General features: G+C 70.9%; 52 protein-coding genes, 1 tRNA gene and 3 pseudogenes (1 of these 56 cut by a window edge). 17 read left to right on the top strand and 39 right to left on the bottom strand.

The window, feature by feature from the left end:
* Positions 1-100 precede the first annotated feature (100 nt).
* From ACFYNP_RS01430 to ACFYNP_RS01480, 11 genes are all read right to left on the bottom strand, one after another.
* Positions 101-352: a hypothetical protein gene (locus ACFYNP_RS01430; protein ID WP_388781534.1), complete on the bottom strand. Its 252-nt coding sequence runs from the start codon at positions 350-352 to the stop codon at positions 101-103.
* A gap of 252 nt (positions 353-604) precedes the next feature.
* Positions 605-1,018 carry a DUF3151 domain-containing protein gene (locus tag ACFYNP_RS01435; RefSeq protein WP_388418078.1) on the bottom strand — a complete coding sequence of 138 codons (414 nt, stop codon included), beginning with the start codon at positions 1,016-1,018 and terminating at the stop codon, positions 605-607.
* 992 nt (positions 1,019-2,010) lie between these two features.
* A complete protein-coding gene (locus ACFYNP_RS01440) occupies positions 2,011-3,462 on the bottom strand; it encodes an MFS transporter (RefSeq protein WP_388782213.1) in 1,452 nt (483 codons plus the stop codon).
* A 262-nt stretch (positions 3,463-3,724) separates the two neighbouring features.
* Positions 3,725-4,873: a MalY/PatB family protein gene (locus ACFYNP_RS01445; RefSeq protein WP_388781537.1), complete on the bottom strand. Its 1,149-nt coding sequence runs from the start codon at positions 4,871-4,873 to the stop codon at positions 3,725-3,727.
* A 199-nt stretch (positions 4,874-5,072) separates the two neighbouring features.
* Positions 5,073-6,095 (bottom strand): class II fructose-bisphosphate aldolase, encoded by a 1,023-nt coding sequence (gene fbaA / locus ACFYNP_RS01450; protein ID WP_382599985.1) that lies wholly within the window; start codon positions 6,093-6,095, stop codon positions 5,073-5,075.
* A gap of 236 nt (positions 6,096-6,331) precedes the next feature.
* On the bottom strand, positions 6,332-6,904 hold the full coding sequence (pyrE, locus tag ACFYNP_RS01455) for an orotate phosphoribosyltransferase (protein WP_388418070.1): 573 nt from the start codon (positions 6,902-6,904) through the stop codon (positions 6,332-6,334).
* 24 nt (positions 6,905-6,928) lie between these two features.
* Complete coding sequence (locus ACFYNP_RS01460; RefSeq protein WP_388781540.1) at positions 6,929-7,717, bottom strand: aldose 1-epimerase; 789 nt, start codon at positions 7,715-7,717, stop codon at positions 6,929-6,931.
* Between the two features lie 150 nt (positions 7,718-7,867).
* Positions 7,868-8,752, bottom strand: coding sequence for a carbon monoxide dehydrogenase (locus tag ACFYNP_RS01465; RefSeq protein WP_388781543.1), 885 nt, complete (start codon positions 8,750-8,752; stop codon positions 7,868-7,870).
* Positions 8,753-8,963: 211 nt separating this feature from the next.
* Positions 8,964-10,547 (bottom strand): polyamine aminopropyltransferase, encoded by a 1,584-nt coding sequence (locus tag ACFYNP_RS01470; protein WP_388781545.1) that lies wholly within the window; start codon positions 10,545-10,547, stop codon positions 8,964-8,966.
* Positions 10,548-10,631: 84 nt separating this feature from the next.
* Positions 10,632-11,156: a DUF2617 family protein gene (locus tag ACFYNP_RS01475; protein WP_388418059.1), complete on the bottom strand. Its 525-nt coding sequence runs from the start codon at positions 11,154-11,156 to the stop codon at positions 10,632-10,634.
* A gap of 390 nt (positions 11,157-11,546) precedes the next feature.
* Positions 11,547-11,861 (bottom strand): hypothetical protein, encoded by a 315-nt coding sequence (locus tag ACFYNP_RS01480; protein WP_388418056.1) that lies wholly within the window; start codon positions 11,859-11,861, stop codon positions 11,547-11,549.
* Between the two features lie 111 nt (positions 11,862-11,972).
* Here ACFYNP_RS01480 and ACFYNP_RS01485 point away from each other — a divergent pair, with 111 nt between their 5' ends.
* Positions 11,973-13,163: a pyridoxal phosphate-dependent aminotransferase gene (locus ACFYNP_RS01485; RefSeq protein ID WP_388781548.1), complete on the top strand. Its 1,191-nt coding sequence runs from the start codon at positions 11,973-11,975 to the stop codon at positions 13,161-13,163.
* A gap of 284 nt (positions 13,164-13,447) precedes the next feature.
* Positions 13,448-14,485, top strand: a complete 1,038-nt coding sequence (locus ACFYNP_RS01490; RefSeq protein ID WP_388781550.1) for a hypothetical protein — start codon at positions 13,448-13,450, stop codon at positions 14,483-14,485.
* Positions 14,486-14,507: 22 nt separating this feature from the next.
* Here ACFYNP_RS01490 and ACFYNP_RS01495 read toward each other — a convergent pair whose 3' ends face one another.
* On the bottom strand, positions 14,508-15,050 hold the full coding sequence (locus ACFYNP_RS01495; protein ID WP_100573750.1) for a YbjN domain-containing protein: 543 nt from the start codon (positions 15,048-15,050) through the stop codon (positions 14,508-14,510).
* A 121-nt stretch (positions 15,051-15,171) separates the two neighbouring features.
* A complete protein-coding gene (gene clpB, locus ACFYNP_RS01500) occupies positions 15,172-17,763 on the bottom strand; it encodes an ATP-dependent chaperone ClpB (protein WP_388418047.1) in 2,592 nt (863 codons plus the stop codon).
* A gap of 140 nt (positions 17,764-17,903) precedes the next feature.
* Between clpB and ACFYNP_RS01505 the strand changes: the two genes are divergently transcribed.
* Positions 17,904-18,317 carry a pyridoxamine 5'-phosphate oxidase family protein gene (locus ACFYNP_RS01505; RefSeq protein WP_388418044.1) on the top strand — a complete coding sequence of 138 codons (414 nt, stop codon included), beginning with the start codon at positions 17,904-17,906 and terminating at the stop codon, positions 18,315-18,317.
* Between the two features lie 109 nt (positions 18,318-18,426).
* Here the strand turns inward: ACFYNP_RS01505 and ACFYNP_RS01510 are convergent, their stop codons facing one another.
* Positions 18,427-18,759 carry a (2Fe-2S)-binding protein gene (locus ACFYNP_RS01510; protein ID WP_100573747.1) on the bottom strand — a complete coding sequence of 111 codons (333 nt, stop codon included), beginning with the start codon at positions 18,757-18,759 and terminating at the stop codon, positions 18,427-18,429.
* Positions 18,760-19,093: 334 nt separating this feature from the next.
* Here ACFYNP_RS01510 and ACFYNP_RS01515 point away from each other — a divergent pair, with 334 nt between their 5' ends.
* The gene (locus ACFYNP_RS01515) at positions 19,094-20,071 is read left to right on the top strand and encodes a helix-turn-helix transcriptional regulator (protein WP_388418041.1); all 978 of its coding nucleotides are present in this window, start codon (positions 19,094-19,096) and stop codon (positions 20,069-20,071) included.
* 5 nt (positions 20,072-20,076) lie between these two features.
* Here ACFYNP_RS01515 and ACFYNP_RS01520 read toward each other — a convergent pair whose 3' ends face one another.
* The 9 genes from ACFYNP_RS01520 to ACFYNP_RS01560 form a co-directional block, all read right to left on the bottom strand.
* Complete coding sequence (locus tag ACFYNP_RS01520; RefSeq protein WP_388418038.1) at positions 20,077-20,907, bottom strand: helix-turn-helix transcriptional regulator; 831 nt, start codon at positions 20,905-20,907, stop codon at positions 20,077-20,079.
* 115 nt (positions 20,908-21,022) lie between these two features.
* Positions 21,023-21,997, bottom strand: coding sequence for a LuxR C-terminal-related transcriptional regulator (locus ACFYNP_RS01525; RefSeq protein WP_388418035.1), 975 nt, complete (start codon positions 21,995-21,997; stop codon positions 21,023-21,025).
* 147 nt (positions 21,998-22,144) lie between these two features.
* Positions 22,145-22,612: a heat shock protein transcriptional repressor HspR gene (locus ACFYNP_RS01530; protein ID WP_388781553.1), complete on the bottom strand. Its 468-nt coding sequence runs from the start codon at positions 22,610-22,612 to the stop codon at positions 22,145-22,147.
* Between the two features lies 1 nt (position 22,613).
* Entirely contained in the window at positions 22,614-23,801 is a 1,188-nt protein-coding gene (dnaJ, locus tag ACFYNP_RS01535) for a molecular chaperone DnaJ (protein ID WP_388781556.1), read from the bottom strand.
* Between the two features lie 45 nt (positions 23,802-23,846).
* On the bottom strand, positions 23,847-24,485 hold the full coding sequence (gene grpE / locus ACFYNP_RS01540; RefSeq protein ID WP_388418026.1) for a nucleotide exchange factor GrpE: 639 nt from the start codon (positions 24,483-24,485) through the stop codon (positions 23,847-23,849).
* A complete protein-coding gene (gene dnaK, locus ACFYNP_RS01545) occupies positions 24,485-26,338 on the bottom strand; it encodes a molecular chaperone DnaK (protein ID WP_161245284.1) in 1,854 nt (617 codons plus the stop codon). Before dnaK ends, grpE begins: the two co-directional genes overlap by 1 nt.
* Positions 26,339-26,542: 204 nt before the next feature.
* A complete protein-coding gene (locus tag ACFYNP_RS01550) occupies positions 26,543-27,313 on the bottom strand; it encodes an FkbM family methyltransferase (RefSeq protein WP_388782216.1) in 771 nt (256 codons plus the stop codon).
* 77 nt (positions 27,314-27,390) lie between these two features.
* Positions 27,391-28,428 carry an MraY family glycosyltransferase gene (locus ACFYNP_RS01555; protein ID WP_388781559.1) on the bottom strand — a complete coding sequence of 346 codons (1,038 nt, stop codon included), beginning with the start codon at positions 28,426-28,428 and terminating at the stop codon, positions 27,391-27,393.
* A 12-nt stretch (positions 28,429-28,440) separates the two neighbouring features.
* Entirely contained in the window at positions 28,441-29,298 is an 858-nt protein-coding gene (locus tag ACFYNP_RS01560; protein WP_388781562.1) for an NAD-dependent epimerase/dehydratase family protein, read from the bottom strand.
* A 250-nt stretch (positions 29,299-29,548) separates the two neighbouring features.
* Between ACFYNP_RS01560 and ACFYNP_RS01565 the strand changes: the two genes are divergently transcribed.
* Positions 29,549-31,840, top strand: coding sequence for a (Fe-S)-binding protein (locus ACFYNP_RS01565; RefSeq protein WP_388781565.1), 2,292 nt, complete (start codon positions 29,549-29,551; stop codon positions 31,838-31,840).
* Between the two features lie 96 nt (positions 31,841-31,936).
* Here ACFYNP_RS01565 and ACFYNP_RS01570 read toward each other — a convergent pair whose 3' ends face one another.
* Positions 31,937-33,127 carry a hypothetical protein gene (locus ACFYNP_RS01570; protein ID WP_388781567.1) on the bottom strand — a complete coding sequence of 397 codons (1,191 nt, stop codon included), beginning with the start codon at positions 33,125-33,127 and terminating at the stop codon, positions 31,937-31,939.
* 296 nt (positions 33,128-33,423) lie between these two features.
* Between ACFYNP_RS01570 and ACFYNP_RS01575 the strand changes: the two genes are divergently transcribed.
* Positions 33,424-34,410, top strand: a complete 987-nt coding sequence (locus tag ACFYNP_RS01575; RefSeq protein ID WP_388781569.1) for a Yip1 family protein — start codon at positions 33,424-33,426, stop codon at positions 34,408-34,410.
* 80 nt (positions 34,411-34,490) lie between these two features.
* Here ACFYNP_RS01575 and ACFYNP_RS01580 read toward each other — a convergent pair whose 3' ends face one another.
* The 3 genes from ACFYNP_RS01580 to ACFYNP_RS01590 form a co-directional block, all read right to left on the bottom strand.
* Positions 34,491-34,997: a phosphoribosyltransferase gene (locus ACFYNP_RS01580; RefSeq protein ID WP_388418007.1), complete on the bottom strand. Its 507-nt coding sequence runs from the start codon at positions 34,995-34,997 to the stop codon at positions 34,491-34,493.
* Positions 34,998-34,999: 2 nt separating this feature from the next.
* Positions 35,000-35,575 carry a dCTP deaminase gene (dcd, locus tag ACFYNP_RS01585; protein ID WP_388418004.1) on the bottom strand — a complete coding sequence of 192 codons (576 nt, stop codon included), beginning with the start codon at positions 35,573-35,575 and terminating at the stop codon, positions 35,000-35,002.
* An 85-nt stretch (positions 35,576-35,660) separates the two neighbouring features.
* Positions 35,661-35,846: a hypothetical protein gene (locus ACFYNP_RS01590; RefSeq protein WP_388418189.1), complete on the bottom strand. Its 186-nt coding sequence runs from the start codon at positions 35,844-35,846 to the stop codon at positions 35,661-35,663.
* A 229-nt stretch (positions 35,847-36,075) separates the two neighbouring features.
* Here ACFYNP_RS01590 and ACFYNP_RS01595 point away from each other — a divergent pair.
* Positions 36,076-36,149 (top strand) — tRNA-Gly (locus tag ACFYNP_RS01595).
* Positions 36,150-36,444: 295 nt separating this feature from the next.
* Here ACFYNP_RS01595 and ACFYNP_RS01600 read toward each other — a convergent pair.
* The 3 genes and pseudogenes from ACFYNP_RS01600 to ACFYNP_RS01610 all read right to left on the bottom strand — a co-directional run.
* Positions 36,445-36,837, bottom strand: coding sequence for a tyrosine-type recombinase/integrase (locus tag ACFYNP_RS01600; RefSeq protein WP_388782219.1), 393 nt, complete (start codon positions 36,835-36,837; stop codon positions 36,445-36,447).
* A gap of 408 nt (positions 36,838-37,245) precedes the next feature.
* Positions 37,246-37,704 (bottom strand): annotated as a pseudogene (locus ACFYNP_RS01605) (hypothetical protein); the annotation flags it as partial.
* A pseudogene (locus ACFYNP_RS01610) lies at positions 37,635-37,808 on the bottom strand (site-specific integrase); the annotation flags it as partial. The pseudogenes ACFYNP_RS01610 and ACFYNP_RS01605, both read right to left, overlap by 70 nt.
* 237 nt (positions 37,809-38,045) lie before the next feature.
* Here ACFYNP_RS01610 and ACFYNP_RS01615 point away from each other — a divergent pair.
* Both ACFYNP_RS01615 and ACFYNP_RS01620 read left to right on the top strand, forming a co-directional pair.
* A complete protein-coding gene (locus ACFYNP_RS01615; RefSeq protein ID WP_388418001.1) occupies positions 38,046-38,201 on the top strand; it encodes an ATP-binding protein in 156 nt (51 codons plus the stop codon).
* 283 nt (positions 38,202-38,484) lie between these two features.
* Positions 38,485-40,587 carry a hypothetical protein gene (locus tag ACFYNP_RS01620; RefSeq protein ID WP_388781572.1) on the top strand — a complete coding sequence of 701 codons (2,103 nt, stop codon included), beginning with the start codon at positions 38,485-38,487 and terminating at the stop codon, positions 40,585-40,587.
* Positions 40,588-40,681: 94 nt separating this feature from the next.
* Here ACFYNP_RS01620 and ACFYNP_RS01625 read toward each other — a convergent pair whose 3' ends face one another.
* The 7 genes and pseudogenes from ACFYNP_RS01625 to ACFYNP_RS01655 form a co-directional block, all read right to left on the bottom strand.
* Entirely contained in the window at positions 40,682-41,338 is a 657-nt protein-coding gene (locus tag ACFYNP_RS01625) for a hypothetical protein (protein ID WP_388417995.1), read from the bottom strand.
* Between the two features lie 754 nt (positions 41,339-42,092).
* Complete coding sequence (locus tag ACFYNP_RS01630) at positions 42,093-43,268, bottom strand: Shedu anti-phage system protein SduA domain-containing protein (RefSeq protein ID WP_388781575.1); 1,176 nt, start codon at positions 43,266-43,268, stop codon at positions 42,093-42,095.
* Between the two features lie 231 nt (positions 43,269-43,499).
* Positions 43,500-43,934 (bottom strand): annotated as a pseudogene (locus ACFYNP_RS01635) (flavoprotein); the annotation flags it as partial.
* 63 nt (positions 43,935-43,997) lie between these two features.
* A complete protein-coding gene (locus ACFYNP_RS01640) occupies positions 43,998-44,843 on the bottom strand; it encodes a hypothetical protein (protein ID WP_388781577.1) in 846 nt (281 codons plus the stop codon).
* Positions 44,840-46,729, bottom strand: coding sequence for a GMC family oxidoreductase (locus tag ACFYNP_RS01645; protein ID WP_388781580.1), 1,890 nt, complete (start codon positions 46,727-46,729; stop codon positions 44,840-44,842). The genes ACFYNP_RS01640 and ACFYNP_RS01645 overlap by 4 nt, the downstream gene beginning before the upstream one ends.
* Positions 46,726-47,193: a hypothetical protein gene (locus ACFYNP_RS01650; RefSeq protein WP_388781583.1), complete on the bottom strand. Its 468-nt coding sequence runs from the start codon at positions 47,191-47,193 to the stop codon at positions 46,726-46,728. Before ACFYNP_RS01650 ends, ACFYNP_RS01645 begins: the two co-directional genes overlap by 4 nt.
* Before the next feature lie 528 nt (positions 47,194-47,721).
* Positions 47,722-48,801, bottom strand: a complete 1,080-nt coding sequence (locus ACFYNP_RS01655; RefSeq protein WP_388781586.1) for a lytic polysaccharide monooxygenase — start codon at positions 48,799-48,801, stop codon at positions 47,722-47,724.
* 539 nt (positions 48,802-49,340) lie between these two features.
* Between ACFYNP_RS01655 and ACFYNP_RS01660 the strand changes: the two genes are divergently transcribed.
* The 5 genes from ACFYNP_RS01660 to ACFYNP_RS01680 all read left to right on the top strand — a co-directional run bounded on the left by ACFYNP_RS01660 (position 49,341) and on the right by ACFYNP_RS01680 (position 52,694).
* Positions 49,341-49,694, top strand: a complete 354-nt coding sequence (locus ACFYNP_RS01660) for an anti-sigma factor antagonist (protein WP_388417978.1) — start codon at positions 49,341-49,343, stop codon at positions 49,692-49,694.
* Positions 49,695-50,020: 326 nt separating this feature from the next.
* Entirely contained in the window at positions 50,021-50,734 is a 714-nt protein-coding gene (locus ACFYNP_RS01665) for a DUF5994 family protein (RefSeq protein WP_388781589.1), read from the top strand.
* 5 nt (positions 50,735-50,739) lie between these two features.
* Positions 50,740-50,970: a hypothetical protein gene (locus ACFYNP_RS01670; protein ID WP_388781592.1), complete on the top strand. Its 231-nt coding sequence runs from the start codon at positions 50,740-50,742 to the stop codon at positions 50,968-50,970.
* 73 nt (positions 50,971-51,043) lie between these two features.
* The gene (locus ACFYNP_RS01675; protein ID WP_388781594.1) at positions 51,044-51,940 is read left to right on the top strand and encodes a slipin family protein; all 897 of its coding nucleotides are present in this window, start codon (positions 51,044-51,046) and stop codon (positions 51,938-51,940) included.
* A 148-nt stretch (positions 51,941-52,088) separates the two neighbouring features.
* On the top strand, positions 52,089-52,694 hold the full coding sequence (locus ACFYNP_RS01680; RefSeq protein WP_388781596.1) for a DUF5994 family protein: 606 nt from the start codon (positions 52,089-52,091) through the stop codon (positions 52,692-52,694).
* Positions 52,695-52,878: 184 nt separating this feature from the next.
* On the opposite strand, the gene ACFYNP_RS01685 is transcribed toward ACFYNP_RS01680, so the two are convergent.
* On the bottom strand, positions 52,879-53,949 hold the full coding sequence (locus ACFYNP_RS01685) for a DUF4185 domain-containing protein (RefSeq protein ID WP_388781599.1): 1,071 nt from the start codon (positions 53,947-53,949) through the stop codon (positions 52,879-52,881).
* A 440-nt stretch (positions 53,950-54,389) separates the two neighbouring features.
* On the opposite strand from ACFYNP_RS01685, the gene ACFYNP_RS01690 reads away from it, so the two are divergent.
* Positions 54,390-54,809, top strand: coding sequence for a molybdopterin-binding protein (locus ACFYNP_RS01690; RefSeq protein WP_388781601.1), 420 nt, complete (start codon positions 54,390-54,392; stop codon positions 54,807-54,809).
* Between the two features lie 265 nt (positions 54,810-55,074).
* On the opposite strand, the gene ACFYNP_RS01695 is transcribed toward ACFYNP_RS01690, so the two are convergent.
* Entirely contained in the window at positions 55,075-55,206 is a 132-nt protein-coding gene (locus ACFYNP_RS01695; protein WP_388417958.1) for a hypothetical protein, read from the bottom strand.
* 221 nt (positions 55,207-55,427) lie between these two features.
* Here ACFYNP_RS01695 and ACFYNP_RS01700 point away from each other — a divergent pair, with 221 nt between their 5' ends.
* Positions 55,428-56,351 carry a LysR substrate-binding domain-containing protein gene (locus ACFYNP_RS01700; RefSeq protein ID WP_388417955.1) on the top strand — a complete coding sequence of 308 codons (924 nt, stop codon included), beginning with the start codon at positions 55,428-55,430 and terminating at the stop codon, positions 56,349-56,351.
* 106 nt (positions 56,352-56,457) lie between these two features.
* On the top strand, positions 56,458-56,576 hold the 5' portion of the coding sequence (locus tag ACFYNP_RS01705; protein WP_388781604.1) for an NAD-dependent formate dehydrogenase. The gene runs 1,057 nt beyond the window's last position; only the first 119 of its 1,176 coding nucleotides appear in the window; it begins with the start codon at positions 56,458-56,460; its stop codon lies off the right edge, out of view.

Here is a 56,576-nt window from a genome sequence, read left to right on the forward strand (position 1 = left end):
GCCACGATGTTGCCGGGTTCGGCGGCAGGCTTGCGTCCTCCGCCACCGGGCCACTGCGCGAGGGCGACCCCACCGAGGAGCGTGGCGCCGAGCAGCGCCCCTACGAGGAGCAGGACCCGGGAACGCCGGCGCCGGCTTCGCGGCGGGTGGGGCGGTGGCTGCGGGTGCGGGTGCGGGTGCGGGTGCGGGTGCGGGTGTTGTGGGTGCTGCACATGCTGCGGGTACGGGTACGGGTGCTGCGGGTGCGGGCCCTGCTGGTGCTGGTGCTGGTGCGGGTCCTGCGGATGCTGGTGCGGGTCCTGCGGATGCTGGGACTGGTGCTGGTGCTGGTGCTGGTGCTGGTGCTGGTCACGAGCCTGGTTCCGGCTGTCGCCGGCGTCGCTACGGGCGCCTCGCTTGCCCAAGACGGAGTTCTCCCCTTGTCCCCGGCTGGAGTTGGGGGGAGAGGAGTGGGGCCTCCGCGCCAGCCTGTCGATGCGGCCGGGCGCGCGTGATCGTGCCGTACGCGGCTGCCCGGGCCGTCCGTGTCAGACATACAGATGCCGCGGACGGCCCGAACGTTCCCTTTCGGCCCGGGTTCGGCCAGGCTCCGGCCGGGAGTGGATCAGCCCAGGGTGTCGGCGGCGAGCGTCGAGGAGTCCCGCAGGAAGCTCGTGCAGCGCTCGTACTCGGCGTCCTCACCGATCGCCTGCGCGGCGCGGGCGAGGGCGTGCAGGGCGCGCAGGAAGCCGCGGTTGGGCTCGTGCTCCCACGGCACCGGGCCGTGCCCCTTCCACCCGGCGCGGCGCAGCGAGTCCAGGCCGCGGTGGTATCCGGTACGGGCGTAGGCGTACGACTCGACGGTGCGGCCGCCGTCGAACGCGTCGTCGGCGAGCTGCGCCCAGGCGAGCGAGGAGGTGGGGTACTTCGCGGCGACGTCGGCCGGGGCGGTTCCGGTGGCGAGCAGTTCGCGGGGCTCCGGGTCGTCGGGCAGCAGGGTGGGGGCGGGACCGCCGAGGAGGTTCTCGTGAATGGACATGCGGCCCAGTCTGCCACCGTGAAACCGTGCCGGGCCGCGGTGCGCCGGGGCTCCGCGTTGGACCCCGGTCCTGGTCTCGGCCCTGGCCGGCCGGGCCGGGCTGCGGGGTGTGGCTGAGTGGGGGGTGCGGGTCTGGGGTGCGGCTGAGTGGGGGTGCGGCTGAGTGGGGGTGCGGATCTGGGGTGCGTGCCGGGGGCGGCTGATCGGGGTGCGGCTGCGGGGTGCGGCTGCGGGGTGCGCTGGGGCTCTGCCCCAGACCCTGGGAGGGTCGCCCCACCCCGCCCCTTCCCGAAACCCGCCGGGGGTGGAATGGGGTGGGCCGGAATCTCCGGGGCTGCGCCCCGGGTCCCGCTTGTTCGGCTGCGGACCGTGCGGGGCTGCTTGCGCAGTTCCCCGCGCCCCTAACCCCCTTTCCATCCGCGGACCGCGGTCGCTTCTCGCGCAGTTCCCCGCGCCCCTGAACCCCGTTGTCGTCCGCGGACCGTGCGTGGCTGGTCGCGCAGTTCCCCGCGCCCCTAACCCCCTTTCCATCCGCGGACCGTGCCCGCTTCTCGCGCAGTTCCCCGCGCCCCTGTAGGTGACCCGGCATCCCCCGGTCGCGCCCACCGCGGCGGAGCCGCGCGCATGTCACAGCCCCGAGCCCCTGTAGGTGACCCCGAATGCCTCGGTACTGGCCCGCACCGGGCATCTTCAGCCCGTCCGGCGATTGAGGACGAGCGCCCTTAAGGCGCGAACGGGGTCTGGGGCAGAGCCCCAGGGCTCAGCTGATCCAACCCGCCGCACGGGCGGGAGGGTGGGCAAACCCGCCGGGGTCTGGGGCAGAGCCCCAGGGACCCGGAACCAACCAACCCCGGGCAACGGGCGGGCGGGTGGGCAAACCCCCCGGGCTACGGGGCGCAGCCCCGCGAGGCAAACACCCAGGGCCGGGGCGCAGCCCCCCGAGGCAAACACCCAGGGCCGGGGCCGGAGCCCCGCAAGCGAGACCCCCCGGGTCAGGACGCGTCACCCCGGCCGGGCTCAAGCGCGGGCCCGGAGACCCCGGCCTGCATGCGGCACTCCGGAACAACCCCCGCCCCCACCCTCCGTACGGTAAGGAACGCGACCACCGAGGCCAGCACCAGCGCCCCCGCACACATCGGCATGGCCCGCCGAAACGTGGCCCCGAATTCCGCCGCCGAGCGGTACGCCTCCGGCCCCATCCCCGCGGCCAGCGGCAACGCGGCGACCGCGAGAAGACCCGCCGCACGCGCGGCCGCGTTGTTGATGCCGCTGGCGAGCCCGGCCCGCCCCTCGTCGACCGAGGCAAGCACCGTCGCGGTGAGCGGCGCCACCAGGGTGACCATGCCGAGGCCGAGCACCACCAGCGCGGGCAGCACGTCCCGTACGTACGACGCGTGCTCCCCCACCCGCAGCATCAACAGCATTCCCGCCGCGCACAGCAGCGGGCCGACGGTGAGCGGGATGCGCGGCCCGATCCGCTGGCCGAGCTCGCCGGATCGGGCCGAGAGCAGCAGCATCAGGACGGTCGTGGGCAGCAGGGCCGCGCCCGCGCCGAGCGCCGAGTACCCGGCGACGACCTGGAGCTGGAGGGCGGCCAGGAAGAAGAACCCGCCGAAGGCGGCGTACACGCACACCGTCACCACGTTGACCGACGTGAAGGTGCGCGAACGGAAGATGTCCGGCGGCAGCATGGGGTCGGCCAGATGCCGCTCACGCCGTACGAACGCGCCCCCCAGCCCGAGGCCGGCCACTCCCGCCCCGACGACCAGCCGCGACGCGCCCTGCCCCGGGGCCTCGATCAGCGCGTAGGTCACCAGGGCCAGGGTCAGCGCGCCGAGGGCCGCGCCGGTCACGTCGAAGCGTCCGGTGTGGACGCGCGGGTCACGCGACTCCGGTACGTGGCGCAGGGCGACGGCGACGCAGAGCACGGCCAGCGGCACGTTGATCAGGAACACCCAGCGCCAGCCGGGGCCGTCCACCAGCCAGCCGCCGAGGAACGGGCCGATGGCCGCCCCGACCCCGCCGAGGCCGGACCACACGCCGACCGCGCGGGCCCGGTCGTCCGGATGGAAGCCCGACTGGATGATGGCGAGGGAGCCCGGGGTGAGCAGCGCGCCGCCGATGCCCTGGAGGGCGCGGGCGGCGATGAGGACGCCGGCGTTCGGGGCGAGGCCGCACAGCAGCGAACCGGCGGCGAACCACACCACCCCGATCACGAACACCTTCCGCCGTCCGTACCGGTCGCCCAGGGCGCCGCCAAGCAGAATGAGTCCGGCCAGCGTCAGCATGTAGGCGTTGACGGTCCACTGGAGTACGGCCATGTCGGTGTCGAGGTCGGCGCCGATGTGAGGCAGGGCGACGTTGACGACGGTCGAGTCCAGGAGGGCCATGCCCGAGCCGAGGACGGTGGTGAGCAGCACCCAGCGGCCGGGGCGGGTGCCCATGCGTACGTTGTCCGCCACAGCACGACTGTCCCCCGCCGCGCCCCTTCCCGAAACCCGCCGGGACACGTTCGACTGCGGACCATGCGTGGCCGCTCCCGCCCACCGAGGCCGGGCCGCCCCGGGCATCAGGGGAGCCGGGTCGGGTCAGATCGGGTAATGCCGGATCAGGTCGGATCAGGTCGGATCAGGTGATATCGGGTCAGGTCAGGCGGGGCGGGTGAGCCGGGTCGGGTCGGGTCGGGTCGGATGAGGGCGGCTCGGATCACGTAAGCCGGGTCAGGGCACGGACCAGTGCCGTTGCTCCCGCCTCCGCCTTGCCCCGGGCACACCCCACGTTCAGGCGAACGAACCCGCGCGCCCCATAGACCCCGCCCGGCATGATCGCCACCTTCTCCCCCTCCACCAGCTCCCGCTGTAGCGCGTCCTCGTCCACCCCGAGCCCCCGCAGGTCGATCCAGGCGAGGTAGCCGGCCTGCGGTGGAGTCCAACTCAGGCTCGGGAAAGCCGAGTTGAGGCGTTCCGCCACCAGCTCCAGGTTGCCCGCCACATACGCCCGCAGCGCGTCCAGCCACTCCGCACCCTGCCGGTACGCCGCGATGTGCGCCGTGAGGGAGAGGACGGCCGGCGAGGCGAGGCCCTCGCCCGTCTCCATCCGCCGGACGAACTCCGCGTGATCCGCCGCATCCCCGACGAACCCGTACGACCCCGTCAGGGCGGGGAAGTTGAACGACTTCGTGCCGGACGTGATCAGCGCCCAGCGCCCTTGGCCGAACCGGGTCCAGGGCAGATGCCGATGGCCGTCGTGGACGAAGTCCGCGTGGATCTCGTCGCTGATCACCGCGACCCCGTACCGCGCCGCGAGCGCGGCGAAGGACGCCAGCTCGGCCTCCGTCCACACCCGCCCGGTCGGATTGTGCGGCGAACAGAGCAGGAGGACCCGGGCACGCGGGCGCGCGAGCGCCGCCTCAAGGGCTTCCGGGTCGTCGAGCGGGACTCCGCGCAGCTCGCGTCCGAGCCCGTCGACCGCCTTGCGGAAGCCGTCGTACACAGGGGTGTGGACGACGACCGCGTCACCCGGCTCGGTCCACATCCGCAGCAGCTGGGAGAGCTGGTTGAGGACGGACGGCGCGTACACCAGCCGTGCGGTGTCCACCTCCGTGTCGTGCCGGGCGCGGTACCAGTCGCGTATGGCCGAGCGGAACTCCTCGTTCTGCCAGTCGGTGTAGCCGAAGACCCCGTGCGCGACCCGTTCCTGGAGCGCCGCGAGGACTTCCGGCGGGGAGGGGAAGTCCATGTCGGAAATCGTGAACGGGAGCAGCCCGTCCGTCCCGAACCGGGCGGCCACCCCGTCCCACTGGACGCTCCAGGTACCGCGCCGGTCAACGGGGACGTCGAAGTCGTACGTGGTCATGAGTGCCTCTCTGAGCCTGTGCCCGGTGGCCCGTGCCGGTGACTCGTGGCCGGTGACTGGTGGCCCGTGCCGCTGACTGGTGGCCCGTGCCGGTGGCCGTGACGGGGTATGTCCGGGCGCCGGAAACGGCCCGGGCCCGGCGCCCCCGTGGAGGGGGACACCGGGCCCGGCCGTACGCGAGCGCTCGCGCGCGACGCGCCTACTTCAGCTTCGTGCCGGTCGAGCGCAGGTTCGCGCAGGCCTCGGTGACCCGCTTGGCCATGCCGGCCTCGGCCAGCTTGCCCCAGGTACGCGGGTCGTACGTCGACTTCTTGCCGACCTCGCCGTCCACCTTCAGCACACCGTCGTAGTTGCGGAACATGTGGTCCGCGACCGGCCGGGTGAACGCGTACTGCGTGTCCGTGTCGAGGTTCATCTTCACGACGCCGTTCTCCAGCGCGGTCGCGATCTCCTCGGCCGTGGAGCCCGAGCCGCCGTGGAAGACGAAGTCGAACGGCGAGGCCTTGCCGTACTTCTCGCCCACGCCCGCCTGGAGGTCCTTGAGCAGCTCCGGGCGCAGCACGACGTTGCCGGGCTTGTAGACGCCGTGGACGTTGCCGAAGGACGCGGCCAGCAGGTAGCGGCCCTTCTCGCCCAGGCCGAGCGCCTCGGCGGTGCGCAGCGCGTCGTCGACGGTCGTGTACAGCTCGTCGTTGATCTCGTGGCTGACGCCGTCCTCCTCGCCACCGGTCGGGGTGATCTCGACCTCAAGGATGATCTTCGCGGCGGCGGCCTTCGCGAGCAGCTCCTGGCCGATGGCCAGGTTGTCCGCGAGGGTCTCGGCGGAGCCGTCCCACATGTGGGACTGGAACAGCGGGTTCAGACCCCGGGCCACGCGCTCGGCGGAGACCTCGATCAGCGGGCGGACATAGCCGTCCAGCTTGTCCTTGGGGCAGTGGTCGGTGTGCAGCGCGACGGTGATGTCGTACTTCGCGGCGACGACGTGCGCGAACTCGGCCAGGGCGACAGCGCCGGTGACCATGTCCTTGTTGTACTGGCCACCCAGGAACTCCGCACCACCGGTGGAGATCTGGATGATGCCGTCGCTCTCGGCCTCCGCGAAGCCGCGCAGCGCAGCGTGCAGGGTCTGGGTCGAGGTCACGTTGATGGCCGGGTAGGCGAACTTGCCTGCCTTCGCCCGGTCGAGCATCTCGTTGTAGACCTCGGGGGTTGCGATGGGCATCTGTCCGCTCCTTGTGATGTGCGGGGTGTGCGATATGTGCTGGCCCTGACCTGGGGGCGACGTCATCGTCGCGGCCCATCTTTCCAGACTCTGGCCTCGGCTCCACCCGGCGGACGCGCCAAGGGCGGGCTGTTTCACGTGAAACAGCCCGCCCTTTTGTGAATCCGCAGGTCAGCGCGCCGACCTCGGGAAACCCGGGACCTAGGTCACGAGTTTCGCGAGACCTCGGGCGCTGTTTACGCCAGCCCCAGCTCCGTCGAGTCGAAGGCGAAGACGTACGGCACGCCCGCACCCTCGGTGATCTTCTCGGCGGCACCGGTCGCCCGGTCCACGATCGTGGCGACGGCCACGACCTCGGCGCCGGCCGCGCGGACCGCCTCGACGGCGGTCAGCGGCGAGCCACCGGTGGTCGAGGTGTCCTCGACGACCAGGACCCGGCGGCCCTTGATGTCCGGGCCCTCGACCTGGCGCTGCATCCCGTGCGCCTTGGCGGACTTGCGGACGACGAAGGCGTCCAGGGTGCGGCCACGGGCGGCCGCGGCGTGCAGCATCGCGCCGGCCACCGGGTCGGCGCCCATGGTCAGGCCGCCGACCGCGTCGAAGTCGAACTCGGCCGTGACGTCAAGCATCACCTGGCCGACCAGCGGCGCGGCGACGCCGTCAAGGGTGACCCGGCGCAGATCGACGTAGTAGTCGGCCTCGATCCCGGAGGAGAGGGTCACCTTGCCGTGCACCACGGCCTTGTCCTTGATCTGCTGGAGCAGGTCAGCGCGTGTGCCCTGCGGCATTGCTTCGTCGACGTCAGTCATGGCAGCCAGCTTAAAGGCGGCACCTCAAAGGCTGCGCCAGCTCCACGTCGTCGCCAGCTCCAGCGGCTCGATGGGGGTGACCAGGCGGGGCAGCGTGTTGAGCCCGTTGGGCGGGCCCGACTGCGGCTCCACGCACACGGCCTCGGCCTGCTCGTCGTAGACGACGACCCACTCGGTGGGGCTGGTCACCTTCAGTTCGAGGCGGCCGGGCCAGGTGAGGGTGACGTCGACGCCGTCCGGCATCCCGAAGCAGTCGTCCCAGGGGCCCGGCAGCGGATCGATGCGCCGGCCGGTGGGCAGATGGTCCTCGCCGCGCTCCTCCTGCCACGCGGCGTCGAAGGCGAGCCCGACCCGGCTGCCGTCGATCTCGCGCACGAACCAGGGGTGCCAGCCGACCTGCGCCGGGAAGGAGTTGTCGTACGTCTCGACGCCCATCCGCACGGTCAGCGCGTCCGGCGTCAGCTCGAAGATCTGGGTCACCTTGCCGCTGAACGGCCAGGGCTCGGCCAGTTCGTAGGTGAACACGGCCTCGGTGTCCGAGACCCGCGCGGTCCTCCATGCATGGTCGCGGGCGGTGCCGTGGATGGCGTGCGGCGGCGAGTTGAGGGGGAGCTGGTACTTCACTCCGCCGTCGCGGAACTGGCCGTTCTCGACGCGGCCGCACCACGGCACCATCGGGAAGCAGCCGTACTTGTCGCCCTGGCGCAGCACCTCGGTGCCGTCGATCCGCAGGCTGCTGATCCGGCAGCCGTTGCCCGCGTCGACGGTCAATTCAGCGGCGCCGGCGCTCAATTTGATCTGGTCACTGCTCACGGCCCCGACCCTAGCCGGTGATCCCTGGCTGTGGGCTCAACGCCCGCACCGCGCTCGGGACGGGCACGGCCCGACCGTTCGGCGCGGTGTCCTGGCCCTGGCGGGGCCACCCGGCCGCCCGGCGGTGTCCCGGCGGGCCGCTCGGGCCGCTCAGTGCCGGCGGCGCAGCGCGCGGCCGACGACGACCGCGGAGGCGAGGGCGAGGGCGGCGGCCGGGGCGACCCAGCGCAGCGTGGCGCTCGCGGTGCTGCCCGAGGGCGCGGGCACCGGAGCGTACCGGCCGCGCGGCGGTGCGTGGTCGACCTCTTCGGCGCTGCGGCCGATCATGGTGCGGCGGGCGTGCGCGGCCTCGACGGGCACGGGCTCGCCGACCTCGATGGAGAACTCCTCGTCGGCGAGCGGGTCCAGGGACGGCGGCGGTACCTCGGCGTCGAAGACGGAGGCGATGTCGTCCGCGTCCAGATCGCCGTCCAGTTCGGCGTCCAGGCCCGATACGCGGTCCGGGTCCCGGGCCGGCACATGGTCCGAGCCCTCCAGGTCCGTGTTGAGGTCCGTGTCGGCGGCCTGCGTCTTCGGGGTGCGCGGGTCGTCGGACGCGGCCGCGAGGTCCGGCTGTTCGGGGCGGGCGAGCTGCGCGGCGAACCGGTCGAGCAGCCGCAGCGCCGACGCGACGGCCGCGTCGTGCGGCACGTCGTTGGCCCGGCCCTCGGCGAGTGCCGTGCCCGTGAAGGCGAGGGTGGTGCCGCCGGGGGCGTCCGCGAGCCGTACGGTCAGGGTGAGCTTGGCGGCGCCCGCGCCGCGGACCTCGACGCCCTCGCCCTCGAAGGCGAACGTGTCCTCGTCCTGCTCGGTGATGCGCAGGGCGCCGCGGTAGGTGATGGTGCTCCCGCCGAGGCGGACCTTCAGCCGGCCGGCGATGGGCGGCTCGCCCGCATCCTGCTGTAGCCCCGGCACACAGCGCGCGACCAGGCCGGGGTCGCGCAGCGTCTGCCGGAGTGACGGGGTCTCGACCGGAACGAACACCTCATGCTCCATAGTCATCGAGCCTACCCAGCACCGGCCACCGCGTCTGCGCAAACGCGGCGCCGATCCCGGACGCCCCTCGCGTGACACACGCACCGGCCCCGCCGCGCACCACCGCCGGCAACGAGCCCCGCCCCCATCAGCCATCCCCGCCGCCCACCACCGCCATCGGCCGGCCCGCCGCGCACCGCCCGCACCCGCACCCGGCACCGGGCGCGGCGTCTCAGTCGGCGTAGCGGGGGTGCACCAGCGTCGAGGGCGGGACCGCGCCCGCGTCCGGGGGCGGGGCCAGCTGCTCGCTGCCGAGCGGCAGCCGCACCCCGGAGCGGGCCCCGGCCGCGCCGGTGGTGAACGGGTGCGGGGCGGGTCGGGCGGCCAGGACGAAGCCCCAGTCGCGGGGCGACTTCGCCGAGGCGGAGGCCCGGTCGGGGCCCGCGGTGAACCCGGCGCCGCTGCCGGTCGCCCGGTATTCGACGGTGGTGAGGCCGGCCGCGCGGACCGTCGAGGCAACCGTCCAGAACGTGCGGGGCCGGTCCGACACCGGCCCCGCGTGCACCACGAGCCGGCCGCCGGGCGCGAGCAGCCGGGCGGCCAGCCCGTAGAACTCCTGCGAGTAGAGCTTGGTGCTCGCGGTGATGCCCGGGTCGGGCAGGTCGGACACGATGGCGTCGTACGAGCCCGAGGCGTAGCCGTCGCCGCGCAGCCAGCCGAAGGCGTCCGCGATCACCGTACGCAGCCGGGGGTCGCGGTAGGCGTGCGCGTTCAGGGCCGCCAACTGCGGGTCCTCGCGCGCCAGTTGGACCAGGCCCGGGTCGAGTTCGACGAGGGTGACCGAGCGGACGCCGGGGCGGCTCAGCGCCTCGCGGGCGGCCAAGCCGTCACCGCCGCCCAGGATCAGGACGCGGCCGTGCGGGCCCGCGTCGAGGGCGGGCGCCACCAGGGCCGCGCGGTAGCGGGCCTCGTCGCGGCCGTCGATCCGCAGCCTGCCGTCGAGGAACAGGTCGAGCGGGGCGCCGCCCTTGCCGGTCAGGACGACTTCCTGGACACGGGTCTGGACGGCGACCCGCACCTGTCCGCCGTACACGGCGCGGCGCGCGGCCTGTTCGAAGTCGCCGACCAGGGCGGTGGTGAGGGCGAGCACCGCGAGGACGGCCGCGTTCGCGCCGATCAGGATCCAGCGGGCGCGCGGGGACAGGTCGCGGCCGAAGAGCAGCAGCACCAGCGAGCCGCCCGCCACCGCGTTGACCGCGCCGGTGAGCAACGCGGCGGTCAGCTGGCCGAGTTGGGGCAGCAGCAGGAAGGGGAAGGCCAGGCCGCCGACGAGGGCGCCCACGTAGTCCGCCGCGAACAGATCGGCGACCGTGCCGATCGCGTCGCCCGCGGCGCGGCGTGAGACGCGCTGGATGAGGGTCATCAGGAGCGGGATCTCGGCGCCGATGAGTATGCCGATCGCCAGGGAGAACGCGACAAGCGCGTAGCGCGAGCCGCCGAACCAGGCGAACGTGGCGTACAGGGCGATCGCCGAACAGCCGCCCACCAGGGCCAGCGTGGCCTCGATGAGGCCGAAGCCGACGGCGGCGCGGCAGCGCAGCCGTTTGGCGAGCAGCGAGCCGACGCCCATCGCAAAGACCATCACCGAGAGGACCACGGAGGCCTGGGTGACCGAGTCGCCGATCAAGTACGAGGCGAGCGCGACCAGTTCGAGCTCGTAGACGAGACCGCAGGCTGCGCAGATGAACACGACGGCCAGGACGAGGAACCGGCCCGACCGCGGACTACTCACGGGAGCGGGGAGCGGTTCGATCACCTGCCGAACGCTACGTGACGCTCCGTTCGCATCTTGTCACCCACACGGGTTCAACTGGAGCCAACCACGGCGGAATCGGAGGGATCAGAGCCCGGCGGGCGCGGCCACCCGTACGCCGACCCGGGTCCGCGTCACCACGAGCTGGCCCTCCTGCGGATAGGCGTGCCAGGTGCGCCACCACACCTGCCCCTCGCCGCGCTGGGCGAGCATCGCGGTGAAGGCGTGCGGCGATCCAGGAAACGTTCCCGCTAGGCCGTTGGGGTGATCGGTGACGAGCGCGAGGAGCTCCTGCGCGCGCCCCGCGAAGGAGCCCTGCGAGAGCGTCTCGACCCGGGCGGCGAACTCGTAGTCCCACTCGCCGAGCCGTTTCGCCACGCCGAGCGGCAGCGGGGTGCTGCTGCCGGGCATGCAGGCGACGGTCTCCGAGCAGGTGCCGCGTTCCTCGTCGAGGAGCACTTGGTGGGAGGCGCCCAGGAGTCTCAACTGGAGTTTCGCGCCGGACAGTTCGAGGTCGAGCACGGCAAGGGCGGGCAGCGGCTCGCGGCCCAGCGCCCAGGCGAGGTCGGCGGCACGCGTGTCGGTATAGGCGGTCTTGAGGGTCGTGAGCATGGAGGGGCTCCGCAAAACACACATGTGGCGGGTGGGTGACCGAGGGCGCCTCGGACCGCAAGGACGGGCGGGGGTATCTCTCCAACCGCCCGGGGTCCAGGGGCTGCGTCGTTTCTCATCTGCGAGGGAATCATGAAGTGCGCGGCGCTCACAGCTTTTTTACCCAACTTGATGGGGTTTCCATCCCCTCGGGGGCCACTCGGTTCAAACGTTCAACTACCGGCGCGAAAGAAGGCGCCCGGCCGGCCGTGACCGACCGGGCGCACAACGGGCGGAACCGGCGGCGGAATCGGCTGCCCCGTGTCAGCCGCGACCGCCGTGACCGGTGCCCGTCGCCCCTGCGGGCCGCCGGCGGGATGCACCCGCACGGCCGTCACCCGAACGGGCCGCTCAGCTCGAACCGCAGCCGCCGCCCCCGCAGGAGGAGCCGCCGCCGCACGAGGAGTGGCCGCCGCCCCCGCAGGAGTGACCGCCGCCGCACGAGTGGCCGCTGTGGTGCCCGCCGCCGTGGTGGCCGCTGCCGCTCCCGCACGACGAACTGCCGCTGTCCGAGCCGCCGCCGGCCCACCAGCCGGCTCCCGCGGCGGACGACGAGGCGGTCGCGGACGAGCGGCCGCGTCGCCGCGCGGGCTTCCTGCGGCGCCGGGCCGCCACGACGAGCAGCACCACAAGGGCGAAGATTCCCAGCCAGATCGCGATGTCCATCCCCCACCGTCCTTCTCTCCAGCGGTCCCCCGTCGTCCCGCGTGGAAGGGGGATGCCCTCCGGCGCCGAGCGCCAAAGCACACTTGAGCAACTCCAGAGGTTGGCCGCAGGATGGCCGTCATGACCTCCAGCGCGCGTCCCCTCCTCAACCGCCGTCTCGCCGAGTTCGGCACGACGATCTTCGCCGAGATGTCCGCCCTGGCCCAGCAGACCGGGTCCATCAACCTCGGCCAGGGCTTCCCCGACACCGACGGCCCCGAGGCGGTGCGGGAGGCAGCGGTCCGCGCGCTGCGCGAGGGCCACGGCAACCAGTACCCGCCCGGCCCCGGCGTCCCCGAGCTGCGCACCGCGATCGCCGGTCACCAGCAGCGCCGCTACGGCCTGACGTACGACCCGGACCGCGAGGTGCTCGTCACCGTGGGCGCCACGGAGGCGATCGCCGCGTCCCTGCTGGCCCTCGTGGAGCCCGGCGACGAGGTCGTCGCCCTGGAGCCGTACTACGACTCGTACGCCGCCTGCGTCGCGATGGCGGGCGGCACCCGCGTGCCCGTCACCCTGCGCCCGCACGACGGCGGCTTCGCCCTCGACCTGGACGAGCTGCGCGCGGCCGTCACCCCGCGCACCCGCCTCCTCCTGCTCAACACCCCGCACAACCCGACCGGGACGGTCCTGAGCCGTGCGGAACTGGCCGCGGTCGCCGAGCTGGCCTGCGAGCGCGATCTGCTGGTGATCACCGACGAGGTGTACGAGCACCTCGTCTTCGACGGCGGCGAGCACATCCCGCTCGCGTCCTTCCCGGGCATGCGCGAACGCACGGTCACGATCGGCTCGGCCGGCAAGACGTTCTCGTTCACCGGCTGGAAGGTCGGCTGGATCACCGCGTCCCCCGAGCTCGTGACCGCCGTCCGCTCGGCCAAGCAGTTCCTGACGTACGTGGGGTCGGGGCCCTTCCAGTACGCGGTGGCCGAGGCGCTGCGGCTTCCGGAGTCCTACTTCGACGACCTCCGCGCCGACCACCAGGCCAAGCGGGACCTGCTGAGCGCCGGGCTCGCGGCGGCCGGCTTCGAGGTGTTCCGGCCGGCCGGCACCTATTTCGTGACCACCGACATCCGCCCGCTGGGCGAGAGCGACGGCTTCGCGTTCTGCCGCGCCCTGCCGAAACGTTGCGGCGTCGTGGCGATCCCGAACGCGGTCTTCTACGATCACCGCGAGGAAGGTGCACCTTTTGTCCGGTTTGCCTTCTGCAAGCAGACGGCGGTACTCGAAGAGGCGGTCGCCCGCCTCAAGGCACTGGCCGGCTAGGACGGGTCGCCCGCACGGCCCCCGTGACCTCGTTGCGCACCGCCGGGCGGGCGGAGTTCCAACCCGGTCGGGGGCGCTGCGGTCGCGGGACGCGGGATCCGCGCCGATGGTCGGTCTGACCGATCACGCGCGCCCGGAGGTGCCCCCTGTCCGCCGAGATCACCGCTCACACCCGCTTCCGCGGGACCGGCGGCATCACGAGCGCCTCGCGCTGGGCGGCCGCCCTGCGCCGGGCGGCCCCCGCGCTCGGCCTGTTCGCCGCGGCACGGCTGACCGGACTCCTGGTGTTCGCGGCCGCCGCCTGGCACCGGGACATGTCGCCCCGGGCCCGGCTCGCCACCGCCTGGGACGCCGACTGGTACACCCGGATCGCCGCCCACGGATACGGCCGCACCCTGTTCTGGCCGGACGGAGCGGTCCAGAGCGACCTGGCGTTCTTCCCGTTCTACCCCGGCCTGATCCGCGCCGTGACCACCGTCCTTCCGGTCACCGGCGGCACCGCCGGGCTGCTCCTGTCGTGGACGGCGGCAGCGGCCGCGGCCTGCGCGGTCTACCTGATCGGCGAGCGCTTGTACGGCCGGCCCGTCGGCACCCTCCTGGTGCTGCTCTGGGGCCTGCTCCCACACGCCGTCGTGCTGACGATGGCGTACACCGAGCCGGTGATGACGGCGTTCGCGGCCTGGTCGCTGTGGGCGGTCCTGGAGCGCCGCTGGCTGTGGGCGGGCTCGCTCGCGCTGCTCGCCGGGCTTTCGCGGCCCAACGCCGTCGCGGTGGCCGCCGCGGTCCTGGTGGCCGCCGCCGTGGAGATCCGGCGCGGCGACCGCTCCTGGCGGCCCTGGGCGGGGGCGCTGCTCGCCCCGCTCGGCTGGTGCGGCTACGTCCTGTGGGTGGGGCTGCGCGAGGGCGACCCGGTCGGCGGGTACTTCGCGGTGCAGTCCGGGTGGACGTCCCGGTTCGACTTCGGCGTGGGAACGCTGCGGTTCGCCAAACGGCTCGCGACCTTCCCGTTCGAGCTGGGCTTCCCGATGGCGGCGCTGCTCACCGCGGTGATGGTGCTGCTCTTCGTGCTGTTCGCGCTCGACCGGCCGGCGCTGCCGCTGCTCGTCTACACCGGCGTGCTCGTCCTGATCACGGTCGGCGGAGCCGGCTACTTCGAGTCGAAGCCGCGCTTCCTGCTGCCCGCCTTCCCGCTGCTGATCCCGCCGGCCCTCGCACTGACGAAAGCCCGGCCCCGGGCGGCGGTCGCGGTGACCGTCGCCCTGGCCGGGCTCTCGTTCTGCTACGGGGCCTACCTGCTGACGCGGGCCTCGATGGCGCTGTGAGGCGAACGGCGCGGGGACCGCGTCACTCGGAGTCCGGGGCGCCGGACTCCTCGCCCTCGTCGCCGTCGACGTCCTTCTCCAGGCCGAGCTGCTCAAGGAGCCACTTGTCGAACTCGATGGAGGCGCGCACCCAGCTGACCGTGGAGGACACGAAGTGCTCCAGGGCGACACCGGTGCCGATCAGCATCTGCGCCTCGCCGATGAGGCGGACGGTGCCGTCGTCGTGGGTGTGCGTGTAGACCTTGGGCCACAGGGTGCGGCGGTTCCAGTCGTCGATCGACTCCAGGATCTGGACCTTGTCGTCGATGCTGTGCGGCCGGTCGTAGAACGTCCGCACCGAGAAGACCTGCTGGTCGTCGTCGCCGCGGAACATGAAGTACGTACGGAAATCCTCCCAGGGCGCGGCGAGGTCGCCCTCGTCGTCCACGACGTACTTGAGCTCCATCTGGTCCAGGAGCTGCTTCACCAGATCCTGGTCGGGCACGACGGGCCCGGTCGGCGCGCCGCCGGGCTGCGGGCCCTGCTGAGCCCCGAAATTCGGAATCGAGGACGGGTCGATGCTCATCGTGAATCTTCCTTCGTACGGTTCCGGTCATCCTCCCCCATGCCGGGGCAGGGCTGGCAACCCCCGACCCCGGGTATCCGCCAGGAGCTGAGCGAATCGGGGCCGGGGGGTGCGATCGGCGCTATTTCGCGGCCCCCACGATGAGCCCCTCCCCGAATCGGTCGACCCGAACCGTGTCGCCGTCGCGGACTTCGCCGGCCAGGATCTCCTTGGCGAGCCGGTCGCCGATCGCGGTCTGGATCAGACGGCGCAGCGGGCGCGCGCCGTAGGCGGGGTCGTTGCCCTCGTCGGCGAGCCAGGCCAGGGCCTCGGGGGTGACCTCCAGGGTGAGCCGGCGGTCGGCCAGGCGCTTGGCGAGGCGGTCGATCTGGAGCCCCGCGATGTGGGACAGCTCGTCCTTGCTGAGCGCCGAGAAGACCACCAGGTCGTCGAGGCGGTTGAGGAACTCCGGCTTGAAGGAGGCCCGCACCACCTCCAGGACCTGCTGCTTCTTCACCTCCTCGCTGGTCGAGGGCTCGACCAGGTACTGGCTGCCCAGGTTCGAGGTGAGGATCAGGATGGTGTTGCGGAAGTCGACGGTGCGGCCCTGCCCGTCGGTCAGGCGCCCGTCGTCGAGGACCTGGAGCAGGATGTCGAAGACCTCGGGGTGGGCCTTCTCGACCTCGTCCAGGAGCACCACGGAGTACGGGCGGCGGCGGACGGCCTCGGTGAGCTGGCCGCCCTCCTCGTAGCCGACGTAACCGGGAGGCGCGCCGACCAGACGGGCCACCGAGTGCTTCTCGCTGTACTCCGACATGTCGATGCGGACCATGGCCCGCTCGTCGTCGAAGAGGAAGTCGGCGAGGGCCTTGGCGAGCTCGGTCTTGCCCACGCCGGTCGGGCCGAGGAAGAGGAACGAGCCGGTCGGCCGGTCGGGGTCGGCGATGCCGGCCCGGGTGCGGCGCACCGCGTCCGAGACCGCGCGCACGGCCTCCGTCTGGCCGATCAGGCGCTTGCCCAGCTCGTCCTCCATGCGCAGCAGCTTCTGCGTCTCGCCCTCCAGGAGGCGCCCGGCGGGGATGCCGGTCCAGGCGCCGACCACATCCGCGATGTCGTCCGGGCCCACCTCCTCCTTGACCATCGTGTCCTTGGACTTCTCCTGCTCGGCCTCCTCCTCGGCGGCCTCCTCCAACTCCCGTTCCAGGCCCGGGATTTCGCCGTAGAGCAGCTTGGAGGCGGTGTCGAAGTCGCCGTCGCGCTGGGCCCGTTCGGCCTGGCCGCGCAGTTCGTCGAGCTTCTCCTTCAGCTCGCCGACCCGGTTGAGGCCCTGCTTCTCCTTCTCCCAGCGGGCGTTGAGGCCGCGCAGCTCCTCCTCCTTGTCGGCGAGGTCCTTGCGGAGCTTGTCCAGGCGCTGGAGCGAACCGGCGTCGGTCTCGTTCTTGAGCGCCAGCTCCTCCATCCGCAACCGGTCGACGGAGCGCTGGAGTTCGTCGATCTCGACCGGCGAGGAGTCGATCTCCATGCGCAGCCGGGACGCCGCCTCGTCGACCAGGTCGATGGCCTTGTCCGGCAGGAAGCGGGAGGTGATGTACCGGTCGGAGAGGGTCGCGGCGGCGACGAGCGCGCTGTCCGCGATCTGCACCTTGTGGTGCGCCTCGTAGCGGCCCTTGAGCCCGCGCAGGATCGCGATGGTGTCCTCGACCGACGGCTCGGCGACCAGGACCTGCTGGAAGCGGCGCTCCAGGGCCGGGTCCTTCTCGATCCGCTCGCGGTACTCGTCGAGCGTGGTCGCGCCGACCATGCGCAGCTCGCCGCGCGCCAGCATCGGCTTGAGCATGTTGCCCGCGTCCATCGCCGAGTCGCCGCCGGCGCCCGCGCCGACGACGGTGTGCAGCTCGTCGATGAACGTGATGATCTGGCCGTCGCTCTCCTTGATCTCGGAGAGGACGGTCTTGAGACGCTCCTCGAACTCGCCGCGGTACTTCGCCCCCGCGACCATCGCGCCGAGGTCGAGCGAGACCAGCCTCTTGTTCTTCAGCGACTCCGGTACGTCGCCCTTCACGATGCGCTGGGCGAGGCCCTCGACGACGGCGGTCTTGCCGACGCCGGGCTCACCGATGAGCACCGGGTTGTTCTTGGTGCGCCGGGACAGCACCTGGACGACCCGGCGGATCTCCTGGTCCCGGCCGATGACCGGGTCGAGCTTGCCCTCGCGTGCGGCCGCCGTGAAGTCCGTACCGAACTTCTCCAGCGCCTTGTACTGACCCTCCGGGTCGGGTGTGGTCACCCGGCGCCCTCCCCTGCTCGTCTCGAACGCGGCAAGGAGCTTCTTCGCGCTCGCCCCCTGCTCGGAGAGGATCTCACCGGCCTGCCCGCCCTTGGCGGCGAGGGCGATGAGGAGGTGCTCGGTCGACAGGTATTCGTCGCCCAGCTCCTTGGCGCGCTGGGCCGCGTCCGCGATGACGGCCAGGAGTTCCCGGTTGGGCTGCGGCGGGGCGACGGTCGAGCCGGTCACGCTGGGGAGCGCGGCCAGGAGCCGCTCGGCGCCGGAGCGCACGGCGGCCTGGTCCGCGTCCACCGCGGCGAGCAGGTCGACGATGTTCTCGTTGTCCTCGCCCTCCAGGAGCGCGAGCAGCAGATGCGCGGGGGTCAGATCCGGGTGGCCCCCGGCGACGGCCCGGCTGCTTGCGGCGTTGATCGCGTCCCGGCTCTTGTTGGTCAGCTCGGCATCCACGTGCGTTCGCTCCTCCTCGTCGTACGTCGGTCAGGGCGGGCAGTTCCTATGACCCTTCCAACGTACACAAAGTTGAGTCCATTCCGCTCAAGGCGAGGGAAAGGAATGACGGCGGACCGGCTGCGCTAGGTTTCTGGGCCATGGCTCATGACGTACGCAGGCCCGACGGCGCCTATCTCAGCTTCTGGCGCGAGCGCCACATCTGCACCTTGACGACGCCGCGGCCCGACGGCTCGCCGCACGTGGTGCCGGTGGGGGCGACCTACGACCCGGAGGCGGGCCTGGCTCGGATCATCACCAGCGGGGACAGCCGAAAAGCGGCCAACATCCGGGCGGCGGCCGAGGCGGACCCGGCGGGCGCGCGGGTGGCGCTGTGCCAGCTGGAGGGCAGGCGCTGGGCGACGCTCGAAGGCCGCGCGTTCGTCCGCACGGAACCCGAGCTGATCGCGGACGCGGAGGCGCGCTACACCGAGCGCTACCAGCGGGTGCCGCGGGAGAACCCGCGGCGGGTGCTGATCGAGATCAGGCTGACCCGGGCGATGGGCAACGTCTGACGCGGCCTTCCGCCCCCGGGCAGCACAGCGGCGCCACCGTGTTCAGGTCCACGATGGCGCCGCTGTGTGGGGGAAGCACCTGCGCGATGTACAACGACGGGGGATCGCGTCAGGCACTGCGGGGGGTGGCGGTGGATGAATCGGGCTGTGTCTCCGACTCGAAAAGCTGGTGGTCACGTTGGTCGAGATTCACGAAGACCATGCCGTACCGGACCACACAGCGAATGGGCTGCGGTGCCCCGCGCGGCCGGCGCAGACACCGGTAGGCACGGACGTCCTCGTCGTCCTCACGGGCGATCAGGATCGGCTCACCGAGCAGGGTGACCATCAACGAATCGCCACGGAACGGAACTGCTGTGGCGAGGTCGATGAAGTGCCACCCCGAGCGATAGGCCGTGGCCATTTCGCGCCGGAAGGTGCGGTCGTCGGGCGGAAAGCTCATGCGACAGCACCCGCAGGTGCGGACTCCCAGGAGATGTCCGTGTTCGCGCCCTTCGGTGCGATCTCCCAGCTGATGTCGGAGGCGGTCGTGACTCCGGACTTCGCGGGGTGGGTCTCCCAAGAAATGTCCCCAGGCGCCGAGAGAGCGCAGAGAGCAGCCGCCACAACGGCTGTCGTGCTTAGTGCTCGAACCATCCTGCTCATGGCCGATCTCCACCTCTTTTGATCATTACCTCCCCCCGCGGATACGACGATGGCCCACTCCGACCACTTGCACCAGCGCAGCCAGGCATCATGTTCCTGTAATTCAAAAGGATGAGGGGGGTGCAACTAGGTTGAAACAGGGGCATATAGGACACGATCACGGCCCAGTTGATCTGTGCGAGACAGGAACGGCTCTGTACGCCCTTGCCCTGCGTACGGGCGGGATTACCCGCTCAGAGGCCGACTCCGCCCCGTGTCTGGTCGACCTGACCCTGCTGCGCCCCGATCCGGACGACGCACAGCTCCTGCGGCCGGTTCCCCCCACCGTGGTGCTCAACCTGCTGACCCAGCCGCTGGAACGCGAGATCCAGGAGCGCCGGAAGCTCTCGGTCGCCCTCGCCAACACCTTCGAGCCGTTCATGTCGATCGCGACGCCCTCGCTCAGCGGCACCCACGCGATCACCGTCCTCGAAGGCCTGGAACTGATCAACGCGACGCTCGACCGCGTGATCGACGAGTGCAGCGAGGAACTCCTCGTCATCCAGCCGGGCAGCGGCCGCCGCCCCGAGACCTTCGAGGCGGCCCTGCGGCGCATCGAGCCGCTGGTCGCCCGCGGTGTCCAGATGCGCACCCTCTACCAGCACACCGCCCGCCACCACAGCGCCACCATCGGCTATGTGGAACGGATCGCTCCGTACGGGCTTGAGGTGCGCACCCTGGAAGAGATCATCGACCGGCTCATCATCATGGACCGCAAGGTCGCCTTCATCCCCGCCCGCAGCGACCGCCAAGTCGCCCTGGAACTGCGCCACGAGGGACTCGTGCAGTACCTGGTCGGGGTCTTCGACCAGTTCTGGCAGTACGCCGTCCCGTGGGACGACGAGGTGCCCTACCACCTGGAGACCGCCGGCATCACCGGCGTCCAGCGCTCCATCGCCAAGCTCCTGGTGGAGGGGCATGTCGACGAGGCCATAGCGCGCCGGCTCGGCATGAACGTCCGCACCTGCCGTGCGCACATCGCCAAGCTCGCCGCCGCCCTCGGCAGCGGCAGCCGGGCCCAACTCGGCTACCTCATCGCCCAGTCGGGCATCCTGGACCAGGACGCCTGAGCCGCTCACGCCGGGCCGCCGAGACCGGCCCGGGCGATGCGCACGCCGAGCTGGGCACGGCTGGAGGTGCCGAGCGCCGCCGCGAGACGGCCGATGTGGTGGCGGCAGGTGCGCACGCTGATGCCGAGCCGCTGGGCGACGACCGCGTCCTGATGCCCCTCGGCGAGCAGCGCCGCGATGACCCGCTCGCGATGCGTGATGCCCGCGATGCCGGTCGCCGCCGGAACCGGCTCGGACAGCGGGACCGCCCGGTTCCACAGGCACTCGAAGTAGGTCACCAGATGCCCGACGAGCGCGGGCTGGCGCAGTTCCAGCGCGCTGGTGCGCTCCGCGTTGGCGGGCAGGAACGCCACCGTGCGGTCGAAGACCATCATCCGCTCGATGACCTCGTCCAGGGTGCGCACCTCGGCGCCGTCGCCGAGCCGCTCCAGATAGGCGCCCAGGGCCGGCCCGTACCGGGCGACGTGGGTGTACAGGGTGCGCATCCGCGCGCCGCGGGCCACCAGCGCCGGGTCGCGGGTCGAGGCGTGCGCCAGGATGCTCGGCGAGCGGATCCCGTCGGGCTGCACGGTCAGCATCTCGGTGACGCAGGCGGCGGAGGCCGCGGCGATGGCCCCGTCGATCGCCTCGAAGCCGTCGAGCACCCGGACGGCCTGGCCGGGCCGCGGGGCGCCCGGGGTGAGCGAGGCGTACCGCTCGAAGGCCTCGGCCACCGCGCCCGCGCGGCGGCGCGTCTCGGCGAGGCCGTCGTGGATGCCGCGCACGAGCAGGGCCACGGCCGCGGCGTCCACCACGCCGCCGTCCGGCCCCGCATCCCCGTGAGTCGAGCTGTTCATACTGCCCACCACGATGCATCGCGAGCCGCTCGGCCACCACCGTCATGTTGCTGCACTGCATCAACTGGAGGCGGAACAAAGGCCGACATGTCCGCATGACAGCTGTACCAGTGGATCAGCGCGGGTGCGCGTCGAGCCCCGACTGGGCGATGCGGACGCCGAGTTGGGTGCGGCTGCTGCTGCCGAGCGCCGCCGCGAGACGGCTGATGTGGTGGCGGCAGGTGCGCACGCTGATGCCGAGCCGCTGGGCGACGACCGCGTCCTGATGCCCCTCGGCGAGCAGCGCCGCGATGACCCGCTCGCGATGCGTGATGCCCTTGAGGTCGGTGACCGCGGGCACCGCGTCGCCCAGCGGCACCCCGAGCCGCCACAGCCGCTCGAAGACGGTGGCGAGGTATTCGACGAGCGCCGGGTGGCGCAGCTCCAGGGCGCTGGTGTCGTCCGCGGCGGCCGGGATGATCGCCACCGTACGGTCGAAGAGCAGCAGCCGGTCGGTCACCTCGTCCAGGGTGCGCACCTCGACCGCCCGGCCCTCCAACTGGTGCAGGTAGTCGGCGAGTCCGGGGCCGTGGCGGGCCACGTGCGTGTAGAGGGTGCGGATGCGCACCCCCCGGTCCAGCATGTCCAGGGCGCGCGGCAGGGCCTGTGACAGGATGTGCTCGGGCCGGATGCCGCGGGGCTGGATGGTGAGCGACTCGGTGGAGCAGCCGGCTATCGCGTCGTCGATGGCCGCGTTGATGCGCGGGATGCCGTCCAGGACGCGGATGGCCTCGCTGTCGGCCGCCGCCGGTGCGCCGAGGGCCGCGAACCGCTCGAACGCCGCCGCCACCACACCCGTGCGGGCCTGGCTCGCCGCGATGTCCTCGTGGATGCCGCGCAGCAGCCGGGCCATCACCGCCTGCGGGGAGGTCGGAAGCAGCCAGTCGAGGGCGGCCGGGTCGGGGTGCAGCAGACCGAGGTCGATCAGACAGGTGGCCCCGCGCGCGTCCGCGCGCGCGATCCGCCCGGCCCGCAGCGCGTCCGCGTACACCCGTTCCGCGGGCGGGCACAGCCGGTCCGCGCCGTGCGGATGCGCCACCTGCTCAGCCATGCCCCTGCCCGCCTCCCTGCCACCGAGACCGATGACCCTATCCCGATCGGGTGACCGGTTCACGGCGGCTCGGCACGCGCGAGGCCCGCCGCCCCGGAACGGAACGGCGGGCCTGTGCCGCGCTGGGAGGAGCCGGACCCGACAGGGCTACTCCGACGCCCTCTTGGGCCGCCAGACGACCAGCGCGCTGGCCTGCTGGACGTCCTGGTACGGGACCAGGTCCCGCCGGTAGGAGGCGTGCACCTGGGCCTCGCGCTGCTGCATGGCGACGGCCGCGCCCTCGACCGCGGAGGACAGCTCCGCGACGCGGGCCTGGAGCGCCGCCACCTGGTTCTCCAGCTCGATGATGCGCTTGATGCCCGCCAGGTTGATGCCCTCGGTCTGCGACAACTCCTGCACCGTACGCAGCAGTTCGATGTCGCGGGCCGAGTAGCGCCGGCCGCGCCCGGCCGTGCGGTCGGGCGAGACCAGGCCGAGGCGGTCGTACTGCCGCAGGGTCTGCGGGTGCAGACCGGAGAGCTGGGCCGCCACCGAGATGACGTACACCGGCGTCTCGTCGGTCAGCTCGTACGCCCGGCCGCCGAACGGAGGCTGCCGGCGCTGGCGGGGGTCCATGTCATGCTCCCTTCGCGGCCTGGAACAGTTCTGCCCGCGGGTCCTCGCCCGCGGTCGCCTCGCGGTAGGTCTCCAAGGCCTCGCGGGCCTTGTCGTCCAGCTCCTTCGGCACGGTCACCTCGACCGTGACGAGCAGGTCGCCCCGGGTGCCGTCCTTGCGGACCGCGCCCTTGCCGCGGGCCCGCATGGTACGGCCGTTGGGGGTGCCCGCGGGCAGTTTCAGGGTGACCGGCGGACCGCTGAGCGTGGGCACCTTGATCTCGGCGCCGAGCGCGGCCTCCGTGAAGGTGACCGGCACCGTGACCGTCAGGTTGTCGTCCTTGCGGCCGAACACCGGGTGCGCGTCGACGTGCACCACGACGTACAGGTCGCCCGCGGGGCCGCCCCGTTCACCCGGCGCGCCCTTGCCTCGCAGGCGGATGCGCTGGTTGTTGCTGACGCCGGCCGGGATGCGGACCTGCATGGTGCGCGAGGAGCGCGCCCGGCCGCTGCCCTTGCAGACGTCGCACGGGTTCTCGGCGATCAGGCCGCGGCCCTTGCAGTCCACGCACGGGTCGGTCAGCGAGAAGCCGCCGCCCGAGCCGCGCGAGACCTGTCCCGTGCCGACGCAGGTCGGGCACACCCGGGGCGTGCCGTTCTTGTCGCCGGTGCCCGAACAGGCCTTGCAGGGGGCCTGGCTGGACAGCCGGATCGGGACCGTGGCCCCGTCGACCGCCTCGGTGAAGCTGAGCCTCACCTCGGACTCCAGGTCCTGGCCGCGGCGCGGCTGGGTGCGCTGGCCGGTACCCGCGCCGCCCCGGTTGAACAGGCCGCCGAACACGTCGCCGAGCCCGCCGCCGAAGCCGCCGGCACCCGCGCCGCCCCCGCCGGGCTGCTGCCCGCCGAACAGGTCGCCCAGGTCGAAGTTGAAGCTGCCGCCGCCCGCGCCCGGCCCGGCCCGGAAGCCTCCGTTGCCGAACAGGGCGCGCGCCTCGTCGTACTCCTTGCGCTTCTTGGGGTCGCCGAGGATGTCGTTCGCCTCGGAGATCTCCTTGAAGCGCTCCTCCGCCTTGGTGTCGCCCTTGTTGGCGTCGGGGTGGTTCTCGCGCGCCAGCTTGCGGTACGCCTTCTTGATCTCGGCGTCCGTGGCGTCCTTGGGGACGCCGAGAACCTTGTAGTAGTCCTTCTCGACGAAGTCCTTCGTGTTCATCGACGTCCCTCCTTCCGGACGATCACGGCTCTCATGACCGCTGCGTCAGCCCTTGTCGGGGCCACCGCTCTCCTCGTCGCTCGACTTCTCTTCCTTGGCGGCCGCCCCCGGCTGGGGCTCGGCCACCGCGACCCGCGCGGGGCGGATCGTACGCTCGCCGATCCGGTATCCCGGTTGCAGGATCGCCACGCAGGTCGTCTCGGTGACGTCCGGCGCGTAGCTGTGCATCAGGGCCTCGTGGACCGTCGGGTCGAAGGGCTCGCCCTCCTTGCCGAACTGCTGGAGGCCCATCTTGGCGGCGACCGTCTCAAGAGACTCGGCCACCGACTTGAAGCCACCGGTCAGTTCGCCGTGTTCGCGGGCCCTGCCGATGTCGTCGAGCGTGGGCAGCAGCTCGGTCAGGAGGCCGGCGACGGCGATCTCCTTGACCGTGACGCGGTCCCGCTCCACACGGCGGCGGTAGTTCTGGTACTCGGCCTGGAGGCGCTGGAGGTCCGCGGTGCGCTCGTTGAGCGCCGTCTGGGCCTGGTCCAGCTGGGCCTGAAGGGCGATGTCCTTGGCAGCGTCCCCGGCCGGGGCCGCCTTCTCCTCCTCGGAGGAGTCGGCGGCCTTCGGCTCGGCGTCTTCCTGAGCGCCGGAGGGGACGTCGGGCTTCTCCTCGAAGCCCGGGGTCTCCTCCGTCATCAGGCGGCGCCACCCTTCGGCTTCTCGTCGTCGACGATCTCGGCGTCGACCACGTCGTCGTCACCGGCGGGGTGGGCCTGCTCGGTGCCCTCGGCACCCGGGGCGGCACCCTGCGCGGCCTGGGCGTCGGCGTACATGGCCTGGCCCAGCTTCTGCGAGACGGCGGCGACCTTCTCGGTGGCGGTGCGGATCTCGGCCGAGTCCTCGCCCTTGAGCTTCTCCTTCAGCTCGGCGACGGCGGCCTCGACCTCGGTCTTGACCTCGCCCGGGACCTTGTCCTCGTTGTCCTTGAGGAACTTCTCGGTCTGGTAGACGAGCTGCTCGCCCTGGTTGCGGCTCTCGGCGGCCTCGCGGCGGCGGTGGTCCTCCTCCGCGTACTGCTCGGCCTCCTCACGCATGCGGTTGACCTCGTCCTTCGGCAGCGAGGAGCCGCCGGTGACGGTCATCTTCTGCTCCTTGCCCGTGCCGAGGTCCTTCGCGGTCACGTGCATGATGCCGTTGGCGTCGATGTCGAAGGCGACCTCGATCTGCGGGACACCGCGCGGGGCCGGCGGCAGACCGGTCAGCTCGAACATCCCGAGCTTCTTGTTGTACGCCGCGATCTCGCGCTCGCCCTGGTAGACCTGGATCTGCACGGACGGCTGGTTGTCCTCGGCCGTCGTGAAGATCTCGGACCGCTTGGTCGGGATCGTGGTGTTGCGCTCGATGAGCTTGGTCATGATCCCTCCCTTGGTCTCGATGCCGAGGGACAGCGGGGTGACGTCGAGGAGCAGGACGTCCTTGACCTCGCCCTTGAGGACACCGGCCTGGAGGGCGGCGCCGATGGCGACGACCTCGTCCGGGTTGACGCCCTTGTTGGCCTCGTTGCCGCCGGTCAGCTCCTTGACGAGCTCGGCGACGGCCGGCATGCGGGTGGAACCACCGACGAGAACGACGTGGTCGATCTCGGAGAGGTTGATGCCCGCGTCCTTGATGACGTTGTGGAACGGCGTCTTGCAGCGCTCCAGGAGGTCGGACGTGAGCTGCTGGAACTGGGCGCGCGTGAGCTTCTCGTCCAGGTGCAGCGGGCCCTCGGCGGACGCCGTGATGTAGGGCAGGTTGATCGAGGTCTCGGTGGACGAGGACAGCTCGATCTTGGCCTTCTCGGCGGCCTCGCGGAGGCGCTGGAGGGCCATCTTGTCCTTGGACAGGTCCACGCCGTGACCGGACTGGAACTGCTTCACCAGGTAGTCGACGACGCGCTGGTCCCAGTCGTCACCACCGAGGTGGTTGTCACCGTTGGTGGCCTTCACCTCGACGACGCCGTCGCCGATCTCCAGGAGGGACACGTCGAAGGTGCCGCCACCGAGGTCGAAGACGAGGATCGTCTGGTCGTCCTTGTCGAGGCCGTAGGCGAGCGCCGCGGCCGTCGGCTCGTTGACGATGCGCAGGACGTTGAGGCCCGCGATCTCGCCGGCCTCCTTGGTGGCCTGGCGCTCGGAGTCGTTGAAGTACGCCGGCACGGTGATGACCGCGTCGGTGACCTTCTCGCCGAGGTAGGCCTCCGCGTCGCGCTTCAGCTTCTGCAGGATGAAGGCGCTCATCTGCTGCGGGTTGAAGCTCTTGCCGTCGAGCTCGATCTTCCAGTCGGTGCCCATGTGGCGCTTGACCGACCGGATGGTCCTGTCGACGTTGGTGACCGCCTGGCGCTTGGCGACCTCGCCGACCAGCACCTCGCCGTTCTTCGCGAAGGCGACGACGGACGGCGTGGTCCTGGCGCCCTCTGCGTTGGTGATGACGGTGGGCTCGCCGCCTTCAAGAACGCTGACGACGGAGTTAGTCGTGCCCAGGTCGATGCCGACCGCACGTGCCATTTCGATTCCTCCAGATGCCTACTTGAGTGGAACTGGCTCAAGGATGCATGACCGTTCCCGCCACGTCAACAGAGCTGAGTGCAGCCGACTCAAGTTTTATCCTGCGCTTATCTGCAAGAGATTCCATAAGCGCAGGTCAGGAGCGATATCGAGGCCTGCCCGCGGCGCGCTGGATCATGTCTCATCGTGCCCCGTGCGACGCTCTCACACCACCGCGGCGACCTGTGCGGGCACCTGCTCGCCGGGGGCCGGCCCGTCCTCGCGCAGCAGCACCAGGTCGCACTGGAGCAGCCGCCCGTCGCGCGGATCGGTGAGGCCGGGCTCCAGGGACATCAGGGTCAGACCGAGCCCGTCGCGGGTGCGCGCGAGCAGCTCGTCGAAGAGCTCGGCGCCCTCGAAGAGCGGCACCAGCGGCGCCCCGATCCGCACCCCGCAGATCTCGTCCGCGAACCGCCCCGCCCCGTCCAGGACTTGGGCCTCGTACCCCTGCACGTCGAGCGCCACGAAGACCCGCTCGCCGGGCGCGGTGACCTGCTCCCACAGCTCGTCCAGGCGCCGCGTCTCCACGATGACGTCGCCGGTGTACGCGCTGCGCGGGGCCGCCCCGCGGTGCCGGGGCAGCATCGCGCGCAGGGAGCTCGCGGGGCCGAAGTCCCCGGAGATGTTGAGCGTCGCGGTGCCCGAGCGGTCGCCGAGCGCGTACGGCAGCACGCTCCAGGTGTCGTCGAGGGCCGCGCGGTGGCGCAGTTCGGCGCGGGGCCCGCGCAGCGGCTCGAAGGAGACGATGCGGCCGCGGTAGCCGGCCTCGCGCAGCCGGGCGGCGAAGTCGCCGCGGTGGGCGCCGATGTCGAGGACCAGGTCGATCTCGTACCGCGCGAGCAGCCGGACGAGTGCGTGGCCGCCGGGGCGGTGGCGGACCACGTCGATGCCGAGGCGGCGCAGCGCGCGGTGCAGTCGGCGCGGGAGGGTGGTCATCACGGGTGTACGGCTCCCTGCTGGAGGCGGTTCGCGTCTTGGCGCGGGCTGTTGGGGCGGATCGGCGGGTGCGGGGCTCAGCCCCGGCCCGGGGCCAGGTCGACGGGGGCGCTCTCGCTCCGCGGGGTGCGGGCGTGCGGGGCGCGGCGGCGCGAGGCGGGCCCGTACACCGGGACCCGCAGGAGCAGCACGACCGCGACCGGCACGAGCAGGGCGAGCGGCAGCGCCACCACGGGGGCGATGCGCCCGTCGTGGAACTGGAGCCCGACGATCGTGGCGGCCAGCGAGACGACGCCGAGCACGACGGCCGAACCCTGCGTGGTGAGGCCGAGTTTGCGCAGCCGGTGGGCGATGTGGTCGCCGCCTCCGCGCAGCAGCGGGCGGCCCGCGCGGTGGCGGGAGACCAGGACGAGCAGGGTGTCGGTGAGCACGAGGAGGGTGAGCGCGAAGAGTTCGGCGCCGGTCCGCGCGCCGGGCGCCCCGGTGTGCACGGTGACCGCGGACGAGGCGAGCAGGAACCCGGTGAACAGCGAGCCGCAGTCGCCCAGATGGATACGGGCCGGGTGCCAGTTGTGCAGCAGGAACCCGGTGAGGGCGGCGGCCAGCACGCTCAGGAGCAGCCCGTGTCCGGGGTGCCCCTCGGCGATGGCGCACACCGCGAGGCCGAGCGCGGTGACGGCGGCGACCGCGCCCATCGCCCCGTCGGAGTGGTCCAGGAGCTGGAAGGCGTGGGTGACGAACACGATCCACAGGACCGCGAGCACGCCCGCGCCCGGCGAGAGCCCGGCCAGCGCGACGACGACGGTGGCCGCCCCCGCCTCCGCCACGACGCGGACCCGCAGGCCCAGCGGCCGCAGGTCGCCGAGCAGCCCGAGCAGCGCGACCGCGCCGGCCGCGGCGAGCAGCGGGGCGACGCCCGGGCCGAGTTCGGCGACGCCGAGCAACGGTCCCGCGCAGGCCGCGCCGAGGGTGGCGAGCGCGACGGCGATGCCGCCGAGGTGCGGGGTGGCATCGCCGCCCCCGCGGCCGAAGCGCAGCATCAGGGCGCGGACCAGGCCGGCGAGCAGTGCGGTCAGTACGAGGGCCGCCGTCGCGGCCGCGAGCCCGTGCAGCATGTCGGCCGCCCCTCAGCCGAGGTGCTGCCCGGCCGGCGACGCGGCGGGCGCTCGCAGACCGGGCAGGACGACGGGGGCCTCGTCGCGGGCCCGGGCGATCGCCGCGTCCAGGATGTCGTCGAGGCCGCGGGCGGGCCGCCATCCGGTCAGCTCGCGCAGCGGCGCGGCATCGAGCGGCCGGGCCGCGGCCTTGCCGCAGGTGCCGTGCGGGACGCGGTCGACGACGTACGGGAAGTGCCGCACCGGCGAGGCGGAGCCGCTGCGGGCCACGGCGCGTTCGGCGAGGTCGAGGACGGCGATCTCCTCGTCCCCCGCGATGTCGAACTCGGCGCCCGCCGCGCCCGGATGGGCGAGCAGCGCGAGCAGCGCCCCGACCGCGTCGGCGACGTCGAGGAAGCGGCAGGTGCGGGTCCCGTCGCCGTGCACGGCGAGCGGCTCGCCCGCGACCGCGCGGCGCACCAGACGGGTCAGCTGGGTGGCGTGCACGGGCGACTGGCGCGGCCCGACGGTGTCCCCGTGGCGTACGACGGTGGCGCCCGAGGCCGCCTCGCCCCTGCCGTCCGCCGCCGCGGTCAGGAGCCGGACGCCGTGGCGCAGGGCGGCCGCGCCGATGGCTCCGGTACCGGGCGCGAGGTGGACCACCGTGTCGCAGCGTGCCACGAGTTCGCCGGCCAGACGCTCGTCGAGGACCGAGCCGCGCACGAAGCGCAGCCTCGGATCGGACCAGGCGGCGGCGAGGTTGGCGCGGGCGCCGGTGGACAGGTCGTCGAGCACGAGCACGGTGTGGCCCTGGCCGAGCAGCGCATCGGCCAGGTGCGAGCCGATGAATCCGGCACCACCGGTGACGAGGTACGTGGCGGGAGCTGGCATGGGGACGCCCATTCGGTTCGATCGTCGTGGCCGACAACAAGTTAGTTTGTTATGTCCCCATATGTGGTGAATAACACGATGGATATCCGGCGCCGACCAAGGGCACGCTGAGCGACACAGATCACCGCCTGCGCGGCTACAGTGCGGCCATAGAAGTGGGTACGCTCAGGTGGACTGGATAAGTTACTGCTTAGTAATCCGTTCGAGCCCGTCCCCCGTAACCCACCTCGCAGGCCCGAGGAGCCCCCTCATGCAACTCGCCGCGATCATCGTGTCGCTGGTCCTAATCGCGGTCGGCGTAGCGCTGTTCGGCCGTGCCATCGTGCAGATCTACCGCTTCGTGCGGCTCGGCCAGAACGTCCCGGCCGGCACCCGCACGAACGATCCCACGCAGCGCACGATCACCGTGGTCAAGGAGTTCCTCGGCCATACGCGCATGAACAAGTGGGGCATCGTCGGCTTCGCGCACTGGTTCGTGGCCGTGGGCTTCTTCTCGCTGCTCCTGACGATCGTCAACGCCATCGGCCAGCTCTTCAAGGCCGACTGGATCCTGCCGGTCATCGGCGACTGGCCGCCGTACAACATGTTCGTCGAGTTCCTCGGGACGATGACGACGCTCGGCATCCTGACGCTCATCGTCATCCGGCAGCTGAACCGGCCGGGCCGCCCGGGCCGCAAGTCCCGGTTCGCGGGCTCGAACACCGGCCAGGCGTACTTCGTCGAGGCCGTCATCCTCATCGTCGGCATCTGCATCTTCACGCTGCACGCCCTCGAAGGCGCCCAGCACCACGTGGAGAGCTACGAGGCCTCGTTCTTCGTCTCGTACCCGGTGGTCGCCTGGTTCCGCGGCATGGACCTGTCCACGCTCCAGAACCTCACCTACTTCTTCGCCGGCCTGAAGATCGCGACGTCCTTCATCTGGATGATCACCGTCGCGCTCAAGACCGACATGGGCGTCGCCTGGCACCGCTTCCTGGCCTTCCCCAACATCTTCTTCAAGCGCGAGTCCGAGGGCGGCGTCGCACTCGGCGCGCTCCAGCCGATGGCCTCCAACGGCGAACTGGTCGACTTCGAGGACCCGGGCGAGGACGACGTCTACGGCGTCTCGCAGATCGAGCACTTCTCCTGGAAGGGCATCCTCGACTTCTCCACCTGCACCGAGTGCGGCCGCTGCCAGTCGCAGTGCCCCGCCTGGAACACGGGCAAGCCGCTCTCGCCCAAGCTCCTGATCATGTCCCTGCGCGACCACGCGCACGCCAAGGCCCCGTACCTGCTCGCAGGCGGCGGCAAGGACATGGAGGGCAACGAGAAGGCCACCGAGGAGCAGCTCAAGGACGTGCCGGCGGCCGCCCTCGCCGAGGCCGAGCGCCCCCTGATCGGCACCCTCGAAGAGAACGGCGTCATCGACCCGGACGTCCTGTGGTCCTGCACCACCTGCGGCGCCTGCGTCGAGCAGTGCCCGGTCGACATCGAGCACATCGACCACATCGTCGACATGCGCCGCTACCAGGTGATGATCGAGTCCGCGTTCCCGTCCGAGGCGGGCACGATGCTCAAGAACCTGGAGAAGAAGGGCAACCCCTGGGGGCTCGCCAAGAAGCAGCGCGTCGAGTGGACCAAGGAGGTCGACTTCGAGGTCCCGATCGTCGGCAAGGACATCGAGGACCTCACCGAGGTCGACTACCTGTACTGGGTCGGCTGCGCGGGCGCCCTGGAGGACCGGGCGAAGAAGACCACGAAGGCCTTCGCGGAGCTGCTGCACATGGCGGGCGTCAAGTTCGCGATCATGGGCGGCGACGAGAAGTGCACCGGTGACTCGGCCCGCCGCCTCGGCAACGAGCCGCTGTTCCAGCAGCTGGGCCAGGAGAACGTGGCCATGCTGAACATGGCGTACGGCGAGGACGAGGACGACCCGGCGACCAAGAAGCCGAAGTCCGCGAAGAAGATCGTCGCGACCTGCCCGCACTGCTTCAACACGATCGCGAACGAGTACCCGCAGCTGGGCGGCGAGTTCGAGGTCATCCATCACACCCAGCTGCTCCAGCACCTCATCGACGAGCGCAAGCTGGTCCCGGTCACCCCGGTGGACGGTCTGATCACCTACCACGACCCCTGCTACCTGGGCCGTCACAACAAGGTCTACACGCCCCCGCGCGAGATCATGTCGGCCGTCCCGGGCCTGCGCCAGCAGGAGATGCACCGCCACAAGGAGCGCGGCTTCTGCTGCGGCGCCGGCGGTGCGCGCATGTGGATGGAGGAGCGGATCGGCAAGCGCATCAACAACGAGCGCGTCGACGAGGCCCTGTCCCTCAACCCGGACATCGTCTCCACCGCCTGCCCGTTCTGCCTCGTCATGCTGACCGACTCGGTCAACGGCAAGAAGGCCGCATCCGAAAATGGCTCCGCCACGGGCGTCAAGGCCAAGGAGAACCTCCAGGTCGTGGACGTGGCGCAGCTGCTCCTCGACTCGGTGAAGACCCCGGCCGACCCGACGGGCGCCGCCGAGGCGGAGAGCGAGCCGGAGCCCGAGCCGGTCAAGTAGCCCGGTCCGTCGGTACGCACGGGAGCGGCCGGTTCTGCCCGAGGGCAGAGCCGGCCGCTTTCCGTCGTACCGGGGCCGGAAGGTCGGCCCCGGCAATCAGCCCTGGCTGCCGCGGCGGCGCAGCATCGCGAAGCCGAGGCCGGCGGCACCCGCCGCGGCCAGGCCACCACCGGCGGCGAGCATCGGGGCCTGGTCCGACGAGCCGTCGGAGACGCCCTCGGCACCGGCCTTCACGCCGCCCTTCGGGACGACATTGGTCGTGGTCCGGTCCGCGGTCTTCCGGTCCGCGGTCTTCGTGTCGTGCTGCGGCTGCTTCTTCTTGCCGTCCTTCTGGACGGTGTACTTCTCGATCAGCTTGCCGCCGAAGTCGTAGACCCAGCTGTTGCCGCCGCTCTTGCCGTCGATGACGACGAACTTGTAGAAGCCCTTGCCGGCGTTGACGATCTTGTACGTCCAGCCGTCGTTGAGGGCCGACGGGTCCTTGAGGTCGATCGCGCCGAGGAAGGCACCGTTCGGCATGGAGATCTCGACGCGCGGGCCGTTGCCGGTCTTGATCAGCTTGGCGATCCGGCCGTCGGGCATCGTGATCTTCACGGAGGAGATGACGTCGGACTTCCTGTCGTCCTTCTTCCGCTCGTCCTTCTTGCGCTCGTCCCGCTTGTCGTCCTTCTTCTTTCCGCCGTCGACCCACGAGGTGACGGTGCCGTCAGGGCTCAGCACGACGTGCAGGCCGTTGTTCTGGCCGGCGGCCGAGGAGCCCTTGGCGACGAGGGTGTCGAGCTTGCTGCCGTTGGCCCAGATCTCGGCCTCGTAGTGGTTCTGGCCGAGCTTGTAGACCTTGGCGACGGAACCGTCGGCGAGCTTGACGGACTTCACGAAGGCCCGGGCGTCGCCCTTGTCGTCCTTCTTGGTCCGGTCGTCCTTCTTCGACTCGTCCTTCTTCGACTCGTCGCCCTTCTTCTTGGACTCGTCCTTCTTGACGTCGTCCGTGTCCGGCAGCACCTGGTCCTTACGGTCCTGGTCCTTACGGTCCTGGTCCTTACGGTCCTGGTCCTTACGGTCCTGGTCCTTACGGTCCTGGTCCTTACGGTCCTGGTCCTTACGGTCCTGCTCCTTGCCGTCCTGGCCCTTCTCGCCGTCGGTACCGGGCTGCACCTGCGGGTTGGTCCGCGCGTCGGACGGGGCTGCCGGGGAGTCGGCGAAGGCGGCACCGGCCGGGAGGGCGAGAGCGGCGATGGCTCCGGTGGCGATGGCGGCGGTACGGATGGTACGGCGGGTGGCACGCATGAGTGATCTTCCTCGTAACGTAGAAGCGTGAAGCTTGTCTGTTATGTCGCACATGCCGTGCCAGTGGGGCTTTGTGGCGGCGACATCAACAAAGTTACGAGTGCCGTGTTTGGGTCATGCGTAGGCAATGTAACGGCTACCTTCTGCTTCGCGCGCAGCCGTGTAAATCGGGCGGGATTCAACCAAAACGCCCCGGATTCCCGGGTCCCCTAGGGGATGTCACAGCTCAGCCGCAAAGGCGTCCGGTTCCGGCCGCCCGCCGGTTGGCGTACCGGCGGACCAGGTACGTTCGATTCGTGGCTGGATTCAGGATCGGACGCGGCGGCCGGGACAACAACCGCCCCCCGCGGCAACCGCAACAGCAAGGGCAGCAGCAGGCACCGGCTCAGCAGTGGCCGGACGACCGGCAGCAGCCGCAGTACGGGCATGGGCAGGGGCACGCACAGCAGCGACCGCAGGGGTACGGGCAGGGGCAGCCGCCGCACTACGGAAACGGGCAGCCGCAGTACCGGCAGCCCTACCCGCAGCAGGACGAGCCCGAGTACTTCGGCGACCCGTACTACCAGGGTCAGGGCCAGGGACCGGGCCAGGGACCGGGCCAGGGCCAGCCGCAGGGCTATGCCCCCGCCCAGGACCCGTACGCGAACAACCCGGGCCACACCCAGGCGTTCAGCGTCGGCGAGGACCCGTACGGCGACGGCGCGACCTACCGCGCGGGCGCGGCTCCGGTCCCGCCCAGCGGCCCCCGGCTGCCCTGGAAGGAACTCCTGTCCGGCATCGTGACGCGGCCGGGGCCGACCTTCTGGCAGATGCGGGACTACCCGGTGTGGGGCCCGGCGCTGATCGTCACCTTCCTCTACGGGATGCTGGCGATCTTCGGCTTCGACCAGGCCCGCGCGGACGTCATCAGCACCACCTTCTCCAAGGCGATCCCGGTGGTCCTCGTCACCGGCGTCGTCTTCGTGATCGGCGGCCTGATCCTCGGCGCGGTGACCCACACGATGGCCCGCCAGCTGGGCGGCGACGGCGCGTGGCAGCCCACGGTGGGCCTGTCGATGCTGATCATGTCCCTGACGGACGCCCCGCGCCTGCTGCTCGCCCTGTTCCTGGGCGGCGACAACGGCGTGGTGCAGGTCCTCGGCTGGGCGACCTGGCTGGCGGCCGGCGCCCTGTTCACGTCGATGGTGAGCAAGTCCCACGACCTGCCCTGGCCGAAGGCGCTCGGCGCCTCGGCGATACAGCTGATCGCGCTGCTGTCGCTGATCAAGCTGGGCACGATCTAGGAGCGATCCGGGCACGGGTACGCGCAAGGGCCCCGTCGGTCGGCTGACCGACGGGGCCCTTGCGTGCGTCCAGGGACGAATCAGGCGTCGAGCACCTGGCCCTCGCGCCGCACCACGGGCGGCTCGACGGACCAGGGGAAGTTGATCCACTCGTCCGTACGCTTCCAGACGTACTCGCACTTCACGAGCGAGTGGGACTTCTCGTAGATGACCGCGCTGCGGACCTCGGCGACGTGGTCGAGGCAGAAGTCGTACACCAGCTTCAGCGTCTTGCCGGTGTCGGCCACGTCGTCCGCGATCAGCACCTTCTTGCCGGAGAAGTCGATGGCGTTGGGCACGGGCGCCAGCATGACCGGCATTTCGAGGGTGGTGCCGACGCCGGTGTAGAACTCGACGTTCACCAGGTGGATGTTCTTGCAGTCCAGGGCGTAGGCGAGCCCGCCGGCCACGAACACGCCACCGCGCGCGATGGAGACCACGATGTCGGGCTCGTAACCGTCGTCGGCGATGGTCTGCGCGAGGTCGCGGATGGCTCCGCCGAACTTCTCGTAGGTGAGGTTCTCGCGCAGCTCGTTCTGGTCGTTCATGCTCACACCTGGGTCCGATGGAAATTGAGGAAGGACCGCGAGGCGGTGGGCCCACGCTGGCCTTGGTAACGCGAGCCGTACCGCTGGGAGCCGTAGGGCTCCTCGGCGGACGACGACAGCCGGAACAGACACAGCTGCCCGATCTTCATCCCCGGCCACAGCTTGATCGGCAGCGTGGCGACGTTGGAGAGCTCCAGGGTCACGTGCCCGGAGAACCCGGGGTCGATGAACCCGGCGGTCGAGTGCGTGACGAGCCCGAGGCGGCCGAGCGAGCTCTTGCCCTCCAGACGGCTGGCGAGGTCGTCGGGGAGCGAGATGACCTCGTACGTCGAGGCGAGCACGAACTCACCGGGGTGCAGGATGAACGCCTCGTCCCCCTCCGGCTCTACGAGCCGGGTCAGGTCCGCCTGCTCGACGGCGGGGTCGATGTGCGGGTAGCGGTGGTTCTCGAACACCCGGAAGAAGCGGTCGAGGCGCACGTCGATGCTGGACGGCTGCACCATGGATTCGTCGTAGGGATCGATCCGTACCCGCCCGGAGTCGATCTCGGCCCGGATGTCCTTGTCTGAGAGAAGCACGCCCCGAGGATACGCAAGGCGCGCGGCCCCGCCCCAATCGGACGGTCCCGCGCGCCTGTGCTCCACCGCCGTCGCCGGCCGGGCCCTACCTCTGCCCGACCGCCACCGGCACGGCATGCCGCAACCGCGCACACCTCGGGCACCGGATCAGCCGACCGGGCCCGATCCGCTCGGTGCCGAGCTGCTGCATCGGAAACGAATCCGTGGTGAAGACGTGCCCCTCGGCGCACCGGACGACGGTGCGCTCCAGCGAGTCCATCAAGTCGCTCAAGTCCCTTCCCCAACAAGCATGGACGGAGAAAACACCACATTAGGGGATGAACGGGACGCCACCCCACGCGGCACTCCGACCCCGCGCGCGCCCTCCACCGTACGCCCCAACTCCCGGCACCCACACGGGTATCCGGCCCCCCGAGAACACGACGGCCCTCGGCGAATCCACCGAGGGCCGAGCATGGGGTAGAGTGAGCATCGACCGCTCCCCCATGGGGAACGATCTTGCGAGTGTAGTTTAATGGTAGAACATAAGCTTCCCAAGCTTAGAGCGCGGGTTCGATTCCCGTCACTCGCTCCATAGCTAAGGCCCTGGTCAGAGACCGGGGCCTTGTTCGTTGTCTAGACCAATTCAGGCGCGCGTGCCATTCGCGTGCCGTAAGGGACCGATTACCGCACCAAATTGAGCGCCACAAGCTCCGCCGAGCAGGCACTTCGCCAGATCATCTCGAATAATGAGACGCATTCCATGTGACCTGCACCACTTGCCGGACAGGACGCCACATGTGTGCGGCTGCGAAGTGGCCCTGATATCAGGGCAGTCGGTGGACACGCCGCAGCGCCGGGCCGATGGTGCGGGTCCGGCGCTGCGAGGGTCACGCCTGCTGAGTGGTGGGGGCGTCCAGAGCGCCGGTGTCATGGGCGCGTGGGACGAAGGGATGGACGGTCGCCCCCTCGTCCGCCGCACGCTCGGCCGCCTCCGCTTCCGCACGCTGGCGACGCACGTCGACGTCGATGGCTCCGGCGAGCTTGCGCTGGTGCTTGTGCGTGGAGTGCTGGTAGATCAGCTGGGCCCGCTCCGAGGAGTGGCCGGCGCGGACCATCAGGTCCTTCATCTTCGCGCCGGTGTCGGCGGCGATGGTGTTGCCGGTGTGCCGCAGGTCGTAGAAACGGAAGCCTTCAGGCAGGCCGGCCTGATCGCGGGCCTTGCGCCACTTGCGGCCGAAGGTCGTCCCGCGCAGCCGGGCCCCGCGCTCACCGACGAACACCGCCAACGCCGAGAAGACAGGCCACGACCCGAACCAGCTCCTCCGGAAAGCCGCCGACCAGCGCGCTCTGGACGACGCCCGCCGCCCCGCACGCGTCCTGACCTGGCGCGTCGAACGCCTCGCCGCACGGCCGGCACCCAGCGCACGCGCCCGTGCAGCACAAGCCCAGAGCACGGCACAACGACCCAGCGCGCCGTCGCAAGCGATGCCTACCGCCTTGGCCCCAGCATCCACCGGGTGGCCCGCGAACGGCACTGCTCGTCGGCGCTGAACAGGAAAAGGCAGGCGAAAGGGAGCCTTTGATCCCCGGTCACCGACTATCCAGCGCCGCTGAAGGTAGGCGGCCGGGACTTACGGCTTGGCCCCTCGCCAGCGTGGCGAGGGGCCAAGTGCGGTCCTGCTCGGCCGTCATGCGGCTTCGATGCCGGTTGTACCGTCCCGCGCGACGGACAACTTCGCCGCCCACATCAAGGTTGATTCCAAGTGCCCTGTCCGCAGGCCGACGTGAGGCTCGGGCTGGACCAGGAGGGTCGCTGGACCGCACGCGGTCCGTTCTGCGGCCCACTCGTGGTCGAGGGCGGTGAAGTCGTCGTCGATCCAGACGGCGGGGGCGTCGCCGAGCCAGGTGTCGACGTGGTCCCGCTTCCAGAGGTAGCCGTTGGGGTGGCTGGTGGTGATCTGCGGGCGCGGTAGATCGACGTACGGCAACTGTGGCAGACCGAGGAGTGGGCCGATCATGGTGGCGGCGTCCTGACGCCAGCTGGTGCACCACACCGGGGTGACCAGGCCGGTGCGGATCACGTCCATGAGCATGGGCCCGTGGTCGACGTTGAGCCAGATCGTGACCGGTGCGTCAGGGGATCTGCCGCAGCGACCTCCATCTGGCGGTCCAGCGGGGAGTGCTGGTAGCTCATGGCGGCCTTCTCCGAGGACTGGCCGGCGCGGACCATCGTGTCCTTGAGTGTCGCGCCGTGGAGTTCATGCGCCTCCTGCATAAGCGACGCAGCACCGGCACCTGAGCTGGCCGGTCCCCTGCCCCAGCCGGTTCCGTGGTGGGGCCGCACTCGCTTGGGAGGCAGCCCGCGGAATCGCAGCACCTCAGTTTTTCGGTACCCGGCACCGCTATCGCCGTTACGGACGCACGGCACAAGGTCGTCGCCGAGATATGTGGCTGGGGGCTCCCGGTCGCCAGCAGAGTCGTGGAGACCGTGGCGCTGGTAACCAGCGAGCTGCTGACCAACGCCGTGCAGCACGTCGGAGGCGGCCCCATCTCGGTGGCTGCCCTGCTGAGGGACGACACCGTACGCGTCGAAGTCAGCGACTCCAGCCCTGCCCTCCCCACGCTCAGCCTGCCGACTTCCTGACGAAACGTGATGTTGCACATGGCGCCGATTGGTCTGGACCTGATGGGGTGACACCGACATCCGCCCTCACAGGAAGAGCACAGGTTTGAGATTCAGAGCTCTCACGAAGACGAATCGGCGTTTGGCGATAGGTACGACCCTTGCGGTCGTCCTCGGATCAGGCGTCGCCTCCGCCGTCACCTACACCCCAGGTACGGAACTGGCGGCACAAGCAGCTGCGAACCAGCGGCCCAACTCCGGCACAAGCCCTGAAGCCGGCCCTCCCTTCGCCAAGAAGAACGGTGTGTGGGAGGTCAATACGACCGGCCCCACACTGCGCAATACCGTCACCGACCCGGACGGCGACAAGAGCAACCTCACCTTCGAGGTGTGGACTACGGATGCCACCGGGAAACCGAAGAGCCGGGTCAAGCTGACCGATGACAACCAGTACGGAGTCCTCGTATCCGACTTCGTAGCCTCCGGCAAGGCCGCGCAAGTCACGGTCCCCGCAGGTCGGTTGACGAGCGGTGTGACGTACGCGTTCCACACCTCCGCCTATGACGGCAAGTTGTATGAGACCGACTGGTCGCCGTGGACCACTTTCAAGGTCAGCGTTCCTGCCCCGGCCAAGCCCGCGAAGCCGACGAGCTTAGCGAACAACGGCAAACCAGGTGAGTTCACCGTCGCTCTGCCCGCCGGGCACACCGCGAAGTGGGTTGAGTGGCAGCTTGATGCGGCCGCGTGGAAGCGCGTCGACGCCGCGGGCAAGACGTCGGTGACCATCGACACTGGGCTCCGGACAGCGGCGCTCACCGCACCGGCCGCACCCGCCGCCAACAACCACACGCTCAACGTGCGGACCGCCAACGATGGCGGCGCCTCTGACGCTGTGTCCGTGGCTTTCACCGGCAACGGAACCAGCAACGGTGACGGGGACCACGCGGTGGACCTCACCCTGCCGGATCCGGTCTCCACGGCGCCAAACCCGGATCAGACCAAGCAGGACATCACGGGTAAGATCACCCGGCCGCTCGGGGCTCCCTCGTCCAGCAGCCCGAGGCTCGCAGCTCCCGCGGCCAAGGAACAGTGCGGGCCGGTCGGCAAGGACGGCGGTCAGGCGTGCTTCGGCGCGCCCGTGAAGTTCGAGGACCTGCCTGCCGAGGTCCAGGCCAAGGCGAAAGAGCAGGCCAAGGCGAAGCAGCAGCGGGCCGAGGCTCCGGCTGCGGGTGCCCCGGGGATGACCGATTGGTGCGCGACGAACACCTCCGGCGCGTTCGCCACCCGCACCGTCGAGTGTGAGACCAAGCAACTTCCCGTCGTGTACCGCGTGGACGGCGAGCCGATCGCGACCGCGTACTTCACGATGACGCGCGAGATATCCCTGGACAACTCGGCGAAGAGTTTCGTCCATCGCCTGAACATCCATCCGATCCTGATCTCGCCGACCTTCCGCGCAATCGAAATGGTCATGGACAACAGGACCTGCCTGGGAAGCACCGCAGCCCAGTGCAAGGACCCGGGCAAGGCCGAGCTGTCGGACTGGGACGGGAAGGCCATCTGGCAGTCCCCCACGGACACGCACGACGCCAACCTGACCACGTCGTACACCTGGGACAACTCGACCAGTGGCGCGGAGTACGACCTCCGTACGGACTTCATGATCAAGGGCATCCTGATCGCCGGGAACACGCCCGGACCGACGTTCATGACTGACTTCCGCTGGGCGATGGCAGACCCGTCAGACCTGGAAGAGATCCGCTGCGACACCAAGGGCACCGGGGCCACGGTGAGCGGCTGCGTGTTCAAGAACGTCGCTCCGAGCTACACGTTCAACGCCGCCAAGTTCCCGCAGGCCGCCGCGCACGCGTGGCTGTTGCAGGAGAAGCTGCCCAACACCATGGGCGTCAAGACTCGTGACACGCCCCTGTATTACCTGCCCGGTGGAAAGCGCGCCGACGGCAAGAACAACCGGGACGTCATCTGCGACGTGGCGAGCTGGGCCAACACCTACGGTGACGCCAGCGCCATGGACGGAGTGGGGGACAAGCCCAACTGCGACGAGTTCGCGTTCAACTCCACCTACAACAGCGGCGGCATGCCCAAGGCGGAAGGCGGCCTGAACGAGGTCTCCTCCGGCGGCCAGTGCGTGCAGACCTTCACCAAGAAGGCGAGCGACGGGGCCGTGCACCTGTACAACATCGACGGACAGGCACCCACCTGGCGCGAGGTCTGCGGCCGATCCGCGATCTCCGGGAAGCACAACAGCGGCTCCATGGGGGGCTTCTCCGGGTTCGCCAAGAACATGCGGCTGATGGACAAGGACCCGTACTGGCTGGAGACCGGCATGTCCGGGCAGTGCACGACGGACGCCAAGTCGTTCAAGTGCACCCTGCGCGCCAACTAGCCGGCCCTCCCGGCCAAACCATCTGGTGAACCGCCAACTGAAGCCATGACATACGTGTGGGTGGCACACCATCCGGTGTGCCACCCACACTCTCCTATTGAGTCGGGTCCGGCAGACCAGCGGCAGGCAGCAGTCCCGCCTCGATCTCCTGGCGCGGCAACCCGAGACCCAGGTGCTCTCCAACCGTACGGAAGACACGGGGGAGCAGAGCCTCGCCGTGCCACACCACACCGGCTCTGCCAAGGGCCTCATCCAGCGCGGCGACCTTGCCCGTCGGATCTTCACGCCCGGGGTAGTCCAGCAAACCCTCCTCGCCGATCCCCATGCTCCACACTTCCCCGTCCCCTGGTGAGTACAGGAGCTTGGCCGGGGCCTGATGCTGGTTCAGCGTCACGCACACCAGCTCCTCGCCCAGGCGTGGCATCGCGTCCCCAACCTCTTCGATCCAGTCGAGGTACCACGTGGCGCACAAGGAGTCCTCCAGCAGGAACGTCCACTCCCCGCTGGTGCCGAACATGCACTGCCAGTCCTTGTACTCCTGCGGTGACCAGTGCGCGGCGATGTCCTTGTACAGCACCCCCCGCGCCAACACCTCCTGGTCCGCTCCCATCCGCACAAGGAAGTCGACCGGGTCCGCGCCGCGTATCGCGGTCAGAGAGATGCTGCCGCGCATCCCGGACACCCCGCCCCTGGCGTCATCGGCGTGGTGCCCGATCCATGCCAGCCCGTGATCCGTGTGTTCTTGCGTCATGGCGGCCACGGTAAAACATCACGGCCCCGACCGACGCGCCCAGTGGATTGGGTCGGTCGTCGCGAATGACCGCGACCTGCAGCATCCGGCCGGCAGTGCGCTCGCGAACGCTCACTTGGACGGGCTCTCACCATCGGTCCCCCAGAGGGCCGGCGCCCCGCCTGCACTGCCTCTAACGTCACGCAGACGCCGCGCATGCCACATCGTGCCATTGCTTGCGGTGAACAGCGGTCCCCAGCAGCGCGTTACGACGCACTACAGCGGGTCGGCATCGTCCACCTTTCCGCAGGTCAGGCCCAATGTAGGCACCCCAGCCCCACGTGATTCCCAAGCTTAGAGCGCGGGTTCGATTCCCGTCACTCGCTCCACTACTAAAGCCCAGGCCAGGGAGACAATCCCTGGCCTGGGCTTTTGTGCTGCCCAGACCACATACCGGGCAGCACAACCACAACCGCAGCACTAAGCCAGTGGATCTTCTTTCTTCGCGCCCTGCGAGCGATGCACGCGCAACCATCCCGTCGAGATTGCCGACCATCTCAGGCGGAGGCCGGAGCGCTGGTAACGGAAGTTGCCCGGCAGCCCGACATTGGCACGAGCATCGCGCCAATTGCGGCATAGGACGCGGGCCTCCGGAGTGGCACTCCCGCGCGTCGACCTATGCTTCGGCCACCGACTCACCGATGAGGACACTCCGGCCGTCCTTCACCTACTCGATGCCACCCCGGTGGCCCGGCTCCACACCGCGTGACGACTACTACCCCAACGGCACAGACCCCAACGAGCGCTCGGCATTGTCAATCAGTTCCTTGTAGGTGAGCACCTCTACACGATTAACGTGAGTATTGAGGGTACGAAGTGCCTCGTTGATCGATTGCTCGGGTGCCGAAGGTTGGACTGATGGGTGTCCGATCAGCACTACTGCGCTCGCCCGCCGGGTCTCTATGCCCAGCTCCTTGCGGATCCGGTGGCGGTTCTCGTCCAGGTTCACCAAGTAGTTCACGGCCTGACCGACCGCGTTGTGCACTTCGGCAGTAGGAACCCACGACCCTCGGTACTTCTTCACCAGATTACCGACGAGGCTTGCGGCACGTTTCAGCTCCACCACATGGAGTGCCCCGTCACCGCGGATGAGAGGTATGTCGACCTCATCGCCCGGCACCAGCCTGCGGTGGGCTGCCTCTCCCACGAACCGCCCCCCGAAAATCCAGTGTTGTCCCTCCAGAGCGCGTTGCAGTTCGAATTCCGAAGCAGTGGGGTCCTCGACCACGTTACGCAAGGCTGCCAGACCGATCGACCGCCGGCGCAACTCGGCCGCCATGAGGAGCATCTGCCCCTCCGTATCAGCCGCAAGCAAAGCCATGGCATCCGGTGAGCTGACTATTCGGTGGGCGGCTTCGGCCGCATCCTCAACGTCTATACGTTCTTGGAGAACGCGCTCCAGCCAGACGGCTCTCTCCGCCCGCCCACGAAGAAGGCGGTACCGCCCAGGTCGATCCTCCGGTGCATCGAGGAAACGCGCGTCCTGGCTGAGTGTGCCGAAGTGCGCGATCAGGTCGTCCGTGCTCGCCTCGGGGTGCTCGTCCATGTACTCACGGCCGGCCTCAGCAATGTACCTGTAGTTGATCGAGAGGATACTTCCGACGAACTTCCGTTGCCTTTCGCTGCGCACACCGTCCTGAAAGAGGCGGAAACGCTCATCGAAGTCAGGTCTCAGGATCCGCCCTTCGGCATAGTCCAGGGAGTCCTGCACGAGTCGCACCACTGTCCATTCACCGGCGTCCGCCGCCCGTTGACGAGCTGCTTCCAGGAACTGGACGAGTGCCGGCCCGCCTCTGCGATGGCCCCCTCTCCCACTCCTCATGTGCTTGCGAGCAGAGGCGAGGGCGGCCTTCACCTCCGGGTGAACGGCTTCCTCAAGGACCTTCTCCACTTGAAGTTCCAACGAAAAGTCTGACCGGATACTCATACGGCCATGGTGATCGGAGGGTCTGACAGCGGGTGTTCACCATCTCGGCCACCTTCGCTCCACAACGCCGGCGCTGGCCAGCGACCGGGCCTTGTTTGTGATCCAGACCATTTCGTTGCCCGCATGCCATTCGTCCAGTGACTCAGGGGTGGGACCACGGGATTCCGTGGACCGGTGACGCGCGTCGGCGCCCGGTCAGCAGCCACCGGAGGCGGCCGGCGCACCGGCGCCGATCTGGAGGGCGGCCGATGCGACGCAGCAGCCGCCCCCGTCCGACGCCTCGGCCTCGGGATCGTCGAACAGACCGGCGCCGCCGCAGACTCCGGTCTCGGGCAGGGTGAGTTCGACACGTGCAGCGGCTTCCCGGTCGCCGGCGAGGGCGGCTGCGATGGAGCGGACCTGCTCGTAGCCGGTCACCGCGAGGAAAGTCGGGGCTCGCCCGTACGACTCCACGCCGACGAGATAGACGCCTTCTTCGGGGTGCGCGAGATCCTTCACGCCGTGTGGGTAAACGGTGCCACAGGAGTGGATGTTGGGGTCGACGAGCGGGGCCGGTTCGACCGGGGCCTGGAGGCGGTCGTCGAGGGCGAGGCGGAGTTCGTCTACGAAAGCGAAGTCCGGGTGGAAACCGCGCGAACTCCCGTGCGCACCGAGCACGTTGCGCCCCGAATCGCAGCACACAGCCGCCCCGGCCTACGCCAGGTAGTACGGCCGGTTGTGGGCGGCCACCGGGGGCGACTGGTAGGTCCAGGCGCCGATGGCCGGGGCGTTGCCGACCAGGCGTGTCAGGTCACGGCCGATGTCGGTGGCGGGGTCGTGGACCGTCAGGCGGGTGCGGCCGGCGGCCGGGCCGGACAGGTCGTACCAGTGGTAGGGCTGGTAGAGGTTCATCGGGCCGGCCAGCCCCCGCCCGTCGGAGTCGGTTCCGTAGCCGGTGACGGGGGTGTTGTTGGCGGGCACGGCGGTGAGCCCGCCGAGGTCGGCGGCGAAGCTGAACAGCGCGTTCTCGTGGCGCTCGACCGAACCGGCGGGGGTGACATCGGCCGACTTGGCGCTGACCGTCCAACTCCGCTGGTCCGCCGGCCCGTTGAGGGACGGCAGCTCGACCTCGAACCAGCCCGGGTACTTCGGCTCCGCGTACAGGGCGCGGCCGGCGTCGATGGCGAGCGGGTTGTCGCACAGGACGTGGATGCGGGCGATGCCGAGCAGCCGGGTCTGGTCGAAGCCTTGGGCGTACTGCTCGTACGTCACCTCGGGCACCCGGTCCGCGGCCGCCGTGGGGAAGGCGACGATGTTGAACTCGACCTCTTCCGTGATCCCGCCGCCGAAGGGGTACTGGGCGAAGTACAGCTGGTAGTTGACCGACACCAGGCAACGGCCCGCGAACTCCGCGGCGCTCAGGGCCGGGTGGTGTTTGGCCAGCAGGTCGCGGACAGGGGCCGGATCGACCGGGAAGTCCAGGCCGATCTGGTGCAACGCCCCGTAGTGGAAGGGGAGTTGGAACTGGTCGGGAACCGGCGGGAGGGGCAGCGGGCTCATCGGGCGGCTCCGGAGTCGAGAAGGGCGGGACGGTGACGCTCGGCCAGGTCGGCCTCGATGCGTTCGGCGCTGCGCAGGGCGAGGGCGGCCATGGTCAGGGTCGGGTTGGAGGTGGCGACGGACGGCATGCTGCCGCAGCCCACCGCGTACAGGCCGGGGTGGTCCCAGCAGCGCTGCCAGGAGTCGACCACGGAGGTGCCGGGCGAGCTGCCCATGATGTGGGTGCCGGCGCCGTGCCCGGCGCCCCGGTAGCCGTACACCCGGCCGTTGTGCTCGTAGCGGCCGGGCCAGCTGCCATCGGCGGCGAAGTCGGTGTGGTCCTCGGCCCCGAGCCGGGCGAAGAGCTGGTCGGAGACCGTCTTCGCGGCTGCCACGCCCTCCTTGACGTGGTGGGAGAGGTCGTACGTGGCGACGGGGCGCGGCAGGCCGAGCCGGTCGCGCAGGGCCGGGTCCAGGGTGATCCGGTTGGCGGGGTCGGCGCTCTGCTCCATCTCGAACTGCAAGGCGAACTGGCGCCCCACGCGGTCGCGCACGGCTTCGCGCAGCTCCGTTCCGAACAGCCCGCGCCCGTCCGGGCCGCCGCTGCGCAGCAGTTCGGCGACATCGCCGTCGACCGGGCCCTTGGCCCACAGCCAGCCCCAGTTGCCGATCTCGATGCGGAACGGGGCGCGGCCGCGCCGGGCCGGTCCGGCGCGGAAGCCCTCGAAGCCGGAGGTCGAGCCGGGACCGCGGTAGGGGCCGACCGGCTCCGGCATCAGTCCCCAGGTCAGCAGCACCGGGTGGTCCATCAGGTTTCGGCCGACCTGTCCGCTGCGGTTCGCGAGGCCGGACAGGAGCAGCAGCCGGGCGTTCTCGATGGCGTGCGCGGCCAGCACGACCACGGGGGCCGAAGCGGTCCGGGCCGTCACCTCACCCGTGCGGCCCGGGCCGTCGGCGGTGTACGTCAGGTACTCGACGCCCGTCGCCCGGCCGTCCGGTGCGACGAGCACCCGGCTGACCACGGCGCGGTCCACCAGCGTGACCGAACGGGCCCACCGCGCCTGGGTCTTGAGCGGGGTGTACTTGGCCTGGGAGGGACAGATCGGGATGCAGGTCGCGCTGCCCCGACAGCGGCTGTCCGGGTCGGGGCGGCCGTGGGCCCCGACGGGGACGTATCCGGTACCGCCGTCGTACGCCGGATCGGGTACGCCGTTGCGCGCGTGCGGGGTGCCCACCACGCGCAGTTCCACCGGGTCCGCCGTGCCGGGGTCCTCGACCCGGGTCCCGTCGAGCCGTTCGGCCAGCAGACGGTCCAGACGGCTCGCGGGGATCGCCCGCATGGGAAAGACGTAGTTCTCGGGGAACGGCAGCCCGACCCGCTGCCGCTGTTCCTCGACATCGGCGGCCACCCCGATCTCGCGCTCGGCCGCTCGGTAGTGGGGCTCCAACTCGGCGTACGACAGCGGCCAGTCCCGCCCGTACCCGAACGTGGTCAGGGTGGTGAAGTCCTCCGGCAGCATGCGCGGGGTGAGCCCGGTCCACACGTTTCCGGTGCCGCCGTTGGCCCGTACGTATCCACTGCCGTAGGGGAGCCGGCCGCGTTGAACGAGATGGCCGTCCCCGGGTCCCGCCAGGTCGGCGGCGTCGGGCCAAGGGGCGGCCGGATGCGGTGGGTGGACCGAGCCGGGACCCTTGGCCGACGCGGCGAAGTACCGCTCCAGGGCGTCGCGGTGGGCCTGCCCGGGATCGGCGTCGCGCACCCCGGCCTCAAGGACGAGCACCCGGCGGCCCCGCGCGCCCAGCTGCCCGGCGACGAGAGAGCCGGCGATCCCCGCGCCGACCACGATGACGTCGTACGGCGCCTCCTGCCCGCGCGACGAGGCGGGCGATCCGGTCCCGGTACTCATCGGACCTCCTCCGCCCCGGGCGGCACCCCGGCCCATCGGACCTCCTCGGCCCGCGTCGGCGCTTGTGCCCAACTGCCGTATCCGGCGGGCTGGTTGCCCGGGGCGGGCACGCCCACCGCGCGCCAGACCAGGCCCGCCGCGTAGGACGCCGACGAGACGACGAAGGAACCGCTCCCACCCCTGCGCCCCGGCCAACTACCCGTGTACCAGAGGTGGGTCACATCCCGGCCGAGCTCCAGGAGGTCGCCGTCCAAGGCCACCGGGGACACGGACCCGGGCCCGGACAAGGCGTCCACCAGTCGCGCGCAGCGCTGCGGACCGGCCTCTGCCAGCACCAGCGCGCGGTACGCCTCCGCCATCCCGAGAGCCCTCAGCTCCTCGGCCCCGAAACCGGTGAGTCTGGCGGACGCGTCGACGAACGCGCCGACCTCGCCCTCGCTCGTATCGCCGTGCGCTGCCGTCATCCGAGCTCCCGCCTCGTCACGACCGAGGTCCCGTAGCCGCCCTCGACCGGTCTCCGGCAGCCAACTCTGCCCGGTGGCCGGGACATCGCGGACGGAGACAGCGAAGCTGTCCTGAATCGGGCGTGCCAGGAGGGGAGTTCCAGGAGGACCCTGCCCCTTCGGAAGACGCCGTGCCGGGGGCGGCATCCGGACCGGGGGACGCTGTGGAGTGCGCCGATGATTGGCCGAATTCCTGGCCATCGGCCATCGGCCGTCGGCGGGAGGGGAGGCGGGGGCCGGGGCACGGGGCACGGGGCACGGGGCACGGCTGAGCGCACCGGGAAGCCGAGCCCGAACCGGCCTCGTCGCCCCTCGGGCCGCCGAGGGCGTCGGTGCCACCTAGCCACCTCGTGGCCACCTCGTGCCACCCGCGGCGGTGCACACGGGACCTGCGGCGGTGGACAAGGGAAAGGGGCACCGGACGCCCCCGGCCGATCGCTGCCGACCAGTGCCGACCAGTGCCGATCCGTACCGACCAGGGATCAGGGTTCAGCCCCGCAGCACCACATCACACGTGGACGCGAAGAACTCGCCCGTCTTGCCGCCGTTGCCTCCGTCGGGGGTGTCCGGTCCGCCGTGGCCGCCCCAGATGTGCACGATCGCCGCCCGCCCGGTCCGGCGCGGGAAGGACGCGAACTCCCAGGCGCTCGACTCCTCTTCGTGGTGCGAGCCCTGCACCTCGACCAGGAAGGGGATCGGCTCCAGGTCCTCCCAGCTCAGGCCGTTGGTGGGCGCCCAGCCCGCGCGGGTGACGAACCACCGGTGGGACCAGGTCTCGTTCGTGTGGTACGCCGTGTAGTCGTAGCTGAAGGTCTGGGTGGGGGCCGACGTGTCCAGCTCGGTCAGGGGCCACTCGCCGAGGGTGTCGTCCGGCGCCAGGTCCAGCCCGCGGAAGGCCTCGTTGCCCGTGGACGGGACGGTGGCACCCTCGAAGAACTTGCGGTACTCCAGATACCTCTGCCCGTTGTTCCACGGGTAGTCGTCGAGCATCCGGGCAGCTCCCGGGACGACTTCCTGCCAGGTGGTGCTGGTGTTGAGGCGCCGCGCCTCGACACAGATCCGCGCCGGGTCCGAGTCCCGGATCGCGACGGCCGCGCGACTGCGCGGGTGGTTGACCGTTCCGTGCCGCGGGGACGCGTCGACGCTCCTGGGTTCGCCCCGGGGCCGTCGGGGGGCCGACCACGGACGGGCGTGGTCCGAGCCGACCGTCACCTCGTCGGTGAACGGAGTGAAGCCGCCGTCGGCCTTGGCCCGGATCTTCACCCGGTACTCGGCACCCGGCTCCTCCCCCAGATCCACCCAGTGCGAGTTTGACGGCGCCCAGTCCCAGGCCGGCCAGTACAGGAAGACCGTCTGGCGCACCTCACCGTCGATCCACACCTCGTACTCGTGCGGGTAGGGAGCTTCCCCGTTGCTCCAGTCCTCAGGAGGCGGCCACGCCCCCTGATCGGCGGCGTTCTCCCCGATCCGCCACCGCAGACCGATGCCGTAGAGCGTGTGCTTGCCGTCGGTGCGGTACCTGACATCGGCACGAAGGTCGGATGGGGCAGCTTGCTGGGAGCCGCTCATGGTGTCCCCTCTCGCTGATCGATTCCGCCGCCGCAGGCCGTTGCGGCGCGGCGGGGCACCCGCCCGGCGATGACCTACCGTGACGGGCTCGTCACCCTCGATCCTGTCGGTCCGCGGAGGCGTACGAACAGTGACAACACGGCCACCTTGAAACGGAGTTGGCCGATTCCGCGCAGATCGCAACGGACCCGGCGCAACGGTCCTCGCGGCCGGACGGCAGGCGGTCGGACGGCAGACGGCCGGACGGCCCGCCGGCCCGACGGCCCGGTACGACGGGTCCGGGCCGCCGCCGACAGCGGGCGTGATCCGAGACCAATCACGCGAAACGATCAACGGAGCATCCGGAACAGCCAGGTTGCGACAGCGGGACGTACGAGGAGTGGCAGTTCGTGCCCCATCTCCGGCACCGGACACGGACGGAACCACCGCGCGAACCCACAGCCGTACTCTGCTCACTGCGGGTGCCCCAGACCCCGGCCCTCCCCTCCGCAGACCACTCCGTCCACCCGTACGCAGTACGTCATGAGGAGACGGCCCACATGGGCACGACCGCCGATCTCTCGCAGGGGTATCGGGTGATCCGGGCAACCGGCGAGCTCGACATCCTGACCACCCCGCTCCTGGCCGGCAAGCTGGCCGAAGCGCAGCGGGGCAACCACATCCCCTATCTCGTAGCCGACTTGACCGACGTGACGTTCATGGACTGCAGCGCCCTCGGCCCCCTGTGCACCGCGCGTGCGAGGTGTCTGGACCGCGCCGGATGGCTGCGCCTGGTCTACTCCGGGCGCACCGTCGGACTGCTGCTGCACATCGTCGATCTCACCAGTGCCTTTCCGCGGTACGCGACGGTCGACGCGGCCCGGCAGGGGGTGGTCTCGGCCAGAATCCGTTAGCCCGCGACGACGTCGGCGGCTGTCGTCCGAAGGCCGAACCGGGAGCCGATGCGACAGCCGCCGGTCTGAGCGCTGACCGAGCACCGACCCGAGGACCGACCCGCGGACCGACCCGCGGACCGGCGCTCGGAACGACCCGAGGCCGACCCGCCTCGTGCCGGGATTCCTCGGCCGCCGCGAGCCACCGTTCGCCCGCGCCGAGGAGTACCGTTGAGGAACCGGGAGCATTTCGCACACTGGCTTCCACGCTGACGTCGTTCTCGGTTGAGCAAAAGCACCGGGTGTCGTCCGTCCGTGGACGGGGTTCCCGGAGACAGGTCCGCGCCATGTCCGCGACCACGATCGACCGGCGTCCCCCTCTGGCCGAGCCTCCCGCACGCCCCGCGGCACGTATCGCACTGAAACTCCCCGGCAGCACCCCCGGGCTCCTAGACGGCGCCTGGTGGCCCCGGTCCCGGGACCTGCTGCGTGAACTGCCCGCACTGATCGACGCCCTGGCCCCGAGGTGGGGCCGGATCACCCGCGTCGCGGTGAACCCCCAGCACTGGCCCGTCATCCCGCGGAAGATTCCCGTCCCCGGGCACGTCGTGAAGGCGGGCTGGTTCAAGGACGAGCAGGACCCGCACAAGCTCCTGCTGCTGTCCCGCACGGCCGGACGCTGGGACCTCCTCGTCATCCCGCCGGAAACCGGAGCCGCGGGGGCCGCCCGTCTGATGGCCGCCGCGACCGACAGCACCGGTCCGCAGCTCACCGCGACCGCGCTCATGACGGCGGAGGCTGCCGTGGTCGCCGCGGAGGCGGTCCTGCGCCGAACGACGCCGGTGACGGGCCGGGACGATACGGTCCCGATGCCTGGCGGGCACGACACGGTGCCGGCGCCGGGCACGTACGGGCACGACACCGCCCCGGTCGCGCACGACACCCCGGCGGCCGATCGCTTGCAGGACCGTGAAGAGGCGTGGGAGTACGAGGGCGGCGCCTCCTCGACCTGCGCGGCCGCCGACCAGGCGCGCCCCGACCGGCCCCTGATGGGGATGTGACCGCCATGACCACGGCCCTGACCATCGTCATCACGCTGCTTCTGATCGTCATGGCGGCACGCGTGATCCACCTCCTCAACGCTCAGCACGCCGAGAGGATCGTGCTCCACCGTTACAGCCGCTTCCACCCCGGCGTCCGAGGAACCCCCAGTGACGCGACCCGACGGGTTCCCGACCAGGACGACCCGGCCGCCGCGACCCCGACCCGCCGCCCCGACCCGCCGCGGCCCGTATGACGGACGCGGCCCCTCGCCGACCCGAACCCCAACGCCCCGGCCCTCGCAGGGCCTCACCCGCGGGAGCGCCACCATGCAGCTTCTGATCACGCTCATCGTCGTCGTCGCCGTGCTCCTGCTGCTCGCACTGGCCCTGACCCTCAAGATCGTCAAGCAGTACGAGCAAGGGGTGCTCTTCCGGCTCGGGCGGCTGTCCGGAACACGGGCTCCCGGGTTGCGGACCATCATTCCCCTGGTCGACGTCCTGCACCGGGTGTCGTTGCGCATCGTGACGATGCCGATCCAGTCGCAGGGCATCATCACGCGCGACAACGTCAGTGTGGACGTGTCGGCCGTGGCCTACTTCCGCGTCGTGGACGCCGTGAAGTCCGTCATCGCCATCGAGAACGTGAACGCCGCGATCAACCAGATCGCGCAGACCACCCTGCGCAAGGTGGTCGGCCAGCACACTCTCGACGAGACGCTGTCGGAGACCGACCGCATCAACCTGGGCATCCGCGAAATCCTCGATGTCGCCACCGCGGAGTGGGGGGTCGAGGTCACCCTTGTCGAGCTCAAGGACATCCAGCTGCCGGACAGCATGAAACGCGCGATGGCCCGGCAGGCCGAGGCCGAGCGCGAGAAGCGGGCCAAGATCATCAACGCCCAGGGCGAATCGCTCGCCGCAGCGGCGCTCGGGGACGCCTCCGACACCATGATGGCCCACCCCCTGGCCCTCCAACTCCGCAACCTGCAAAGCCTCGTGGAGATCGGCGTCGACAAGAACACCACCGTCGTCTTCCCCGCCCCCCTGATGAGCACGATCGGCGAACTGGGCGCCTTCCTCAGCCGGGAATCGGCGGCCGCGGGACTGCCGCCGAGTCCGCGCCCGGTCGAACCGGCCACGACCGTCCGCCCGGTCGAACCGGCCACGACCGTCCACGCCCCCGGCTCGAACAACAAGCCAGGCCCGGTCCCCCGCCAGGCCTGACCGGGGAATCGGGCCCGCCCCGACCGGGCCCGACCTCCTCTGCCCACCCCTCCCTCACCTCCCTGGCCCCAGCCCCGGCCGGACCGACCCACCGAACCCACGCCGAGGCCGGCCACGCCGCGGCCGTGCCGAGGCCAAGGAGCCCACCATGAACGCCAGTTCTCTGCCGCTGCCCCCCGTCGGACCCGCGACGGACTCCTCCCCCCGGACCTTCGACGGGCCCCGGCCTACCCCGGCCGCCGGACCACCCCCGGCCGCGGCGAAGTCGGCCGCGTACCGGCCCCGTTCGCGTCCCGTCCCCGCACCGGCTTCCCTGCCCGAACGGGCGGACCCGATGACCACCATGCTCCGCCCCCGATCGTCCCTGCACCCGGTACGCCTGCGCCTGACACCGGCGGGCAGCGGCCCCCACCCCATCGACGGCGCCTGGTGGCCCCGCTCGGACGACCTGACGGCCGAACTGCCGGACCTGATCGGGGCGTTGCCCCATTCGTGGCCGCAGATCGCCCACGCGACGGTGAACGCGGCCATGTGGTCGGCCTTCCCCGGCCGGATCCTCATCGCCAACCAGGTGGTCCAACTGCACCGGGCCACCAGCCGCCGCGCCCGGAACACGCTCTGCCTCCTCGCCCCGGGCCGCGGGCGCTGGGACCTGCTGGTCGTCCCGCCCCAGACCGACCGTGCCGAGGCCCTGCGCCTCCTGGCCACCACGGCCGGCCCCCTCGGCCCCGCCCGGCCGGGCCTCTTCCCGTGAACGTCCGCCCGGGGCCCGGCCCAGGATCCGACCGGGGTTCGACCCAGGATCCGACCGGGGTTCGACCTAGGATCCGACCGGGTTCCGCCGATGGCCGGGCTTCCGAGCCCGGGCCGGTGCCTCCCGGCCCGGCACGCCCCCGGACGCCCGTGACGTGCCTGGTGCACCCCTCGGTGGCAGCGGCTCAGGGGGTGTCGGCCAGGCCCCGGACCCGGAAGTGCATGACGCGATAGGGCCAGCCGACCGCGGTGTTCCATTGGCTGACCGTCAGGTGCAGGTCGTCGAGGGTCGAGCCGGGGATGACATAGCCGCCGTAGAGCTGCGCCACGTGGAAGTCGTCCTCCTGCCCCCAGGCGCCTCCCCGGATCAGGGTCACGCGGTCCTCGACGGTGGTCTCGCACACGGCGACGGGGGTGTCCAGGACGAGGGCGTCGATACGGTAGCCGCCCTCGTCGAACCAGGTCAGGAGCCAGCGGCCGTCGAGCGGCCGCAGACACATCTCCCCCACCCTGCCGTCCAGGACCGGGGTGGGCCGGTCGCCCCAGGACCACCCCCGGTCCCGCCGCCCCCGCGTCCACCACCCCCCTGCCCGCCGGCCCCAGGACCGGTAGGCGGACGGGTCGGTGATCCGCTCGGCGGGGACGCGGTGCAGGAGGGCGGGCTTGTCCCGTTGGAAGCCGGTCGACAGCACGTAGACGTAACCGTCGTCGCCGAGTGCCCAGGTGAGGAGTTGGAACATCCCGCCGTGCAGGGTGCCGGGGAAGCGGGCAGCGGTGGGGTGCCAGGTCTCCCCCGCGTCGCGCGAGCGCCAGATCTCGCTCCAGCGGACGTTGCCGAAGCCCTGGTGCACCGCCACGTGCAGATACATGTCGCTGCCGATGGTGATCACGTCCGTGGGCAGCACGGTCGAGAGCGACGGGTCGTCGTGCGCGTACGGCCTCAGCTGTTGGGCGTGCTGCCCGCCCACCGCTGCCGCCCAGTCGACGCTCTTCCCCAACTCGCCCTGCGCGCCAGGCAGTTCACCGTCCGGCGACATGCGCCCGTAGAGCGCGACGGGTGAACGCCACCAGCCGCCGCCCACCCTGGCTTCCTCGAAGGTGTCCCCGAACACGAACAGGAGCCGCCCGTCCGGTGCCGTGACGGGGATGCCGAGATCGGCCGCGTCCATGCGGAAGCCCGTCGTGATCCCGGGTCCGGTCAGGTCCGCCACCTTCCGTACGACGAGGTTGCCGCCGCGCTCGGATCCACCCCGCACCACAGGCCTGCCACCACCCTCGAATCCGCTCCGCACTTCCGACCTCCCGGTGCCTCGAATCCGCCCCGCGACTCCGGACTCACAGCAGCCCGTGCGGCCGGTGGCCGGCCGGACGGCGAACCCGCCGCCCCCCGAGAGGAGCATATGAGGCAGATTAGGGAGATATGGCCCGTATCTGCAACGCGGGAAGGCCATCCCATTACCGGCAGCAGATGCGAAAACCGGAGCCGAAGGGCCCCCGTCCCACCGGGGCGCAGGTCCTGAAAAAACGGTGACCTCTGGGGTCGTATGTTCTGCGAGGCACAAGAGCCGTTCGGGGTCGCGGATGCGACGGCCTCCGCGCCGAGTCCCTTTCGCGGCATTAGCGTGTGAAGCACCGCAGGCCCACAGCCTGACAATCCCGCACGAATCCCGTACGAACTCTCCGTGAGGCGTTCTTCATGAGCCTGAGCATCCGCAACCAGATCGCCGGCACCGTCACCGCCGTCACCACCGGTGAGGCCATGGCGACGGTCAAGGTCCGTCTCGCCGGCGGCCAGAACATCACCGCCGCGATCACCACCGAGGCCGTCAAGGAGCTGGGCCTCGCCAAGGGCTCCGCGGTCAAGGCCCTCGTGAAGTCCACCGAGGTGTCCCTGGCGACCGGCCCCGTCGAGGGCCTGTCCATCCGCAACCAGATCGCCGGCACCGTCGCCGACGTGGCCACCGGTGGCGCCATGGCGTCCGTCAAGGTCGACGTCGAGGGTGGCGAGCTGACGTCCGCCATCACCAAGGACGCGGTCGAGGCGCTTTCCCTCGCGGCCGGCTCGTCCGTCGTCGCGCTGATCAAGTCGACCGAGATCTCCCTCGCGGCCGCCTGATCCCGCCCCCACCCGTACGCCAAAGGGCCGCACACCCGCGAGTGTGCGGCCCTTCGGCGTCCAACCCTTCGGCGTCCGCCCCTTCGACGTCCGACCCTTCGACGTCCGACCCCTCGGCGTCCGACCCCTCGGCGTCCAACCCTTCGAAGTCCGACCCCTCGCCGTGCGGCGGTTCTACGTGCGGCCCTCGGCATGCGGCCCTTCGGCGTACCGCGCCGCAACGCGCGCCCCCGCTCCTGCCCGCGAGCCCGTCCGCGCCCCCGCTCTACGCCCGCGCGGCCTCCAGCGCCGTGGCCACGCCCAGGGCGAGCAGCGCGCCGCCCGCCGTGCCCTCAAGGCCCCGGGTCACGCGCGGCCGCCGGTCATCGGCCGCCGCCCCGGAATGGTCAACCGCCATGCCAAGTCACCTGTCTCTTGGGATGCTTGAGCCCCGGCCCGGGGGGGTCCCTTGCGATGCTTGAGCCCCGACCCAGGGTGTCTCTTGCGATGCCTGAGCCCCGCCCAAGGGTGTCCTCGCGAGGCGCATCCGCCCCCTAACCGCCCCCCTGGGGCGGACATCCGCGACCCGGGTCGGGCCGGAGCCGACGCACGTGCGACGCGAGAAGGGCAGGCGGGACCGTGCTGCGACAGCTGGAGTACCTGGTCGCGCTCGCCCGCGAGCGGCACTTCGGGCGGGCCGCCGCCGCGTGCTTCGTGTCCCAGCCGTCGCTCTCGGCCGGCATCCGCAGACTGGAGGCCGAGCTCGGCGTTCCCGTCATCCGGCGCGGCAGCCGCTACCAGGGGCTCACCCCCGAGGGGGAACACGTCCTGGCCTGGGCCCACCGCACGCTCGCCGAACGGGACGCCCTGCACCAGGAACTGGCGGCCCTGCGTGGGGAGTTGACCGGCACCCTGCGCCTGGGCGCCATCCCCACGGCGCTCACCGTCACCTCCCTGCTCACCACCCCGTTCTGCGAGCGGCACCCCGGCGCGCGGGTGAGCCTTGAGTCCCTCTCCTCGCGCGACATCGCCCGCCGCCTCGCCGACTTCGAGATCGACGCGGCGCTCACCTACCTGGACGACACCACCCTGCGCGACCTGCGGCGCCTTCCGCTGTACGAGGAGCGGTACGTGCTGCTCACCCCGGCCGACGGGCCGCACGCCGAGGACGCGGAGGTGCGCTGGGCGCAGGCGGCGGCGCTGCCGCTCTGCCTGCTCGCGCCGCGGATGCGCAACCGGCGCATCCTGGACGAGAACTTCGCCGCCGACGGCGCGCGGGCCGCCCCGGCCGTGGAGTCGGACACCGTGGCGGGCCTGTACGCGCATCTGGTCACCGGCCGCTGGTCGAGCGTGATCTCACACGCGTGGCTGCACATGTTCGCCACCCCGCCCGGTATGCGCGTGGTGCGTCTGTCCGGCCCGGCGCACGGGCCGCGCGTCGGCCTCGCGGTGGCCGCCCAGGAGCCCCAACCCGCGATGGTCCGGGCCCTGTTGGCGGTCGCACGGGAGGCCGGAGTCCGCGACGCCCTGAACGCCCTGCTCGCCGCCCACCTGCACTCATAGCCGTCCGCTCACCACGCATAGAAGACTTCACTTTGACCCCGGCCGTGACACGGGCGGACCGTGGGCGAAGCCCGTACATCCGCCCTCCCCACGAGGAGCCGTGACCATGGCCAAGGTGCTCTGCGTCCTGTACGACGACCCCACCGACGGATATCCGACCGGCTACGCCCGCGACGATCTGCCTCGCATCACCTCCTATCCCGGCGGCCAGTCGGCGCCCGCCCC

Origin of the sequence: Streptomyces sp. NPDC006691, from assembly GCF_042869955.1 — a bacterium.
GTDB lineage: Bacteria > Actinomycetota > Actinomycetes > Streptomycetales > Streptomycetaceae > Streptomyces.

Coding starts and splice junctions, on each gene's coding strand:
- ACFYNP_RS01505 (WP_388418044.1), top strand. CDS start 17,904: ATGGCTCATGACGTACGCAGGCCCGACGGCGCCTATCTCAGCTTCTGG.
- ACFYNP_RS01560 (WP_388781562.1), bottom strand. CDS start 29,298: ATGCCAGCTCCCGCCACGTACCTCGTCACCGGTGGTGCCGGATTCATC.
- ACFYNP_RS01660 (WP_388417978.1), top strand. CDS start 49,341: ATGGGCACGACCGCCGATCTCTCGCAGGGGTATCGGGTGATCCGGGCA.
- pyrE (WP_388418070.1), bottom strand. CDS start 6,904: ATGACTGACGTCGACGAAGCAATGCCGCAGGGCACACGCGCTGACCTG.
- ACFYNP_RS01655 (WP_388781586.1), bottom strand. CDS start 48,801: ATGAGCGGCTCCCAGCAAGCTGCCCCATCCGACCTTCGTGCCGATGTC.
- ACFYNP_RS01440 (WP_388782213.1), bottom strand. CDS start 3,462: ATGGGCACCCGCCCCGGCCGCTGGGTGCTGCTCACCACCGTCCTCGGC.
- ACFYNP_RS01480 (WP_388418056.1), bottom strand. CDS start 11,861: ATGGACATCGCGATCTGGCTGGGAATCTTCGCCCTTGTGGTGCTGCTC.
- fbaA (WP_382599985.1), bottom strand. CDS start 6,095: ATGCCCATCGCAACCCCCGAGGTCTACAACGAGATGCTCGACCGGGCG.
- dnaK (WP_161245284.1), bottom strand. CDS start 26,338: ATGGCACGTGCGGTCGGCATCGACCTGGGCACGACTAACTCCGTCGTC.
- ACFYNP_RS01570 (WP_388781567.1), bottom strand. CDS start 33,127: ATGCGTGCCACCCGCCGTACCATCCGTACCGCCGCCATCGCCACCGGA.
- ACFYNP_RS01445 (WP_388781537.1), bottom strand. CDS start 4,873: ATGACCACGTACGACTTCGACGTCCCCGTTGACCGGCGCGGTACCTGG.
- ACFYNP_RS01530 (WP_388781553.1), bottom strand. CDS start 22,612: ATGGACCCCCGCCAGCGCCGGCAGCCTCCGTTCGGCGGCCGGGCGTAC.
- ACFYNP_RS01690 (WP_388781601.1), top strand. CDS start 54,390: ATGAGCCTGAGCATCCGCAACCAGATCGCCGGCACCGTCACCGCCGTC.
- ACFYNP_RS01495 (WP_100573750.1), bottom strand. CDS start 15,050: ATGAGCATCGACCCGTCCTCGATTCCGAATTTCGGGGCTCAGCAGGGC.
- ACFYNP_RS01670 (WP_388781592.1), top strand. CDS start 50,740: ATGACCACGGCCCTGACCATCGTCATCACGCTGCTTCTGATCGTCATG.
- ACFYNP_RS01475 (WP_388418059.1), bottom strand. CDS start 11,156: ATGCTCACGACCCTCAAGACCGCCTATACCGACACGCGTGCCGCCGAC.
- grpE (WP_388418026.1), bottom strand. CDS start 24,485: ATGACGGAGGAGACCCCGGGCTTCGAGGAGAAGCCCGACGTCCCCTCC.
- ACFYNP_RS01625 (WP_388417995.1), bottom strand. CDS start 41,338: ATGACGCAAGAACACACGGATCACGGGCTGGCATGGATCGGGCACCAC.
- ACFYNP_RS01695 (WP_388417958.1), bottom strand. CDS start 55,206: ATGGCGGTTGACCATTCCGGGGCGGCGGCCGATGACCGGCGGCCGCGC.
- ACFYNP_RS01465 (WP_388781543.1), bottom strand. CDS start 8,752: ATGGAGCATGAGGTGTTCGTTCCGGTCGAGACCCCGTCACTCCGGCAG.
- ACFYNP_RS01645 (WP_388781580.1), bottom strand. CDS start 46,729: ATGAGTACCGGGACCGGATCGCCCGCCTCGTCGCGCGGGCAGGAGGCG.
- ACFYNP_RS01510 (WP_100573747.1), bottom strand. CDS start 18,759: ATGAGCTTTCCGCCCGACGACCGCACCTTCCGGCGCGAAATGGCCACG.
- ACFYNP_RS01525 (WP_388418035.1), bottom strand. CDS start 21,997: ATGGCTGAGCAGGTGGCGCATCCGCACGGCGCGGACCGGCTGTGCCCG.
- ACFYNP_RS01650 (WP_388781583.1), bottom strand. CDS start 47,193: ATGACGGCAGCGCACGGCGATACGAGCGAGGGCGAGGTCGGCGCGTTC.
- dnaJ (WP_388781556.1), bottom strand. CDS start 23,801: ATGAACACGAAGGACTTCGTCGAGAAGGACTACTACAAGGTTCTCGGC.
- ACFYNP_RS01555 (WP_388781559.1), bottom strand. CDS start 28,428: ATGCTGCACGGGCTCGCGGCCGCGACGGCGGCCCTCGTACTGACCGCA.
- ACFYNP_RS01435 (WP_388418078.1), bottom strand. CDS start 1,018: ATGTCCATTCACGAGAACCTCCTCGGCGGTCCCGCCCCCACCCTGCTG.
- ACFYNP_RS01520 (WP_388418038.1), bottom strand. CDS start 20,907: ATGAACAGCTCGACTCACGGGGATGCGGGGCCGGACGGCGGCGTGGTG.
- ACFYNP_RS01565 (WP_388781565.1), top strand. CDS start 29,549: ATGCAACTCGCCGCGATCATCGTGTCGCTGGTCCTAATCGCGGTCGGC.
- ACFYNP_RS01680 (WP_388781596.1), top strand. CDS start 52,089: ATGAACGCCAGTTCTCTGCCGCTGCCCCCCGTCGGACCCGCGACGGAC.
- ACFYNP_RS01640 (WP_388781577.1), bottom strand. CDS start 44,843: ATGAGCCCGCTGCCCCTCCCGCCGGTTCCCGACCAGTTCCAACTCCCC.
- ACFYNP_RS01675 (WP_388781594.1), top strand. CDS start 51,044: ATGCAGCTTCTGATCACGCTCATCGTCGTCGTCGCCGTGCTCCTGCTG.
- ACFYNP_RS01485 (WP_388781548.1), top strand. CDS start 11,973: ATGGCCGTCATGACCTCCAGCGCGCGTCCCCTCCTCAACCGCCGTCTC.
- ACFYNP_RS01580 (WP_388418007.1), bottom strand. CDS start 34,997: ATGAACGACCAGAACGAGCTGCGCGAGAACCTCACCTACGAGAAGTTC.
- ACFYNP_RS01665 (WP_388781589.1), top strand. CDS start 50,021: ATGTCCGCGACCACGATCGACCGGCGTCCCCCTCTGGCCGAGCCTCCC.
- ACFYNP_RS01550 (WP_388782216.1), bottom strand. CDS start 27,313: ATGACCACCCTCCCGCGCCGACTGCACCGCGCGCTGCGCCGCCTCGGC.